The organism is Salinibacter altiplanensis (genome assembly GCF_002894645.1).
GTDB lineage: Bacteria > Bacteroidota > Rhodothermia > Rhodothermales > Salinibacteraceae > Salinibacter > Salinibacter altiplanensis.
This window is the reverse complement of record NZ_NCQY01000002.1, coordinates 319,587-365,783: the sequence shown is the minus strand read 5'-3', so window position 1 is coordinate 365,783 and position 46,197 is coordinate 319,587. Positions and strand designations below refer to the sequence as shown.

43 protein-coding genes, 1 tRNA gene and 1 pseudogene (1 of these 45 cut by a window edge) are annotated in these 46,197 nt (G+C 65.0%); 18 read left to right on the top strand and 27 right to left on the bottom strand.

Annotated elements, in window-relative coordinates; all coding sequences use genetic code 11:
* Both B7R93_RS01670 and B7R93_RS01665 read left to right on the top strand, forming a co-directional pair.
* Nucleotides 1–498, top strand: a 498-nt coding sequence (locus B7R93_RS01670) for a DUF2911 domain-containing protein (RefSeq protein ID WP_103019098.1), incomplete at its 5' end; no start/stop codon positions are given.
* A gap of 56 nt (nucleotides 499–554) precedes the next feature.
* The gene (locus tag B7R93_RS01665) at nucleotides 555–824 is read left to right on the top strand and encodes a zinc-ribbon domain-containing protein (protein WP_103019097.1); all 270 of its coding nucleotides are present in this window, start codon (nucleotides 555–557) and stop codon (nucleotides 822–824) included.
* Between the two features lie 25 nt (nucleotides 825–849).
* Here the strand turns inward: B7R93_RS01665 and B7R93_RS01660 are convergent, their stop codons facing one another.
* The 3 genes from B7R93_RS01660 to B7R93_RS01650 form a co-directional block, all read right to left on the bottom strand.
* Nucleotides 850–3,156 (bottom strand): acyl-CoA dehydrogenase family protein, encoded by a 2,307-nt coding sequence (locus tag B7R93_RS01660; RefSeq protein ID WP_103019096.1) that lies wholly within the window; start codon nucleotides 3,154–3,156, stop codon nucleotides 850–852.
* Between the two features lie 63 nt (nucleotides 3,157–3,219).
* A complete protein-coding gene (hemE, locus tag B7R93_RS01655) occupies nucleotides 3,220–4,284 on the bottom strand; it encodes a uroporphyrinogen decarboxylase (RefSeq protein ID WP_103019095.1) in 1,065 nt (354 codons plus the stop codon).
* Nucleotides 4,285–4,383: 99 nt separating this feature from the next.
* Complete coding sequence (locus B7R93_RS01650; protein ID WP_103019208.1) at nucleotides 4,384–5,253, bottom strand: dienelactone hydrolase family protein; 870 nt, start codon at nucleotides 5,251–5,253, stop codon at nucleotides 4,384–4,386.
* A gap of 208 nt (nucleotides 5,254–5,461) precedes the next feature.
* Here B7R93_RS01650 and B7R93_RS01645 point away from each other — a divergent pair, with 208 nt between their 5' ends.
* From B7R93_RS01645 to B7R93_RS01625, 5 genes are all read left to right on the top strand, one after another.
* On the top strand, nucleotides 5,462–6,115 hold the full coding sequence (locus B7R93_RS01645; protein WP_103019094.1) for a phosphatidate cytidylyltransferase: 654 nt from the start codon (nucleotides 5,462–5,464) through the stop codon (nucleotides 6,113–6,115).
* 82 nt (nucleotides 6,116–6,197) lie between these two features.
* Nucleotides 6,198–7,070: a lipase family alpha/beta hydrolase gene (locus B7R93_RS01640; protein ID WP_232797903.1), complete on the top strand. Its 873-nt coding sequence runs from the start codon at nucleotides 6,198–6,200 to the stop codon at nucleotides 7,068–7,070.
* A gap of 72 nt (nucleotides 7,071–7,142) precedes the next feature.
* Nucleotides 7,143–8,456 (top strand): HD domain-containing protein, encoded by a 1,314-nt coding sequence (locus B7R93_RS01635; protein WP_103019093.1) that lies wholly within the window; start codon nucleotides 7,143–7,145, stop codon nucleotides 8,454–8,456.
* 403 nt (nucleotides 8,457–8,859) lie between these two features.
* Nucleotides 8,860–9,384, top strand: coding sequence for an RNA polymerase sigma factor (locus B7R93_RS01630; protein WP_103019092.1), 525 nt, complete (start codon nucleotides 8,860–8,862; stop codon nucleotides 9,382–9,384).
* A 98-nt stretch (nucleotides 9,385–9,482) separates the two neighbouring features.
* On the top strand, nucleotides 9,483–10,895 hold the full coding sequence (locus B7R93_RS01625; protein WP_103019207.1) for a tryptophanase: 1,413 nt from the start codon (nucleotides 9,483–9,485) through the stop codon (nucleotides 10,893–10,895).
* A gap of 7 nt (nucleotides 10,896–10,902) precedes the next feature.
* Here the strand turns inward: B7R93_RS01625 and ansA are convergent, their stop codons facing one another.
* From ansA to B7R93_RS01585, 8 genes are all read right to left on the bottom strand, one after another.
* Nucleotides 10,903–11,991 (bottom strand): asparaginase, encoded by a 1,089-nt coding sequence (gene ansA / locus B7R93_RS01620; RefSeq protein WP_103019091.1) that lies wholly within the window; start codon nucleotides 11,989–11,991, stop codon nucleotides 10,903–10,905.
* Nucleotides 11,992–12,132: 141 nt separating this feature from the next.
* Nucleotides 12,133–12,735, bottom strand: a complete 603-nt coding sequence (gene hpt, locus B7R93_RS01615; protein WP_103019090.1) for a hypoxanthine phosphoribosyltransferase — start codon at nucleotides 12,733–12,735, stop codon at nucleotides 12,133–12,135.
* Between the two features lie 62 nt (nucleotides 12,736–12,797).
* Nucleotides 12,798–14,204, bottom strand: a complete 1,407-nt coding sequence (tilS, locus tag B7R93_RS01610; protein ID WP_103019089.1) for a tRNA lysidine(34) synthetase TilS — start codon at nucleotides 14,202–14,204, stop codon at nucleotides 12,798–12,800.
* 28 nt (nucleotides 14,205–14,232) lie between these two features.
* Nucleotides 14,233–16,215, bottom strand: a complete 1,983-nt coding sequence (gene mutL, locus B7R93_RS01605) for a DNA mismatch repair endonuclease MutL (RefSeq protein WP_232797901.1) — start codon at nucleotides 16,213–16,215, stop codon at nucleotides 14,233–14,235.
* 22 nt (nucleotides 16,216–16,237) lie between these two features.
* Nucleotides 16,238–16,438, bottom strand: coding sequence for a hypothetical protein (locus B7R93_RS01600; protein ID WP_103019088.1), 201 nt, complete (start codon nucleotides 16,436–16,438; stop codon nucleotides 16,238–16,240).
* Nucleotides 16,439–16,584: 146 nt separating this feature from the next.
* On the bottom strand, nucleotides 16,585–17,403 hold the full coding sequence (locus B7R93_RS01595; RefSeq protein WP_103019087.1) for a phosphatidate cytidylyltransferase: 819 nt from the start codon (nucleotides 17,401–17,403) through the stop codon (nucleotides 16,585–16,587).
* Between the two features lie 47 nt (nucleotides 17,404–17,450).
* Nucleotides 17,451–17,831 carry a putative signal transducing protein gene (locus B7R93_RS01590; RefSeq protein WP_103019086.1) on the bottom strand — a complete coding sequence of 127 codons (381 nt, stop codon included), beginning with the start codon at nucleotides 17,829–17,831 and terminating at the stop codon, nucleotides 17,451–17,453.
* Between the two features lie 15 nt (nucleotides 17,832–17,846).
* Complete coding sequence (locus B7R93_RS01585; RefSeq protein ID WP_232797900.1) at nucleotides 17,847–18,851, bottom strand: CPBP family intramembrane glutamic endopeptidase; 1,005 nt, start codon at nucleotides 18,849–18,851, stop codon at nucleotides 17,847–17,849.
* 136 nt (nucleotides 18,852–18,987) lie between these two features.
* Here B7R93_RS01585 and B7R93_RS01580 point away from each other — a divergent pair.
* Nucleotides 18,988–19,061, top strand: a tRNA-Arg gene (locus tag B7R93_RS01580).
* Between the two features lie 409 nt (nucleotides 19,062–19,470).
* Here the strand turns inward: B7R93_RS01580 and B7R93_RS01575 are convergent.
* Complete coding sequence (locus B7R93_RS01575) at nucleotides 19,471–20,247, bottom strand: slipin family protein (RefSeq protein WP_103019085.1); 777 nt, start codon at nucleotides 20,245–20,247, stop codon at nucleotides 19,471–19,473.
* A gap of 321 nt (nucleotides 20,248–20,568) precedes the next feature.
* Between B7R93_RS01575 and B7R93_RS01570 the strand changes: the two genes are divergently transcribed.
* A complete protein-coding gene (locus B7R93_RS01570; protein WP_103019084.1) occupies nucleotides 20,569–21,996 on the top strand; it encodes an MATE family efflux transporter in 1,428 nt (475 codons plus the stop codon).
* 97 nt (nucleotides 21,997–22,093) lie between these two features.
* Here B7R93_RS01570 and B7R93_RS01565 read toward each other — a convergent pair whose 3' ends face one another.
* Together B7R93_RS01565 and B7R93_RS01560 are read right to left on the bottom strand one after the other, a co-directional pair.
* The gene (locus B7R93_RS01565; RefSeq protein WP_157942150.1) at nucleotides 22,094–23,443 is read right to left on the bottom strand and encodes a sensor histidine kinase; all 1,350 of its coding nucleotides are present in this window, start codon (nucleotides 23,441–23,443) and stop codon (nucleotides 22,094–22,096) included.
* 88 nt (nucleotides 23,444–23,531) lie between these two features.
* Nucleotides 23,532–24,959: a sigma-54-dependent transcriptional regulator gene (locus B7R93_RS01560; RefSeq protein ID WP_103019082.1), complete on the bottom strand. Its 1,428-nt coding sequence runs from the start codon at nucleotides 24,957–24,959 to the stop codon at nucleotides 23,532–23,534.
* 283 nt (nucleotides 24,960–25,242) lie between these two features.
* On the opposite strand from B7R93_RS01560, the gene B7R93_RS01555 reads away from it, so the two are divergent.
* From B7R93_RS01555 to B7R93_RS16260, 6 genes and pseudogenes are all read left to right on the top strand, one after another.
* On the top strand, nucleotides 25,243–26,613 hold the full coding sequence (locus tag B7R93_RS01555; protein WP_103019081.1) for an efflux RND transporter periplasmic adaptor subunit: 1,371 nt from the start codon (nucleotides 25,243–25,245) through the stop codon (nucleotides 26,611–26,613).
* A 71-nt stretch (nucleotides 26,614–26,684) separates the two neighbouring features.
* Nucleotides 26,685–27,176, top strand: coding sequence for a four helix bundle protein (locus B7R93_RS01550; protein WP_103019080.1), 492 nt, complete (start codon nucleotides 26,685–26,687; stop codon nucleotides 27,174–27,176).
* A gap of 78 nt (nucleotides 27,177–27,254) precedes the next feature.
* Nucleotides 27,255–27,959, top strand: a complete 705-nt coding sequence (locus B7R93_RS01545; RefSeq protein WP_103019079.1) for an ABC transporter ATP-binding protein — start codon at nucleotides 27,255–27,257, stop codon at nucleotides 27,957–27,959.
* Between the two features lie 123 nt (nucleotides 27,960–28,082).
* Nucleotides 28,083–30,515 carry an ABC transporter permease gene (locus B7R93_RS01540; RefSeq protein WP_103019078.1) on the top strand — a complete coding sequence of 811 codons (2,433 nt, stop codon included), beginning with the start codon at nucleotides 28,083–28,085 and terminating at the stop codon, nucleotides 30,513–30,515.
* 54 nt (nucleotides 30,516–30,569) lie between these two features.
* On the top strand, nucleotides 30,570–30,935 hold the full coding sequence (locus tag B7R93_RS01535; RefSeq protein ID WP_103019077.1) for a hypothetical protein: 366 nt from the start codon (nucleotides 30,570–30,572) through the stop codon (nucleotides 30,933–30,935).
* A 24-nt stretch (nucleotides 30,936–30,959) separates the two neighbouring features.
* Nucleotides 30,960–31,481, top strand: a pseudogene (locus B7R93_RS16260) (ABC transporter permease); the annotation flags it as partial.
* A gap of 453 nt (nucleotides 31,482–31,934) precedes the next feature.
* Here B7R93_RS16260 and B7R93_RS01530 read toward each other — a convergent pair.
* The 3 genes from B7R93_RS01530 to B7R93_RS01520 form a co-directional block, all read right to left on the bottom strand.
* Entirely contained in the window at nucleotides 31,935–32,405 is a 471-nt protein-coding gene (locus B7R93_RS01530; RefSeq protein WP_103019076.1) for a hypothetical protein, read from the bottom strand.
* A 776-nt stretch (nucleotides 32,406–33,181) separates the two neighbouring features.
* Nucleotides 33,182–33,529: a pentapeptide repeat-containing protein gene (locus tag B7R93_RS01525; protein WP_157942149.1), complete on the bottom strand. Its 348-nt coding sequence runs from the start codon at nucleotides 33,527–33,529 to the stop codon at nucleotides 33,182–33,184.
* The gene (locus B7R93_RS01520; RefSeq protein WP_103019074.1) at nucleotides 33,522–33,983 is read right to left on the bottom strand and encodes a hypothetical protein; all 462 of its coding nucleotides are present in this window, start codon (nucleotides 33,981–33,983) and stop codon (nucleotides 33,522–33,524) included. Before B7R93_RS01520 ends, B7R93_RS01525 begins: the two co-directional genes overlap by 8 nt.
* Nucleotides 33,984–34,130: 147 nt before the next feature.
* On the opposite strand from B7R93_RS01520, the gene B7R93_RS01515 reads away from it, so the two are divergent.
* Together B7R93_RS01515 and B7R93_RS01510 are read left to right on the top strand one after the other, a co-directional pair.
* On the top strand, nucleotides 34,131–34,328 hold the full coding sequence (locus B7R93_RS01515; protein ID WP_103019073.1) for a hypothetical protein: 198 nt from the start codon (nucleotides 34,131–34,133) through the stop codon (nucleotides 34,326–34,328).
* An 85-nt stretch (nucleotides 34,329–34,413) separates the two neighbouring features.
* Nucleotides 34,414–34,938 carry a type 1 glutamine amidotransferase domain-containing protein gene (locus tag B7R93_RS01510; protein ID WP_103019072.1) on the top strand — a complete coding sequence of 175 codons (525 nt, stop codon included), beginning with the start codon at nucleotides 34,414–34,416 and terminating at the stop codon, nucleotides 34,936–34,938.
* A gap of 109 nt (nucleotides 34,939–35,047) precedes the next feature.
* Here B7R93_RS01510 and B7R93_RS01505 read toward each other — a convergent pair whose 3' ends face one another.
* From B7R93_RS01505 to B7R93_RS01490, 4 genes are all read right to left on the bottom strand, one after another.
* Nucleotides 35,048–35,665, bottom strand: coding sequence for a superoxide dismutase (locus B7R93_RS01505; protein WP_103019071.1), 618 nt, complete (start codon nucleotides 35,663–35,665; stop codon nucleotides 35,048–35,050).
* A 159-nt stretch (nucleotides 35,666–35,824) separates the two neighbouring features.
* Nucleotides 35,825–36,115, bottom strand: a complete 291-nt coding sequence (locus B7R93_RS01500) for a hypothetical protein (RefSeq protein ID WP_157942148.1) — start codon at nucleotides 36,113–36,115, stop codon at nucleotides 35,825–35,827.
* Nucleotides 36,116–36,170: 55 nt separating this feature from the next.
* Nucleotides 36,171–37,235 carry a saccharopine dehydrogenase family protein gene (locus B7R93_RS01495; protein WP_103019069.1) on the bottom strand — a complete coding sequence of 355 codons (1,065 nt, stop codon included), beginning with the start codon at nucleotides 37,233–37,235 and terminating at the stop codon, nucleotides 36,171–36,173.
* A 31-nt stretch (nucleotides 37,236–37,266) separates the two neighbouring features.
* Nucleotides 37,267–38,325 carry a M14 family zinc carboxypeptidase gene (locus B7R93_RS01490; protein ID WP_103019068.1) on the bottom strand — a complete coding sequence of 353 codons (1,059 nt, stop codon included), beginning with the start codon at nucleotides 38,323–38,325 and terminating at the stop codon, nucleotides 37,267–37,269.
* Nucleotides 38,326–38,563: 238 nt separating this feature from the next.
* Here B7R93_RS01490 and B7R93_RS01485 point away from each other — a divergent pair, with 238 nt between their 5' ends.
* Nucleotides 38,564–38,779 carry a cold-shock protein gene (locus tag B7R93_RS01485; RefSeq protein WP_103019067.1) on the top strand — a complete coding sequence of 72 codons (216 nt, stop codon included), beginning with the start codon at nucleotides 38,564–38,566 and terminating at the stop codon, nucleotides 38,777–38,779.
* Nucleotides 38,780–38,847: 68 nt separating this feature from the next.
* On the opposite strand, the gene B7R93_RS01480 is transcribed toward B7R93_RS01485, so the two are convergent.
* From B7R93_RS01480 to B7R93_RS01455, 6 genes are all read right to left on the bottom strand, one after another.
* On the bottom strand, nucleotides 38,848–40,152 hold the full coding sequence (locus B7R93_RS01480) for a type IX secretion system plug protein (RefSeq protein WP_103019066.1): 1,305 nt from the start codon (nucleotides 40,150–40,152) through the stop codon (nucleotides 38,848–38,850).
* Between the two features lies 1 nt (nucleotide 40,153).
* Nucleotides 40,154–42,493, bottom strand: coding sequence for a hypothetical protein (locus tag B7R93_RS01475; RefSeq protein ID WP_103019065.1), 2,340 nt, complete (start codon nucleotides 42,491–42,493; stop codon nucleotides 40,154–40,156).
* 40 nt (nucleotides 42,494–42,533) lie between these two features.
* Nucleotides 42,534–43,475, bottom strand: a complete 942-nt coding sequence (locus tag B7R93_RS01470; protein ID WP_103019064.1) for a DUF3078 domain-containing protein — start codon at nucleotides 43,473–43,475, stop codon at nucleotides 42,534–42,536.
* A gap of 222 nt (nucleotides 43,476–43,697) precedes the next feature.
* Nucleotides 43,698–43,889, bottom strand: coding sequence for a histone H1 (locus B7R93_RS01465; RefSeq protein ID WP_103019063.1), 192 nt, complete (start codon nucleotides 43,887–43,889; stop codon nucleotides 43,698–43,700).
* Between the two features lie 168 nt (nucleotides 43,890–44,057).
* Nucleotides 44,058–44,786: an amino acid kinase family protein gene (locus B7R93_RS01460; RefSeq protein ID WP_103019062.1), complete on the bottom strand. Its 729-nt coding sequence runs from the start codon at nucleotides 44,784–44,786 to the stop codon at nucleotides 44,058–44,060.
* A gap of 689 nt (nucleotides 44,787–45,475) precedes the next feature.
* Nucleotides 45,476–46,197, bottom strand: the final stretch of a protein-coding gene (locus B7R93_RS01455) for an acyl-CoA dehydrogenase family protein (RefSeq protein WP_103019061.1). The gene runs 1,390 nt beyond the window's last position; the window shows 722 of its 2,112 coding nt (coding positions 1,391–2,112); its start codon lies off the right edge, out of view — the gene reads right to left on this strand; the stop codon is at nucleotides 45,476–45,478.

The following is a 46,197-nucleotide window of genomic DNA, read 5'->3' as shown; positions in this document are numbered from 1 at the left end:
CCCCCCCCCCCCGCCGCCGCTCAGGACCGGGGCACCGAGGAGCCCCGCACCAGTCCCAATGCAGCGGTGTCCCAGACCATCGGCACCACCGAGGTCCGCCTCACATACGGGCGCCCTCAAGTGAACGACCGCGCCATCTTTGGGGATTTGGTGCCGTACAACGAGGTCTGGCGCACCGGCGCGAACGAGGCCACCACGTTCTCTGTCTCGTCGGACGTAACCATCGAGGGGGAGTCGCTGTCCGCCGGGACCTACTCGCTCTACACGATTCCGGGCCCGAACTCCTGGACGATCATCTTCAATAACGTGGCCGACCAGTGGGGCACGCAGTACGACCGGAGCGCGGATGCCTTGCGGGTGGATGTGAGCCCGGAATCCGCTCCTCCGCACGAGATGATGACGTTTGGGTTCGAGCAGGTCACCAGCACCTCCGGCACATGCGTCCTTTACTGGGCCGATGCGCGCGTGCCCTTCGAAATCCAGGAAGCCGAAAACTAGGCGCGGCCCCGGGCCGGGGCTCGGCTGGTCCTTCTTTGTGTTTGTCCTGATGTTCTATGGAGCACTGTCCCTCCTGCGGTGCCCGTCGGGAGCCGTCGGACGACTTCTGCCCGGTCTGCGGAGAAACGCTGACGCACGTTCACCTTTCGGAGGCGACAGGGTCCCCGTGGCACGAGCACACCGGATGGCTCGGGCTTCTCGTGCTCGTGTGCTGGCCGATCGCCCTGTACGGAATTTGGAAGCGCAGAGCCTGGACGCGCCCCGCGGACCTGCTCCTCCTCGGCGGCTGCGCAGGAATGGCCGTCGCGTGGGGACTGCTGCTCTGAACCCGACGCGCCGTTGATGCCAGCGTCACTTCGGGCCGGGGCTCGGCTCCGTTACGATTGGGGCCCCCAGCACGGCGTCTGGAATGCCAAAGGCACCGACCAGGGCCTCTGCCTGCGGACGCACCTCGTCGCAAAGATCGTTTACGGCCCCCCGGATGGCCTTTGCTTTCGACGCGCTTACGTAGCCGGCCTCCAGAAACCAGCCTAGGTCTTCCTCCACGCGAGACAGTGCAAACAGCCGACGGAGGGTCGTGAGCGTGTCCTGGAGCGCCGCATCTTCAACCTCCCCGATTGCGTCCGCAAAGCGCTCCAGGACCATTCGCTCTGCCTCCGCCCGGGCGCACTGGACGAGGTGGTCCTGCACGTCCACGAACGCGTCGAACGGCTCTGTGCCGTCGTCAATGCGGCGCTGGAGGCGTCGGCCCACGTTCTGAAGCTGCTTCTCAGCGCGATACGTGAGGGCGTTTTTCTGGAACGGAAGCCCCCGCAGGTGCTCGGAATCCGTCTTGCGCGTGACGACCGGATTGAGCTCCTGCACCTGGGTGGCCACCTCGTCGGCCACGAAGCGCGCCATGCCCCACAGGTTCATGTCCCGAAACTCCCGCTGAAAGTCCGAGAGCAGTCCCTTGGCCACCTGTAGCATGAGCACCGTATTGTCGCCCTCGAACGTGGTGAAGACATCCGTGTCGGCCCGCAGACGTCCGATGCGGGTATCGGCCCGGTAGCCCTGTCCCCCGCATGCCTCGCGCGCCTCCTGGAGGGTGGCGTTGGTGTGCCAGGTGGTGTATGCCTTCAACGCGTTGGCCTCCGCCTCGATGGCCTCCAGCGACTCGCCCCGTCCCTTGCGGGCAAACCGCGCAGTGAGGTCATCGAGCGCGAAGTGAAGGGCGTACGTCGTGGCCAGACGCGGCAGGAGGCGCCGCTTGTGGGTGCGGTAGTCGAGAAGAGGCACTTCCGGCTCGTCCTTCGGGCCAAACTGGCGGCGCCGATTGCCGTAGCGGATGGCAATCGTGAGCCCCGACTTGGCCGCACTCAGCCCCGCCCGCGCCACACTGATGCGCCCGCCGATCAGGGTACTTAGCATCGTGAAGAAGCGCTTGCCGGAGCTCGGGATCGGGCTGTCGTAGGTGCCGTCCGGATCGACCTGCGCGTACCGGTCGAGCAGATTTTCACGTGGGATGCGCACCTGGTCGAACCAGAGGCGCCCGTTGTCCACGCCGTTGAGGCCAACCTTCTCGCCACAGTCTTCGATCCGGACACGCGGCTGCGGCGTGCCATCCTCCGCCCGGATGGGCACGAGGAACGCGTGGACCCCGTGCTCCTCCCCGTCGGTCTGGAGCTGGGCAAAGACGGTCGCCACCTGCCCGTGTGCGGCGGCGTTGCCAATCCATTCTTTTCGGGCACCGTCGTGCGGGGTGTTGACCACGAACTCTTCGGTGGCGGGATCGTAGCGGGCCGTCGTCTCCAGCTCCCGTACATTCGAGCCGTGTCCCCACTCCGTCATGGCGAAACAGCCGGGCAGGTCGAGGGTGCCCGCCCGTTGCAGATAGGCCTCGTGGTGGCGCTCCGTCCCGAGGTGGTAGATGCTGCCCCCAAACAAACCGAACTGCACCCCAAACTTGATGACCAGGCTCAGGTCATGGTAGGCAAGCGTCTCGAAGGCCACGATGAACCGTTCCATGTCCCCGTCGCCCCCGTACTCGTCGGGGAACGCGAGCGCCCCGAGCCCCTGATCGGCCAGGTGCCTGCACCAGTCGAGGACCTGCTCACGGTAGGCGTCTGTGCCCAGCTCTTCCCGGTACGCAAAGGTGGGATCTTGAAGCAGCGTGCGGATGTGTTCACGCAGGTCTGCGTGGGGCCCGTCGAGCAAGCCCTGCATTGCACCCGTGTCAAACGGCGTCTCCGACTCGACCGGCGACGGCTCGGGACGCTCGCCCAGCAGGTCACAGACCACTGCCTCCCCGTTGATGTCCAACGCCGCCTCAATGTCTTCGAGCGCGCGACGAGATGCGTCCGGCAGGGCCGCCCCATCTCCCCCAACCGTCGCGAGGGCCATCCCCAGCTCCGCAAGTGTGCATCGCGTCGTCACGGGGGCGTCTTCGGCCCCCTTCCGCAGCGCCCGGACCCATCGGAAGTATTGGGTCGAGGTCGGGGGCGACTGGGGGTCGAGGTGGGCACAGATCTCCTCGCGGGTGCTCACGTCCAGCCAATCTTGAGCGCGGAGGTGACCGCGAATGGTCTCGGCCTCGGACGGCGTGAGCACGCCATCGGCCCAGGCAACGTATAGCAGCGGGAGGACGGCACGAACCTTCGGGGCGGCGGTGTCGAGCATAGCAACAGAAGGGAATCCTAGGAAAAGTACGGAGAATGGCACCGTCCCGGGTCTCCTTCGTCTTCAGGCGGCTCGCATGTGTTGAGAGTGTTCGTGGACGGTGTCGACGAAGACACGGGCACGCTCGGGATCGTGGTCTGGAAGCATGCCGTGGCCGAGGTTGCCGATGTGGGGGTGCGAGCCGAACCCCGCCAGCATGCGTTGCACTTCCTGCTGCAGAACGTCGGGCGGAGCGTACAGTGCACACGGGTCAAGATTGCCCTGTAGGACCGCCCGGTCGCCGACCGTATCGCGGGCGGCCGCCGGGTCCATTGTAGAATCCAGACTGATGACATCGTAGTCGGTGTCCGCCAGCGCATCCAGGGCATAGTGTGCTCCCTTCGCAAAGACGATGAGCGGCACATCGGAATGCACGTCCTTCACCCGCGTGGCAATCTCAGCGAGGTACGGGAGGCAGAACGTGCGGAAGTTCTCCGGGCTGTGCAGGCCCGCCCAAGAGTCAAAAACCTGTAGCACCTGCGCCCCCGCTTCTGCCTGCCGGATCAGATAGTCGACAATTACGTCCGTCGTGCGCTGAAGCAGGGCCTTACTGGCGTCGGGGTGGCGGTAGAGCCAGCGCCGGGCCGCCCGGTACGACTTGCTGCCCCCTCCCTCTACCATGTACGCCATGAGCGTCCACGGCGCCCCCGAGAAGCCGATGAGGGGCACCCGCCCGGCCAGCTTGTGACGGGTCACTGTGAGTGCGTCGAACACATGCCCGAGGGCGTGCTCCACGTCCGGCTCTACGAGGCGCTCCATCTCCGCGGGCGTCGTAAGGGGCTTCGGAAAGGTCGGCCCCTGCCCCGACACCATCTTGACCGTCAGGCCCATGGCCTCGGGCACGACCATGATGTCACAGAACAGGATTGCCGCGTCGATGGCAAACCGTTCGACGGGCTGAATGGTCACGTCCGCCGCGAGCTCAGGGGTCTCCACGACTTCAAAAAACCCATGCTCTTCCCTGATTGCTCGGTACTCGGGGAGATACCGGCCGGCCTGTCGCATCATCCAGACGGGCGTGCGGTCGGTGGGCTCCCCGCGGGCGGTGCGGAGAAGGCGGTCGTTTTGGAGGGGCGGGAAGGAAGCCATGTGCGAGAGGATGCGTCCGAAAGAATGGGTGGATTCGGTGCCAGGAGGGGGAGCGCGAGGCCGCTTCCGGGAAGCGGGTCGCCAGACGAGAAGGACAGCCTACGGATCAAGGTGTGTCCGGAGGAAATCGGTTGTGCGGGTCCACGCCTGCTCGGCGGCTTTTGGCTCGTAGCGTTCGCCCGACGGATTCGCAAACGCGTGGCCCGCATCGTACTCGTAGTAGGACAGCGGCTTGCCAGCGTCGTTCATCCGGTCACGGAAGCTCCGGGCCGCGTCGATCGGGACGGCCTGGTCCTGCGTGCCAAAGTGGGCGAGGATCGGGGTCTCCAGCGCCTGCAGGGCCTCGCCGGAGAGGGGATCTGGCGTGCCGTAGTAGGCCACGGCGGCGTCGAAGGCACCCAGGCCCACTGCGAGCGTCCGGTACGTCATGCCCCCGCCGAAGCACCAGCCCAGCAGGGCGGTGCGGGGCACGTTGGCTTCCGATCTCAGGTAGGCGTGCCCGGCCAACACATTTTCGACGAGAGGGTCCGGATCCTCCATCGCCCGGCCCATCAGGGCCTGCGCGGAGTCCGGCGTTGCGGCCACGGCGTCGCCGTACAGGTCCACGGCCAGGACCCGGTAGCCCTGCCCCGCGAGTCGTCGCGTGGCGGCGCGGATGTTGTCGTTGAGGCCCCACCACTCGTGGATCACGACGATGCCGGGGAGCGCGTCGCCCCCTCGGGCGGACCGCACTGAATCCGCATTGGTGGGCGCGGCGAGGTAGCCGGTCTGATCTGTTCCCTCCTGTTGCCAATAGGAAATGGTGCCCCCCTCCACCGGAATTTCGGGGGCCTGGGCGGCATCGGTGGCCGTGGGGGTGTCGCCCTCGTGCTCTTCCGCCATGCGTTCGGCCTCGGCGCTCTCATCGGCCCCACAGCCGGTCAGCAGTGGGAGTGCAAAGAGGATCAGCAACGCGGTGGACCAGCGCATGGAAACAGTGGCGTTTGAGAAATCCTGGCGCGTATCGACGACGTGGACGCCGTCCATCTCAACAGGGAGCCGAGTGCCAGCCCCATACGATCCAGTTCCCGCTGATTCCATTCGAGAATTGGGCCGAATATGGACTGTTTGCTGAACCATCGCTGGACCGGAAGGTTCGGGAGACGAACGAAATCCCGCGTCCTGGTTTCGCCCTCTCGTGCCCGCCTCTTCCCTCTCCTACACTGGCGAAGTCGGCCGAAAGGCCCTTCATCTCCTTGCCCTTTCCATCCCGTTTGGGGCGTGGGGCGTCGGCCTGCCCACGGCGCTGTACCTACTGGCCCCCGCGGCCCTCGCGGCCATTGCCGCCGACGTGGCCCGAGCGTATTCCGAGTCCGTCAACACGATCATCCGGTGGACCTTTGGGGGCCTCATGCGAGCGGAGGAGTTGCCGGCGACCAGAGCGGGGATCCGCTTCAACGGAGCCACATGCGTGCTGGTGAGCGCTGCCCTCATGGTCTTTCTTTTCCCCCTCCGGATTGCGGTGCCGGTGCTCGTGATGGCCATGCTCGCGGACGCCGCTGCTGCGCTGGTGGGCCGCCGGTGGGGCCACCACGCATGGGGCACACGCTCGGCGACGGTGGAGGGCACCGCCGCGTTCGTGGGCACGGGCCTGGGCGTGATGGCCTTCTTTTCGTCCATTGCTTTCGGCCCAGGGGCCGCCGGCGTGCTGGTGGGCGCGGGGACCGAGGCCCTCTCCTTGCCCGTCAACGACAACATCCGCGTGCCCGTGGCGGCCGCCGTGGCGGTTGTCGCCGGTGAGGCGCTCATTGGGGGCCGGCCCGTCTCGCTTCTCCCTGTTCTTGCGCTGTAGCCCCGTGGGGCCCACGAACTCGCCGGGGTTTGTGTGGGTATCCCACATGCAGTGACTCTTCCCAGTCGGCCCATCGCTTTTCATGCCCGATGAACTGGACGAGACGATCCCGGCCTCCGCCCTGCGGCGCATCACGGGCCTGGAGCCGTTTCCCCAACCCGAGATGATTCCGGTGCAGGCCCCGGTCGTACTCATGCACGGATTTGGGGTCGGGGCCTCGTTTCGGCGGGGCGGGCACCTGCACGAGGAAGCCCTGCACCTCCGGTCACAGGGCGTGCGGGCCGTGGCGCCCAACGTGTCCCCTTACGACACCGTCCGCGCTCGGACCGCCACCTGGAATGACCGCCTGCAACACGTCCTCGACGAAACGGGGGCCGACCGACTGCTGCTCATCGCCCACTCGATGGGTGGGCTCGACGCCCGCTACCTCATCTCGGCCATGGGCTGGCACGAGGCGGTCGACGCCCTCGTCACCATTGCCACCCCCCACCGCGGTTCCTCGGTCGCCTCCCTTGTGCTCGACCAGCCTGAGCTCGTGCGCGACTGGCTCACAGACATGGCCGATTGGGTCGGGACCCACATCCTGGAGGACGGCTCCGCGAACATCCGGAAGGCCCTCACGGAGCTCACCCCCGAGTACATGGAAAATACGTTCAACCCGGACGTGCCCGACCACCCAGACGTGGAGTACTGGTCCTACGGCTGCCGGGCCGGCAAAGGAACCGACATCCCCATTGCCCCCATTTTTCGGTATCTCAACCGCCGCCTGTACGAGGAAGAAGGGGAAAACGACGGCATTGTCAGCGTCGAAAGCGCCCGCTGGGGCCACTATCAGGGCACCATCGACGCGGACCACGCCCGACAGGTCGGCCTCTCATCGGGCCTCGCCGCCAGCTTCGACTCGAATGCCTTCTACACCACCATCGTCGAGAAGCTGGCCGAGGATGGGTGGTAGCATGCCCCGCTCCCGACACACGGCCCCACCGCTCTTTCGTGACGCTTCCGTTCAACAACTCGCCCACCCCTCGTGTCCTCCAACCAGCGCTTTAAGCTCTTCTCGGATCCAGTGCACGGGTTCATTTCCGTGCCGAAGACCGTGATCATGGCCCTCATCCAAACGCCGGAGGTGCAGCGCCTGCGCCGGATCCGCCAGCTCGGGGTCGGCCACCTCGTCTTCCCGGGAGCCGAGCACACGCGCTTCAACCACGCGCTCGGGGCGATGGCACTCATGCAAGATGCCCTCGCCAATCTGTCCGAGAAGGGCACACCCGTGAGTCCCGACGAACAGACCGCTGCCCTGGCCGTCGCGCTCCTGCACGACGTGGGGCACGGCGCCTTCTCCCACACGCTCGAACACCAGCTCATTGAGGACTTCTCGCACGAGGACATGAGTCGGGTCCTGCTGACGGACCTCAACGAACGCATGGACGGGACGCTGGAGACGGCCCTTGACATGTTCGACGATACCTACCAGCGTCCCTTTTTTCACCAGCTGGTGTCGAGCCAGCTCGACATGGATCGGCTCGACTACCTCCGGCGGGACTCCTTCTACACCGGCGTTGCGGAGGGGGAGGTCGGGGCCCAGCGCCTCCTTAAAACGATGCGCGTGCACCCCCTCTCGGGCGGCTCCGACGCCGAGGTCATGATCGAAGCCAAAGGCATCTACGCCGTTGAGAACTTCCTCATCTCGCGCCGGCTTATGTATTGGCAGGTCTACCTCCACAAGACCGTGCTAGCCGGCGACGAGCTGCTCCGGGGCATTCTGCAGCGTGCGCAGGTCCACCTTGAGGCCGGGGCCTCTCCCGACTGGCTGCGACGGGGATCGCACGCCCTGCTCTTCTTTCTCGACCACAACGTCCACGTCGACGAGATCGAGACCCCCGAGGTCCGCAACCACTACCTGCAGCTCGACGACACCGATGTCCTCTTTAGCCTCAAGCAGTGGATGCAAGGCCCCGATCCGGTCATGGCCGACCTGTGCCATCGCTTCATCAACCGTGTCTTCCTGCGCGTCCGCTTCCTGTCTCAGCGCCCCAGCGAGGCGCGGAGGGCCGCCTGGCGCACCGAGGTGGCCGACTGGCTCGTGGACGAAGGTCTCGTGGCCCGATCGGAGGCCGAGGCCGCCGCCCGGCACTACCTCACCCTCAATGTGTCACGCCACACCGCCTACGACGACAATGAGGAGCTGATTGGGATTCTGGGCCGGGACGGCACCGCCCGCGAGCTCTCTGAGATGGCCGACACCACCACCATCTCGGACCTCACGGGGTTCGTCGAAAAGCCCTACGTGTGCTTTCCGAAGCCCGTTGACCTGGACCTTGCCCCCGTCCTGGACGACTGATCAAAGGCCACCTCCGCTCCTCCACAGGCCCCAGGGGGCACTCACCTGTGCCACTGCACAGCGTAGGCACGAAGCACCTCTGAAAGGCCGCCTTTGCCCAAGCTGAACCGGGACAGGGCCCGAGACGCTGCGACGGGAAATGCGCTTCCCGACTCTCAATTCTTGCCTCGTCTCTCCCCCTGCTCCTCGTCGCTCCCCGGTTGGGGCGGGTGTGTTTGATCTTGGGGACGAGGCCGGGCGATTGATCGTACGATGCATCCCACTCATCGCGCGCCGGGCATCTCGGCCCCGGACGAGATCGTAGGCGTCCCTGCAGTCAAGGACGGACGAGGCTGTCCGTCGTGGCTGTACGACGGCCGTTCGTCGTGCCCGCTCGGTTCGTTTCAGACACGACTCCCCCGCGATGAATACGGTTCCCGCCTTCGAACGTCAGGTGTCCACCCACGAGGACCAGGTATACCGGTTCGCCCGATCGATGCTCAACGATCACGCCACGGCCCAGGACGTAACGCAGGAGGTGCTGGTGACGCTCTGGGAGCACCAGGACGAGCTCGACGAGGACGGCGTCATCGCCTGGCTCATGCGCGTCACCCGGAACGCCTGTATCGATCGCCTCCGGGCTCGCCAGCGGCGGCGCAAGACCGTCCGGCACAACCCCGATAGCGTAGACCGCGCCCCGAGCCCGACCCGGACGCCCGACCGGCACGCCGAGGACGCCGACCTCCACGACCATGTGCTCGATGCCCTGGACCGGGTCGACGATCCGTATCGGCGAGTGGTGGCCCTCCGCGAGCTGCAGGGCCTCAAGTACAAAGAGATCGCCGAGGTACTGGATAGGCCGCTCAACACGGTGAAGGTGTACCTCCACCGGGGCCGCAAAAAGCTCCGGGGGCAGCTCGACCGCGCCCTCGACCCGGTTCCGGCGTAGATTGGTTCCCCCCATCCATCTCTTCATTGTCCTTGGGGGGCTAAGTTGATACGTTACTATACCGTTTCACCCTCAGAGTCCCTCAGTCTGCCATGGAGATGGACACGATCATCGAGCCGTTTCGGATCAAGTCGGTCGAGCCCATTCAACTCACCTCTCGGGCCGAGCGCGAGCAGATGATTCAGGACGCGCACTACAACCTCTTCAACCTGCACGCCGACGATGTAATCATCGACCTGCTCACCGACTCCGGGACCTCCGCGATGAGCGCGGCGCAGTGGGCCGGCCTCATGCAAGGCGACGAGAGCTACGCGGGATCGCCCTCCTACTTTCGGTTCGAGGAGGCGGTCAAAGACCTCATGCCGTTCGAGCACGTCATTCCCACCCATCAGGGCCGGGCCGCCGAGCGCATCCTGATGGGCCTGGTGGCGGGCCCCGACGTCAAAATTCCGAGCAACACGCACTTCGACACCACCCGCGCCAACATTGAGGCTACGGGCGCCGAGGCGATCGACCTCGTCGTCGACGCGGGCCATGTTCCGGACGAGGAGCACCCGTTCAAGGGCAACATCAACCTCGATCGGCTGGAGGCACTGCTGCAGGAAGAGGGTGACCGGGTGCCTCTCGTCATGCTCACTGTTACGAACAACACCGGCGGTGGCCAGCCGGTCTCAATGGCCAACATCCGCGGCGCGAAGGCCCTGTGTAACGAGCACGGCGTGCCGCTCTTCCTCGATGCCTGCCGCTTCGCGGAAAACGCCTACTTCATCAAGCAGCGCGAAGACGGGTACGGCGACCATTCAGTCAAGGCGATCGTCCGGGAGATGTTTTCGCACGCGGACGGCATGACCATGAGCGCCAAGAAAGACGCGCTGGTCAACATCGGCGGGTGGCTGGCCCTGGACCACGACACGTGGGCCCGCAAGGCCCGCAATCAGCTGATTCTTACGGAGGGCTTTCCGACGTACGGCGGGCTGGCAGGGCGCGACCTAGAGGCCATCGCCGTGGGGCTCCAGGAGATCGTCGACGAGGACTATCTGGAGTACCGCATGGCCTCGACCCGCTACCTTGGCGAGGCCCTCACCGACTTGGGCGTGCCCATCATCAGGCCGGTGGGCGGGCACGCGGTGTACATCGACGCCAAGTCGCTTCTGCCCCACATTCCCCCGCTGGACTACCCGGCCCAGTCGCTGGCCGTCGCCCTGTACGTGACGGGCGGCATCCGCGGGGTCGAGATCGGATCGGTTATGTTTGGTCGGCAGCCCGACGGCAGCGAGGAGCCGGCGGACCAGGAGCTCCTGCGCCTCGCCATCCCCCGCCGCGTCTATACCCAGAGCCACGTCGACTACGTGATCGAGTGCTTCGAGGCGCTCGTGGGCCGCAAGGACGCCCTCTGCGGCTACGAGATCACCGAGGAGCCGCCCCAGCTCCGGCACTTTACGGCCCACTTTCGCCCGCAGGAGCCCGGGGCGGTCCACCACGAGACCGACGCCCCCGCCGAGGCGTCGTAACGAGTCGTCATCGATAGCCGGCCAGGCGGCGCCGCGTGCGGCCCAGGGCGGGCGGCACCTCGTCCGGGGGCGTCAGCTCGCCCCGAAGGTTGCGCTGAACGAGACGACGCACCTCGTCGGGCGCGTGGTCCTGTTCGAAGAGGTAGTACAGCTTGGCCAGTGCCGCCTCCGTCGTCATGTCGTAGCCGCTCACCACCCCTACGTTCGCCAGGGCCTGCCCGGTGGCGTAGAGGTCAAGGTCCGCCGTGCCGCGCAGCGGCTGCGTCACCGCCACGATGACGACGCCCCGGTCGGTCGCCGTCCGGAGGGCGTCGAGAAACGCCTCGTTTTGTGCCGGGGCGTTGCCAGCCCCGAAGCACTCCAGTACGACGCCCTGCACCGGCGGGGCCAGCACATTTTTCAGGGACGCCACCCCCAGCCCCGGGAAGAGCCGAAACGCCGAGACGGTCGCGGCCCCGAGCTCCGTCACGACGGGCGTGCGGGGCGGGTGGTGCGGCGCCGGCATCCGCTCCCACTCCACGTCGAGGTCGATCCCGGCCGTGCCCACGGCGGGAAAGTTCGGGGAGTCGAAGGCCGAAAACGCATCGGCGTTCACCTTCGTCACGCGGGGGCCGCGATAGAGGCGATTGTGAAAGAACACGTGCACCCCACCCATCCGGTCGGCGTGGGTACCGAGGAGCAGCAGGGACGTGAGCAGGTTGCCTTGCGCGTCGGTCCGCGTCTCGTCGAGCGGCAGCTGGGCCCCAGTCAGGAGCACCGGCTTGTCGAGGGGGTGCAGCATGAAGGCGAGCGCCGAGGCCGTAAACGCCATCGTGTCCGTCCCATGGACGACCAGGAAGCCGTCGTACGCCTCAAAGCGCGACCGAATCGCCTCTGCGATCTGGAGCCAGTCGTCCGGCGTCATGTTCGCGCTATCGAGCAGCGGATCGAACGCATGCACGTCGTAGTCGGGCACGTCCTCCGACTGAAACGAGGCCCGCTGGTCCATGAGGGCCTCCAGGGTACCGGCCCCCGGCACGTAGCCCTCCTCGCTTTCCACCATGCCAACGGTGCCCCCAGTGTAGACCACGAGAATGCGGGGCGACGATTCGGCCATCAAACCAGCAACGCAATGCAAGAGGACGTTTGGACGAAGAGCGCGCACCGACACGGCCCCACGGACCCGTCTCTTCCCTCCGTCGGCAAGCCCGTACAATTCTCAGTGGAGCATCTGTGCCGATCCGTGCTCCGGGGCCCCTCATCCCTCCTCGTCGAGAATGTAAATGTCGGAGAGGTTGCGGGCGAGCTGGCCGTAGTCGAGCCCGTAGCCGATCACGAAGAGGTCCGGAATGCGGAAGCCGACGTAGTCGAGCGTGAGGTTCGGCTCCGTCGCCGTGGGCTTGTGAAGCAGCGTCGACACCCGGAGGGACGCCGGGTTGTGCTCCGCGAGACGGCGCTTCATGAAGTCCATCGACAATCCCGTGTCCACGATGTCCTCCACCACGACCACGTCGCGGCCCTCAAGGTCGGCGTCGACACTTTTGAGCTCCCGCACCTCTCCGCTCGAGACCTTCTCGTCCCCGTACGAGGAGAGCTTAATAAAGTCGATCTCACAGTCCGTGTCGATGGCCCGCATCAGGTCCGCGGTGTACATGAACGCTCCGTTCAGGACGCTCACGAGGATGGGGGTGGTGGTGGCGTAGTCACGCGCAATGGCCTGTCCCATCTCGGCAACCCGCTCCTGAATCCGCTCGGCCAACAGGTATCGCCGAAAGCGGTCCCCCTGCACGGTAACGGCGGCGTCGGTGGGCTGGACGGGGGTCTCCAAGAGGTCACGCGTAGTGGGCATGTCTAGGGCCATCGATGGAAAGAAAGCAAAGCGTAAGCACGACAATCTAAGCTAGGCGGCGGCCCCGAAGAGTGTCAATTGTCCGAGGGGTTTTCATGCGGACGGAGGACAAGCCGGGCCACCCGGTCGGTTTCCGGTCGCACGCGGACCCGGTGCGCGAGCCGGTGGCTCACCACCCAGGCAATGCGGTCGTTCCCGCACAACACAGACACCTGCCCTCGGTCGTGAGGGGGCACACGGGCTTCGGTGAGGAGGTCGCTCACCGGCTTGGTCCCGTCCAGCCCCAGCGGCCGGATGCGGTCGCCATCCGCCCAAGGACGCACCGTGGGCGCCGTCCCCAGCCGGTCCGCGTCGGCGTAGGCAACGTGCGGCGTGCCGGACGCCAGCGACGCGGGCCGCTCGTCACACAGCTCCACCCGGAGACGGCCCTGGGGAATGGACACCGGCGTTCCCCACTCAACAGGCGTGGGCGAGGCCGGGGCGTGCGTGGCGGCGCCGGGCACGAAGCGCAGCTGCCCACGCTCCCGCCAGACGGTGCCCGCCCCCACTTCGACGCGCTTGCCCACCTGTGCCTCCACGAGGGACTCCAGCTCTTCGGCCACCGCCCGGGAGTAGGGTGCAGCGGGCAGCGTGCGGCGCAGGGCCTCCAGAAGAAGGCGCCGTCGCCAGACGGACGGCTCTGCACGCAGGACCGCAACGGACAGGGCCCCGCCCGCCTCGCAGCCCGTGTACGCCTGTGACATCCGCTGATTCAGGCCGGGACGGAGGGCCTGGTCGACGTACTCCTGCATGAGATCCGCCGAGCGGGCCAGGGCGTCGGTCGCGCCCTCGAAGTGAGACTCCAGTCGGGGAAGAATGTCGGTCCGCACCACACCGCGGTCGTAGTCGTGACGGCGGTTGGTCGGATCGGTCCGCCACGGAAGTCCGATGGCGTCGGCGTAGGACTCGATGGCGGCCCGTCGGACGTTCAGAAGGGGACGAACGAGGAGAACGGACGAATCGGCCTTGAGGAGCCGTGCAGGCCGCATCCCGGCGAGCCCCTCCGGCCCGCTCCCGCGAACGAGGTTGAGGAGAAGCGTCTCGGCCTGGTCGTCGCGGTGATGCCCCGTCGCCACGGCGGCCGCCCCAATCTCTGCGGCGTGATCGGCGAGGGCGTCGTAGCGCAGTCGACGGGCGGCTTCTTGAAGCGACTCGTCGTTGGAGGCGACCCGGCGTTCAGCATCCAGCGCCACTACGGAGAGCGGCACCGGGGGCGACTGGTCGCTGCACCACCGGCGCACCAGAGCTTCGTCCGCATCGGCCCCGGCCCGCAGCCCGTAGTTGGCGTGGAGGGCGTGCACGTCGACGCCCAGGTGCCGGAGCACAGAGAGACACGTCATCGAGTCCACACCGCCGCTTGCGGCCACCAGTATCGGTTCATCGTCCAGCAGGGCGTACCGTTCGCTGAACGCCGCAACCGTGTCAACGAGCGTGTGTGACATCGGGCTACAGGCTCGTGGGAAAAACGACCTACCGGCCGAAGCGGTCGGCCAATTCCTCCATCGAAAACTTAACGATTGTGGGCGTGCCGGTGGGGTCGGCGTAGGGCATTTCGCAGTCGAACAGGTCGTGGAGAAGGGCTCGGCGCTCCTCCTCCGACAACGACTGCCCTCGGCCCACGGCACTCCGCTGGGCCATCGTTTTCGCGAGGTGCTCACGGCGCTCATCCTCGACGGCATTCTGAGCGGACTGGTACTGCTCCAGGAGCTCCTCCAGGATCGTATCTTCGTTGCCGTCCGGCACGTCGGTCGGCACGCCCCGCACCGACACGGTTCGTCCACTGAGGCGCTCCAGCTCAAACCCAAGCGCATCGAGGTCCGTCCGCAACTCGTTCAGCAGCTCGATCTCGGCGGGAGACAGCTCCACGGTGTGTGGAAAGAGCAGGCGCTGAGACGCCCCCTGCTGGTCGCGGAGATGCGCCCGGGCTCGCTCGTAGAGCACACGAACGTGCGCCGCGCGCTGGTCGACGAGCATGATTCCCGTTTCCGTCGGCGTCACGACGTAGGTGTCGTGCAGCCCCCAGACCGGACGCGGGCCCGAGCGCTCCGCCCCGTCGTTGGAGGCAGGGGTCGGAGACGATCTTGTCTCTCGCTGAGGGGACGAGGGCAGGGCGTCCTCCGAGGAAGCCTCGTCGGGCGCGTCCGGAGGATGGTAGAGCGTATCGGACCGATCCCCCGGCGACGCCGATGGAGAAGCACCCTCCGACCTGGAGGGGCGAGCGGACGGCCCGGCAGACGAACGTTCCGATCCGCCTCCGGACGACTGCCGCGGCTGAAAAGACGTCGGCGGGGGCCGTGAAGAGGAGGTGCCATCGCCCAGCACCGGAGATGCGGGGCCGCCTGCGTCCTCCTCGTCGGAACCGGGGGCGTCCGCTCCACGCTCCGTCTTGTCTTCTCCCCCGTCGTTCATCTGCGGCGACACGTGCACGCGCCCCAGGGCCCTCCGCACCGCACTCCGCAAGAACCCGTAGATGCCGCTCTGATCGTCGAACTTCACCTCCTCCTTCTGCGGATGGACATTCACGTCCACCCGCTCCGGGTTCATCGCCAGAAAGAGCGCGAAGAACGGAAATGCCCCATCTGGCACCAGTTCGCCGTACGCCTTCTTGACCGCGTGGCTCAGGTACCGATCTGTGACGGCCCGGCCGTTCACGAACAAGAACTGCTCCCCCCGCGTCTTTCGGTGAAAGGACGGCGCCCCCACGAACCCGCGCAGCCTGAGGTCACTCGATTCATCTTCGACCGCCACCAATTCGCCCTCGTGGTCGCTGCCGAAGAGGCCGAGAATGCGGGCCCGGGTGGCCGTTTGCCAGCCGTCATTTCGGGCCGCGGGCAGGTCGTAGTGCTCGTGGCCGTCGTGCTCCAGACGGACCGCCGTGTCGGGGTTGGCCAGGGCCAGAGACTGGACGGTTTGCGAGAGGTGCTTCAGCTCGGTCGCCGGGGTCTTCAGAAAGTTGCGCCGGGCCGGCACATTGAAGAACAGGTTGCGGACCGCCACGGAGGTGCCGCTCGGGATCGCGCAGGGACGTTTTTCCACCGGCTCTCCCCCCTCGACCCGAACCAGGCTCCCCGCCTCGTCCTCCACCCGCTTGGTCTTCAGCGTCACCTGCGAGACGGCGGCGATCGACGCGAGGGCCTCTCCCCGAAACCCGAGCGTCCGAATGCGCTCCAGGTCGTCTACCGAGCGGAGCTTGCTGGTGGCGTGTCGCTCGAAGCAGCGCTCCGCGTCCCCCGGCCCCATCCCACACCCGTCGTCGATGACCTGTACGAGGGTGCTCCCTGCATCTTTCAGGAGCACCTCCACCGATGAGGCCCCCGCATCCAGGGCATTCTCGACCAGCTCCTTCGCCACCGAGGCGGGCCGCTGCACCACCTCGCCCGCCGCGATCTGGTTGGCAAGGCGGTCGGACATCACCTCAATGAGGCCCTCGGATGGGGCGGACTCGTCGGACACGGCGCGGACGGACTGCGAAAATTTACAGCGAGTAGTAAAGGAGTACCGTGAGAAACAGCAGGGCCAGGAAGAACAGCAGGCTGAGCGGGCTGCGCTGGGCTTCCTGAGCGCGGCGGGACTTCATCCGCCGCCGGATGTCGCGGTCGTCCTCCTCCTCCGGGTCGTGGTGGCGAGGCCGATAGTCGAACGACCGGGGCCCACGCCCGGCACTGAACAAACCCATGGGCGTGTCGGCTGCGTGTCAGGAAAACGTGCGCCATTCTGAACAGAACGGTCGGAGCCGTCGTTCCTATAGACCGGTGTCTGGCCCCTCTCAGGCCGTCCCTCTCGCGCCCATTCGCGGCTCTGTTCCCGGCGTACAACCGGACGCTAGACCAGGCCCGCAACCAGGTGGAGGTAGAGCACGCTGAGCGGGGCCGCCACGGCCATCGCATCGAACCGGTCCAGCATCCCGCCGTGGCCCGGCAGGAGCTGGCTCGAATCGTCGACCGCCACCGAGCGCTTCAGCTTGCTCTCTAGCAGATCCCCGAGTTGGCTGACTCCCCCTCCAATCCCGATCAGAGCGACCACATGGGTCCAGGCGAGGAGGTCCACGACGGTCAGCTTGAGCACAAGGCCGACGATCAGGGCCGCCCCCAAGCCCCCGAGCGTGCCCTCCCACGTCTTGTTCGGGGAGATGGACGGAGCGAGGGGACGCCGCCCGAGGGTCTTGCCGACGTAGTAGGCCGCCACGTCCGTCGCCCACACCACCACCAGTACGAACACGACGAGCCAGAACGCCTCTTTGTCGCCGACGGTCGCATTTCGGGCCTCTCGAAGCCAGATGAGACTTCCAAGCAGGCCGGTCGGGTACACGGCACCCGCGAGCGTCACCGTGAAGCTAAACAGAAACTGCTCCTGCGACACCAGGAGCGGCGCGGCCACGACGAAGAGCAGCAAGACTGCTGCCCCAACGGGCCAGAGGGCCGGCCGCAGGAACGTGACCACGAGGAGCCCCCCCACAACCCCTCCCCACACTCGTTGAGGCCATGCGCCTCCCTGGCGGGCCATCCGGTAGAGCTCCCGCTGTCCCAACAGCCCGATGCCGGCGACCAGGCCCGCAAACCACCAGCTCCCCAGATAGGCCAGTCCCAGCACGACCGGCGCCGCCAAGAGGGCCGTGACGATCCGGCGAAGGTTGTTGCTCACGGGAACGCAGCGCAGTCAGTCCACTCCATGGCGTCGATCCTCTCCCCCTACGCCGACGAGTTGTCGGCGGCGTCCTCCCAATCCTCGTCGGGCGGCCCCAGGTCCATGTGCTCGTGCCCGGAGTCGAGCTTTGAGTCTTGATCGGGGGGATTGGCCGGGGACGCATCAGGGTCCGCATCCAGGGCCGCCGCCTCCAGTTCCTTGTCCGAAAGCTGCTCCTCCAACAGCGACGCCGCCCGGTCGGCCTGTCCCGGCGGCACCATCACGCGCACCGAAGCAAGGTCGCCGACGGTGAGGTTGAACGCATGGTCGCGCTGGGTCAGCACGACGGCCGGAATGCCGCTGTCGTCAAGCCGATCCCGAACGAGGTCGGCTTCGTAGTCGGTGCTGGTCCGGAAGACGCTCGCCCAATTCTCGTGCGAACTCATGGGGTGTAGACACGATCAAGGAGAAGAGCGCTCCGTCCCACGTTCGGGATCGCGGATGCGTGAAGCGAGGGAGTGCATAACATAGAGAACACCTCCCACAATGACGAACCCGAGTCCCACCAGGGACCAGGGCATGGAGGTCCGTTCAAGCACACGGACTGTATAGTCGGGATGCGTCTCCACGTACCGGGCCCCGGCAACGGCGAGGCCGTTGTGCACAATGTGGACCAGCACGGCCGGCACGAGGCTGCCTGTGCGCCACACGAGGTAGGCCATGTACAGCCCGAGCACAGTCAGCGGAAGGGCCTGCGAGGGGCGAAGGTGATACAGTCCGAAGAGCCCCCCGGCCAAGAGAATTCCGCCGACCGGCCCGGCGGCACGCTCAAACTGTCGCTGGGCATAGCCACGGAACAGCAGTTCTTCACACACACCGGGCACGAGCGCCAGCATCGTGACGTTGAAGAGAAGCCCCAAGTCACTCTCCAACACACTCCGAATTAGCTCCAGCTGCGACTGCTCCATCACCCGGAGGGACTCCGGCAGGGGCAGCGCCCGATTGAGCTCCGCCAGCCACTGCGTCACGGGCTGCAGCCCCACGATCCCGACCAGGGCCAGCGCCAGGAGCCGCCCGTCCACGCCCCGCAGGCGCAGGTACGCCGCCCATTCGGACGAGTGCAGCCGCGCCGCCAGCAGCGCCGGCCCCGCCAGCCCCACCACCTGCCCGATGCTGTTGCTGATCAGCAACTCCTGTGTGTAGGACGCCACCAGCCGCTCCGGATTCTGAAACACCTTCATCGACAGTCCCCCCTCCGCCAGCGCAATCTGAGTCAGGAGCGCGATGGGGGTGAGGAGAAACTGAAACAACAGAAACGCAGCCCCGAGGCCCAACAGGCCCGTCACAAAACTGAGGGTGGGCCGCCCTACCGACGCCCGTTCCAACGGGCCGTCCAGCGGAAGGCGCCCCCGTCGGTGCCACGGATCGAACAGAACACTGCCGGGGACAGAGGAGGAAGCGGCCACGACCTGGAAGGCCCAAGGGGAGAAAGGCTAGCGGCGCCTTGAAAGTACGGCGCCCCCTCCTGTTTGCCCCTTTGCCGATTCTTTGCAGGAACACTTCGGGGCGTCTTCCGAACACTGTAGTGTCGTTTTCAGAGTTGCGCTCGTAGCTCAGTCGGACAGAGCATCGGTTTCCGGTACCGAAGGCCGGGGGTTCGAATCCTCCCGAGCGTACATGGCTCTAAGCAGCATTTGGACGCCGATTCCGGGCCCTGTGGCCTGGAATCGGCGTTTTCTGTTGGGCCGCGTTGCAACACGTTTGTTGCAGCTTGCCTCCGTTTTGGTGGTAATACCAGTTGCGAGGGATCACCATGCACCGGATGGCTCTGGGACGTCTCGGAAGGCCCGTCGCGAGGCGCGCCTCGCGACGTTCTCTTCCCGTATCATCCACACAAATGTGCACAATGACCGTCGGCATTTGGTATAATGCGGTGGCAAACAGGCCGCCTGTGGCAAAACGGTGGAAAGCCTGGTGCCCCAAGATCAAAGTGCCCCGGTCGTCGCAGGAGGTGCCCCCAGGGGCACTGTCAGTAGATCGGGACCTCAGTTACGGCCGGCGGTCTCTTCATTTCTCTGGTTCCCGCTAGGGACTGCTCTCGTCCGGCCCATCTGCCCCAATTTTCTCCAGGGCCCGCAGCGCCTCCGTGGGCACGGCGAAGATGACGGTGTTTGAGTCGTCACTGCTGAGGCTGTTGAGCGTTTGCAGCGTGCGGAGGTGCAGGGCACCCTCTTCCTGGTTGAGGGTGCTGGCCGCATCGGCCATGTTTTGGGCCGCCTCCAGCTCGCCCTCCGCCTGAATCGTGACGGCCCGGCGCTCTCGCTCGGCCTCGGCCTGCCGGGCGATCACGCGCTTCATGTTCTCCGCCAGGACGATGTCTTTGAGCTCCACCGACTGCACCGCGATGCCCCACGGGTCGGTGGCCTCGTCGATAATCTCACGGATCTGCCGGGAGATGCGCTCCCGCTCGGCCAGCAGCGCGTCGAGGTCCACCTCCCCAACGATGTTGCGCATGGTGGTCTGTGCCAACTGCTGCGTGGCGTACATGTACTCCTCGACCTCCAGAATGGCCTTCTCTGCATCCCGCACCTGGTAGTAGATGACGGCGTCGATCTCGACGGTCACGTTGTCGCGGGTGATGCTCTCCTGCCGCGGCACGTCGACCGCCTTCACGCGCATGTCGACCCGTTCCCACGACTGAATCAGTGGGATGACCGTGCCGAGGCCCGGCTTCATCACCTTCACGAACTGGCCGAGCATAAATTTGACGCCGCGCTCGTACTCCTTCACGACCTTGAAGGTGCGTACGACAGCACCAATCACAACGAGGGCGAGGGCGGCCAGAAGATAGAAAAGCAGCATTGGGAGGGACACTGGAGCAAACAAAGACTACAAGACGCGGTGCCGTAACGCGTCCCTCTCCCGATTGATGAAGGCAATTTCATTCGTCTCACATTCCCGTCGATTGGGGTTTCGAGCCCAAGGGCGGTGGACGCCGGCAGGCCCGCAGGTCAAGAGCACGTAAGGGGAATGGTAGAAATCAGTTATTCCTGGGGCTGAGCCCCCGCTCCGATGGACTCCCCCGAACAACCCCTCTGCCTTACAAGTGCCTCCTTTCCCCGACACGCCATCCGTGTAGGTGTTGGGACCGTCCACGCTGTTTTTCCGTTCCGATTCGTCTCTGTGCCAAATCCCATCCGCGCCACCGTCGAGGGCATCGGGCGCCTCCTCGCCCATTGGCAACTCATCGCGGCCTCGCGGGCGAAGCGGATTGCGGACCTGGCCTGGCCCCGCATCCTGACAGGCCTGGCGCGCATGTCGAAGGCAACGGCCGACGTAGCGATGGTGGGGATGACCGTGGGCCCGGCGGCCATCGCGGGGGTGGGCTACGGGGTGCCCTACTGGACGATGACGTACATGCTCGGGGGCGGCATCGCCGGCGGAACGATCAGCCTCGTCTCGCAGCGGTACGGGGCCGGGCGGCACGACGACATCGACCGGGCGGTGAAGGTGAGCGTGGGGGCCGCCCTCCTGGTGACATTGCCCCTCGTCCTCGTGTTCTGGACGCTTCCGGAGCCGCTCATTCGCCTCATCGGGACGGGCGAGGAAGCCATCCAGTACGGCACCCGCTACCTGCGCGTTGCAAGCCTGGCGATGCCCTTCGCGGCCCTCAACCTGATCGGAAGCCGCACCCTCATCGGGGCCGACGATGCCTGGACGCCCATGATCGTGCGGGCCGGGGGCGCGGTGATCAACGTGGGGCTGAACGCCGTCTTTATCTTTGTCTTTGACCTGGGCGTGGTCGGGGCGGCCCTGGGCACGGTTCTCGGGAGCATCGGCGGCGTGCTTCTCCTCGGATGGGGGCTCACCGCAGGGCGCCTTCCGGTTGTGGGTTCCCTGCCCGTCCAGATCAACTGGTCCGCGCCCTACTGGGACGCGGCGGACGCCCGTCACCTCGCTCGCATCTCGACCCCCCTCGCCCTGCGGAAGGTCGCTCAGAACGGCGGCCAGTTTCCCCTGCTCGCCATCGTGGGCCTCTACGGGCCCAACATGGTGGCCGCCTTCGTGGTCGCGCTCCGCGTCCGCGCCCTCATGAACACACCCGGGTGGGGCTTCGGGCTCGCCTCCAGCAGCCTCGTCGGCCAGTCGCTCGGCGCGGGCCACGAGCAGGACGCCGACGGCTACGCCCGCGACACCCTTCGCTTCACCGTCGCGACCTATGCCCTGGTCGGAGCCGCCGTCTTCATTGTGGCCGATCCGATCAGTGCCCTCTTCGTCGCCGACGGCGCCGTGCAGGCCCCCACGACGGCCCTCATCCGGGCCGCCTGTGTGAGCGTGCTGTGTTGGGGCGTCATGAATGGCGCAATGGGACCGCTCCGCGCCAGTGGCGACACCACATGGCCCTTCTACGGCCAGCTATTGGGCCTCTTCGTCTTCGCCCTCCCCCTGGCCTACCTCGGGGCCGTCACGTCGTTCGGCATCTGGGGGCTCTACGGCACCCTGTTCGCCGAGACGGCCGTGCCCGCCGCGGTCATCTACTACCGCTTCCAGACGGAGCAGTGGAAGCTCATCAGCCGACGAAACCGGGAGGCGGCGGTGGGCAGCGCGTGAGGGGATGATGCAAGTCACGCCTCACGTGCCACGGGCCACAGCCTCCTTTCCCCGCGCCCACTTCTCGATGCCGGGACTCCTTCGGGAAGACCTATTCCTAAAATCGGAGGGTAAACACGGCCCCGTCCCCCTCCGTCGAGCGGACCGAGAGACGGCCGCCGTGCAGGCGCATGATCTGGCGCGACAGGCTGAGGCCAATCCCAGACCCCTCCTCCTTCGTGGTGAAGAACGGAACGAAGATCTTCTCCTGCACGTCGTCGGGAATGCCGGGGCCATTGTCCTCTACCTGGATCACGGGGCGACTCCGTCGGTCGACGAACGCGCGGAGCTCGATCCGGCCCTGACCAGTTCCAGGGTCTTCTTCGAGGGCCTGCACAGCGTTTAGCGCCAGGTTGATGAGCAACTGGTCCAGCAGGTCTGGATCCGCGGAAAGGGTAAGTCCGGAGGGGGCGACCGAGACCGCAACCGCGAGGTTCTGCTCTTCGATCTGGGCACGCAGCAGGTCCTCCACATCGGAGAGGAGCCCCTCTGCATCAAGCACTTCAAACTCGGGCGCCGGGATGTCGGTGAAGCTTCGGTAGGCGTCGACGAAGTTCATGAGGCCCTCGCTGCGCCGCTCGATCGTGTTGACCGCCTCTCGGGCATCGGTGGCCTGGTCGGCACTAATCGTGCCGTTTCTCTCACCGACCCGGAGGCGGCGGGAGGCAGTGGAGGCGAGCGACGAGATCGGGGCCACCGAGTTCATGATCTCGTGGGTGAGCACGCTCGTCAGCTGCTGCCACGCCTCCATCTCCTTCTCCTCCAGCTCGTTACGCAGGTCCTGGATCGAGGCGAGGGCGTGGGGCTCTCCCTGAAGCTGAAACCGGCTCACCCGGACGGCCAGCTGAAGCGTCCGGTCCTCCTCCTCGACCCGCACCATGGCCTGCTCGCCGGAGTCGAGCGTACGGAGCGTCTCGGCCAGCTCGTCGCTCACCCGCTCCAGCGCCTCCACGTGCCGGATGGGACCGGTGCGGAGGAGACGCCGGGCGGCCGTGTTCATCGTCTCCACCTCCCCGTCGTCCTGATACGTGATGAGGGCCACCCCGAGGTGCTGTACCACCTGCTGTAGGTACTGCACCTGCCGTTCCTTTTCCGCCCGCAGCCGCCGAAACTCGGCCGTCACATCCTCAAAGGCATCGCGCAGGTCCTCGAAGACGGGCCCCCGCCCGTCGGTCGTGAACCGGCGGGTAAAGTCCGCGTAGCGCACCGACTCCAAAAAACGAGTGAGGTCGCGCGTGGTCTTCTCGACGTAGCGCACCAGCGAGACGGCAACGGGGATGGCACACGCCCCCAAAAGCCCCCCGGGCAGGTAGAGCCGCAGGCCCAGCACAAGGTACGCCGCCCCCGCCACGAGGGCCGCGATTACCGCGACTCGGAAGGCCACCTGTACGCGGAAGCGCCTGTGCATCTGGGTGTGGAGATCTGAGGGTGTGAGCGTCAGTAGGTGAGCGTATGAGCACGCCGATCGACACGCCCGCATACCCAAACGCACATACTTACAATCCGTACTTCTCAATCCGGCGGTAGAGGGCGCGGCGGGAGATGCCCAGCTCCTCGGCGGCCTGGCTCACGTTGCCGCCGTGCTTGCTGAGCGCCTGCCGGACGGCCTTCTGCTCCAGGTCGTCGAGGTCGAGGCTCTCGAAGGCGTCGTCGGACTCGGACGACGATTCGGGCGAAGGGGCTGAGAAGCGGAGGTCATCGGGGATAATTTCGGAGGACTCGCTGAGGATGACGGCCCGTTCCACGGTGTGCTTCAGCTCCCGCACGTTGCCGGGCCAGTGGTACTGCTGCAGGGCCGAGCGCGCCTCGTCGGTAAAGCCGGTCGTCGCGGCGTCGTACTTGTCGGCATATTCGGTGAGGAAATGCCGTGCCAGGAGCCCCACGTCATCGCCCCGCTCGCGCAGCGGCGGAAGCTCAATCTCGACCGTATTGATGCGGAACAGGAGGTCTTGCCGGAAATCGCCGTCGTCCATTGCGTCGTAAATCGGCTGGTTCGTGGCGCACACCAGCCGGATGTCGACGGGCCGCGCCTCCACGTCCCCCACGCGCGTCACCTCGCGGCGCTGCAGCACGGTAAGGAGCTTCTTCTGCAGCTCCATCGGAATGTTGCCAATCTCGTCGAGAAAGAGCGTCCCCCCATCCGCTGCCTCAACCCGCCCGGTCCGGTCCGCATCGGCCCCGGTAAAGGCTCCCTCCACGTGCCCGAACAGCTCGCTCTCGAAGAGGGACGAACGGAGGGCCCCGAGGTCCGCCGTCACAAATCTCGCGTCGTCTCGCTCGGAGCGACGATGCACCGCACGGGCCACGAGCTCTTTCCCCGTGCCGTTCTCCCCGAGGATAAGCACGTTGGCCTCCGTCGCGGCCACCTTCTCAATGAGATCGAAGACCGACTGCATCTCGGCACTCGACCCCACAATTCCTTCGAACCCGGGCGACTCCTCTCCCACCTCCGTGGACACATCGGGCCCGGCATCCCGGGCGGCGTTCCTCGACTCCGCCACCGCACGGGTCTGATGCAGTTTGATCGCCGCCTGCACGCTGGCCACCAGCTCCGGGTCGGTCCACGGCTTCACGATGAAGTCCGCGGCCCCGGCCTTCATGGCGCGCACAGCCTTCTCCACGTCGCCGTAGGCCGTGATCATGACGACCACGGCCTGCGGATCGATCTCCTGAATTGTGTCGAGCCACTCGAAGCCCTCCCGCCCGCTGGAGGCGTCCTGCTGGAAGTTCATGTCCAGCAGGATCGTGTCGTACTCGTTGTCACGGAGGAGCGACGGGATGGACGACGGATCGATGGTCGTATGGACCGCGCCCACGTGCTCTTTGAGCAGAAGCCGAAGCGCCGTGAGCACATCCCGGTTGTCGTCGACGACGAGAACCCGACCGTCGGTCTTGGTGAGGGCGGACGCGGCGGGGGCAGGCATGGAGACGCCGAGACGTGAGTGTAGGAGTGCATTGGGGGCCATGATCTGTGAAGCGCAGCGGCCCGCAGATGGTTTCTCTTTTCGTCCCCCTCGACAGTGGGGCCCCGTCGACCAACGGGCGATTGCGCACATCCAGCCGTGCGGATCCGCACACTGCCCCCGTTCCCATCGTCGATTCTCGGCGCCAGAGGCCACCTGCCAGTGGTGGAACGTCCGTTGCACGGCATGTTCTTGCAGTGATGCCTGCCCGTAGCATTGTGTGTCGCCCACCCCTTTTGCATTTATGGTTCCTCAGGACTCCACGTCCACCAACGGCGCCTCTTCCGATGAATCGTCCTCGTCCGGCTCTCCCCTGATAGGCGGCGGTCCACACTCCTCCGGAGGCACGGGGGAAGGCATCGACCGGAAGATTGAGACGTCCCTCTTCACGCCCCGGCGCATCGGGATCGGTGTGGCGGTGGTGCTGGCCCTTGGGGCGCTGGCGTATGGCGTGTGGACGACCGCCACGGGCGGGCAAGTCTACAACGTAGACCGCGACAAGGTAACGGTCTCGACAGTGCAACAGGACGACTTTCAGGAATTTATCGCCGTCACGGGCACGGCCGTTCCGGAGCAGACCGTGTATCTCGGGGCCGTGGAGGGGGGGCGGGTCGAGGAGATTTACCTCGAAGAAGGGACGATGGTTGAGAAAGGAGAGCCCATCCTGCGGCTCTCGAACAACGACCTGCGCCTCCAACTGGCCCGCACGGAGGCCCGGCTTTCCGAGCAACGGAGCCGCATGCAGCAGATTCGGATGGACATGGAGCAACGGCGACTCGGGTTGCAGCGGGACCTGGCACAGATCCGGAATCAGGTCCGGCAACTGGAGCGGCAGCACCGACGCCAAAAGCAGCTCCACGAGCAGGACCTGATCGCGGACCAACAGTTCGAGCAGACTCGAGACGACCTGCAATACCAGCGGCGGCGGCTGGCGCTCACCCGTTCGGCCTACCGGCAGGACTCGCTCACGTACCAGACTCGGCTCGACCAGCAGCGCAGTCAGCAGCAGCGGCTCGACGATCGCTACGAGACGATACAGGAGGCCGTCCAGAGCCTCACGGTACAGGCTCCCATCGACGGCCAGGTGACCTCGCTCAACGCGGAGCTCGGGCAGATCATCGGCGCCGGCACGCGCGTCGGTCAGGTCGACAAAATCGGCCGCTACGAGCTGCGCGCCCAGATCGACGAGTTCTACATCGAGCGCGTGCGGCACGGGCAAACGGCCACGACCGACGCCCTCGGGGACACGACGCACACCCTTACCATCGATCGGGTCTATCCGGAGGTGGAAAACGGCCAGTTTGAGGTCGATCTGGCATTTGGGAGCGATTCCCCTCCCGCCGTGCGCCGGGGGCAGACCGTACGACTGAAGCTGGAGCTCGGACAGCCGAAAGCGGCGACCCTCCTCGCCCGCGGCGGCTTCTACCAGAGCACCGGGGGCAACTGGGCCTACGTGCTTACCGAGAGCGGCGACGATGCCGTCCGAAAGCCCATTCGCCTCGGCCGCCAGAACCCCAACCACTTCGAGCTGCTCGGCGGGCTGGAGCCCGGCGACAAGGTCATCACGAGCAGCTACGATTCCTTCGGGGATGCCGACCGGCTCTCACTGGAATAGCGGTGTTCGTGTGTTTGGGTATCGTTGTGTTCATTTGAGGAGCACCGCAATTCCAAGTCGATCAAATTGCTATGCCAAAGATTGAGCGATTCGAGGACCTCCGATGCTGGAAGAAAGCCCGCGAATTGACGAGTGAGGTGTATGACCTGATCAAGGAATCAGGGGTCTCCAACGACTATCGACTGCGCGATCAGCTTACAGGGGCGGCCGTCTCTACAATGTCGAATATCGCCGAAGGATTTGCCCGGTACAACAAGAAGGACTTCATCCGCTTCCTGGATTACGAGCAGAGTTCTGCCGCCGAAGTCAAGAGTTTGTCGTATGTCGTCCTTGATCAGGACGTTGGGTACCGTGAACGGGTTGAGGAAATTCAGGAGGACAGCGAGGTTTGTCAGCGAATGATTCTCAGCCTCTTGAAGCACGTCCGGAGTACGATTCCAAACTCCTCCGGGGAGGCGAAAGAGCCTACTTTGCCCTTTGAGACAGACGGGGGATTCACTCCCGAATGGTCCCTCCCCGATCGCCACGTCGACATCGGTTCGTCATCACCTGAAAGGGAATAGGTCAACCTTGGCCCCCAGCATCTCATCACTCAGTTCCCCCAGCCCCCGAACGCTCCAGCACTCCAACCCCAACACACCATGATTCAGACCGAAAACCTCAAGAAAGTCTACCGCACCGACGAGGTCGAGACCTTGGCCCTCAACGGCGTCCACGTCGAGATCGACGCCGGCGAGTTCGTCTCCGTCATGGGCCCGTCCGGCTGCGGGAAGTCCACCCTACTGAATGTTCTGGGCCTGCTCGACACCCCGTCCGAGGGCCGCTACGCATTCGACGGGCAGGAAGTGGGCGATCACTCTGAGCGCCAGCGCGCCAAGCTGCGGAAGGGCAACATCGGGTTCGTCTTCCAGAGCTTTAACCTGATTGACGAGCTCACGGTCTACGAGAACGTGGAGCTGCCCCCCCTCTACCTCGATATCCCCTCGGCGGAGCGCGATGAGCGCGTGGAGGCGGCCCTCGACCGCGTCCAGATCGCCCACCGCCGCGACCACTTTCCCCAACAGCTCTCCGGCGGCCAGCAGCAGCGCGTGGCCGTGGCCCGGGCCGTCGTGGCCAACCCGAAGCTCATCCTGGCCGACGAGCCGACCGGAAACCTCGACTCGACCAACGGCGCGCAGGTGATGGAGCTGCTCTCGGACCTCAACGAGGCAGGCACCACCATTGTGATGGTGACCCACTCCCCCGCCGACGCCGAGTACTCGGCCCGCACCATCCACCTGTTCGACGGCAAAGTCGTCTCCGAGAACTTCATTGAGCAGGAGTACGCCGCGCACCCTGGGGCGTAGAGGCTCCATGCTGGTCGGTCCTTGTAGAGAGGGCCGCTGCGACCCGAGTCGTCCAACGTCAGCACCAATCCAGCCGCGGGGGTTTATGGACCCACCCTTCAACTCACATGCAACCAGGCGATTATGCTTCGCAACTTTCTGACCGTTGCCGTTCGGAACCTCCGCCGAAATGGCGGTACCACGGCCATCAACATTTTTGGGTTGGCTGTAAGTCTTGCTGTGGTCCTGCTCGTGTTGCTGTTTGTTCGAGAGCAGTGGCGGATTGATCGTTTTCATTCGGCATCGGATCGCATCCACCGCGTCACGACCCTCCGGATGAACGATGGGGCGCACTTCGCGACCGCTCCTACTCCGCTGCCGACTGCCCTTCGCGAGTCGGCTCCCGGAATTGACGCCGCTACGGCCGTCGATCAATACGGCGACACGTTCGTCGTGCGGGGGGACACGAGCCTCGGGGTGGAGGCGATGAAGGTGGACGCCTCTTTCTGGCAGGTCTTCGACGGGTTCCAACTCCGGGCGGGGAGTAGGGAGAGGCTTCTGGCACAGCCGCACACCGCTGTGGTGACCCTAGAAATGGCCCGCCGCCTCTTTGGGACCGACAACCCGGTGGGGAGGACATTTTTGCACGAAGGGGAGACGGAGTATACCGTCACGGGGGTGCTCGCCCCGCCCGACGGGCCGACACATGTGGGGGGGGATGTGTTCCTATCGCTCACTGACGCTTCGTCTGCTGGGGGAGACGCAGATGCCTGGGGGGATGTCTACTCCCAGTGGACGTACGTGCGGCTCGCGGAGGGAACGTCTGCGTCCGACTTGGAGGCTACGGCAGGAATTCTTTTTGAGCGCGGTGCCCAGCCGGAGGACGCATCGGACTATCAGCTTTCTGTGCAATCCCTCGCGACCCTTCGCTTTGGGCCGCGCCTCTGGAATGAAATCGCCGGCCGACTTACTCTTTCCGGATGGACCTTCTGGTTTATCGGAGGGCTGGCGGCCGTTCTTCTGATTGCTGCGGGATTCAACTACGTAAGCTTGTCGGTGGCTCAATCACTACGGCGGGCGCGGGAGGTGGGGGTGCGGAAGACCCTCGGGGCTCAGCAGTCGCAACTCGTCGGTCAGTTTTTGGGCGAAGCCATCGTGACGGCCCTCTCGGCCTCAGTTGTGGCGACGATGCTGCTCGGGGGGTTTGTGCCGCTCTTTAACAATCTCTATCTCTTGGACCTCTTGGAGATTCCACCGCTGGATTTGAACCTGCTGTTGGATCCGGCGGTCATAGGGCTCATTGCGCTTACGGGCGTGGTCGTGGGCCTTCTGGCGGGCGCCTATCCGGCGTTCGTTCTGTCGTCGTATCGTCCGGCACAGACGCTCCGAGCCCAAGGGGATTCGTCGAGGGGGGGAGGCTCGCAGCGCCTCCGTAGCGCTCTCATCGCAGTCCAAGTGGCCGTCACGCTGTTCCTCGTGGTCACGGCTACGACGATGCTGCGTCAGACATGGCACATGGCCACGGCCGACCATCAACTTCGCACGGATCGGGTGGCGAGCGTCGCCCTCCAAGACGTGCCCTACGACACGTTTCGAGACGCAGTCGATGATCTGCCAAGTGTACAGGACGTGGCGGCGATCAACAACCTGATGCTGGGTCCCAGCAGCTATGACACTCGATACCTTCGGTCCAGTCTCGTGGAGACCCCGATCAAAACGGTCTCATTTGCGGTGGACACGAGCTTCGTTGCTCACATGGGGCTGACCCTTCGGGCGTCAGTATCGAACTGGGATCGTGCCTACGTACAAGGGGATGGTGTTCTTCTCAACCAGGCGGCTGTGGAGAAGCTTGGATTCGACAGCCCGAGCGCGGCGCTCGGGGCCGAAATTACGGAAGACAGGTCGGAGACGTCAGGGGTGGGGCGAACTGTCGTGGGGGTCGTCGACAACTTTGAGTATACGGGGACGGGAGAGGTGTATGGAGGGGGCCTCGCCGATCCAGAAGGTCCCATGATGCTCTATGCCAACGCGCGACACTATAAGTACGCTCTCGTTCGGGCGGGGAGCGACGATCTGGCAGTCCTTCGTGGCGATTTGAAGGACGCCTGGACGGAGCGCTTCGACACACTACATCCGTTCGAGTTTCGCTACTACGACGACATCGTGCGGATGCGGTACGGGCCCCTCCAGGATGTGGCGTACCTGACCGGCGGCGTCGGCCTCCTCACGATTCTCATCGCTGCACTTGGGCTATTGAGCCTAGCCACCTACCAGGTGCAGACCCGCACAAAAGAAATCGGGGTGCGGAAAGCCCTCGGGGCCAGTGTCACCGATGTCGTGGTGCACCTGTCGTGGCCGTTTGCCGTGCTTCTAGTTGGCACGGCTCTCGTCACCACGCCCATTGCGTGGGTCGTGAATCACGGGTGGCTGCAGTGGATGCCGGATGCCGTGGACGTGGAAGGGGGAATCGTTGTCCTCTGCGTCGGTGCTGTGGTCGGGGTGTGCCTTGTCACGATTGGGATGCAAACCGTTCGGGCCGCCCGCCTTGACCCGGCGACCACGCTGCGGGACGAGTGATCACAGAGGGGTTGCCGAACCTTCTGTTTAGCATTTCTCAATCAGCAGAAGCCCATGATCCAGAGCTACCTCAAGACCGCCGTTCGCACCCTGTGGAAGCACCGGGGCACCACTGCCATCAACGGAATCGGGCTGGCCGTTGGCCTCGCCGTAGCGCTGCTCGTGCTGCTGTTTGTGCGCCAGCAATGGCGGACGGACCGCTTTCATTCGGACAGCGAAAAGATCCACCGGGTCACCGCGCAGGTCCAAAGCGAGGGGTATCATCACGCCACGGTCCCGCAGCCGCTCCCGACGGCCCTTCGGGAGTCGGTTTCGGGCCTCGACGCGGTCGCTTCCCTCGACCCGGACGAGGAGAGCTTCATCGTGGACGAGAACGAGAGCCTGACCGTCCAGACCATAGAGACCAGCGATGCGTTCTGACAGGTCTTCGACGGCTTTCGGTTCCAGGCCGGCACGAAGAGCAACGCGCGGTCGCGCCCCCGCACGACGGTCGTGTCTTCGGAGACGGCGCGGCAGCTGTTTGGCTTCTCGAACCCCGTGGGCAAATCCTTTCAGCACGAGGGAGAAACCTCATACACCGTCGTCGGGGTCCTCGCTGCCCCCGACGGGCCCTCGCACGTGACGGCGGACGGGTACCTGTTCGCCACGGAGGAGTCCGCCGCCGCCTCCGACCCGGACGCCTGGGAGCAGTTTACACGCAGCACACGTACGTGCGGCTCGGCGACAACACGACGCCCGCCACCCTCCACACCGCAGCGGTCACCCTGTTTGAGAACCGGGCTCGGCCGGAGGCGACCGACGGTCTTCGCCTCGGGGTCCAGTCGCTCGACAACATGCGGTTTAGGCTGCGTTGCTGCTCTGGCGCCAAGCGACCGAAGCAGGCCGCCGCCCCCAGCATGGGTTTCCCTCGCGGCAGCACCGCCAAGAACAACTGCGCCCCGGAGCCCCTCTCCCATTACAGCATGAGCCCTCGCGACCGTCCGCTTTCGTCGAGAAATCCAACTGGGAAAAGCGTAAGGGATCTGCCCGTATCTCTTTGACGATGCCCGACGGTTTCCCGCACGTTCATCCCTCAGCAATGCATAACGTTGACGCCCCAGACGTTTCAGAGAAGACACAAAAAAGCCCGCCCTGATAGATAGGGCGGGCTCAGAGTTGAGGTTGGGATTTGGCCCTATCACGGACCTAGAACTGGATGAATCGTTGAGAATCTGTTGGGGAGTTGTCTATGGCCTACGATTTTGCGGATCTCGTATAGAACGGGCTTTGCACTCGCCCAGTGGCTCACCAGGGGCGTGACTTCGCTCTTGCTCAGTCCCCGCTACAGGACTCGGGCGGTCCCTGTTCGTACACGTCACCCACTGTGTCTCGGGCTCAATACCATCTACCACATCAGATTCCAACACGTGCACGGAGGCCTCAGCGGCTTCTCTCGCCATTCGGCTGAAGCGCGGGAGAAGCATCACCGGCTCCGAAGACCTTTATTTTCTCAGAGCCGTCTTCACTCACGAGAAACTTGCCGTTCTTCGTCGTCTTCAGACGGTAGATTTCACCTCCGGCATCAGCACCACTAACGGGCGCCCAGGCATCTCCTTCTACGGTAACCTTCGAGTAGAACGGGTAGCTGGTGCCGTAGATACGGGCGTTCGTCAAGTACTTCGCACTGGCATCCGCATTTTCGAGTGCGTTGTCAACTGCCGTCTTCATGTCGGGCTGCCCAACGAGAAAGGTCCCATCTGACCCCTCCGTGGAACCGACTCTCTGGTACTCATCATCCATGTTCACGTTTTTCGTGGACACCGTCGTAAAGTCCCCAATTCGCGAAGTGCATCCAGCTGCAAGGACAGCGGCAAACAAGAAAGCAATAGCTGCTTTGATACGATACGTCATAGCTTACATTTGCTTGGATAGAATAGAGTCTACAGCGCACCCATAAGTATACCCCTGTGTGGCCGAGAGTCCCAATCAGTAAATTTGAATTTTTCGTTATGGAACCAACGGAGAAACAAATTGCCGCGTCTGTGGTGCGGAGGCTCTCCTTAAGGAGCATTCAGAAGCAAACTGCCTCCACTGACAACATGGCCCCTGCCTGGCTCAATCTTTTGATGAGCAAGCCCCCTGCCGAACGTACCAGGATGCTCATCTGATCGTCATGTTTTCTTGGACGTAAGCTTGCCATTTTGGGATTCGTCAGGGAAAGCTCCCCAACCACATATGGGAAGACTGACGCTCTTCCTCGGTAAGGGGACCCTCTTCTTTGCACCTTTTCAAAAGACCGGGGCCGACGAGTCGCAGTTGGGAGCCGTATCCGTTCCACTCGAAGCCTTGCGAGTAGATTTCTCTTCTACCTGCCCATCCTTTCGGGCGCTGCTCGTAGAAGCGTTCGGAAGACCGTCGGCACCGCGGCGGAACCGATGGTGGGCGGACCACCAAGGACGTCCTGCGACTGGTGAGCCGGGCCATCGGTGCCCACGGCGTATGTGAGCTCGACACGGTGGCTCGACACGATTGCCCATCACCTTGACCTCGGTTCCGGTGTATTTCTCTGAGCCAGTGCAGGGGCACTCCTTGTGGCCTTCTTCACAGTGGGCGTGCAGGCCCTCCCCGTGCCGCTCGCGTCAATCCTACCACGGTCCTGCGCACCGAGTAGCCCCTGGCGACCTTGCTCATCCGCGGCGCCCTTCGACCTGTGGTTCCAACAGCTCAGGATACTCTACCTCAATGTCTGCCTCCAAGTCGGGATCGAGCCGAGCCCCAAAGAGGGTCTTCACGTCGGCGAAGGTCTGGGCGGTGGCGTTCCGGATGCCTCTGAGATCCGCCCCGCGGAGATCCGCCCCCACGAGCCTCGTCTCTTGCGTCTCCTCCGACGACACCACGCCCGCGAACACCCCGAAGTGCGCCTCGGAGAGATCAGCCTTTCGGAGGTGTGCCCCCGTAAAGTCCGCGGTCCCCAAGTACGCATCCGACAGGTTCACACTTTGGAGATCGGCGTCGGCCAGGTCGGCCCTATGCACCGACGTTTCCGAAAGATCGGCATCCCTCAAGTCCGCTCTGCAGGTAGGCATCCTTTAGCGTCTCTGGAGGAGTCTTTTCCTGGTTCAGTCGCCGGATGTTTCCTACAATCCGGTACGTTGCCATCTCGTGCTCCCAGCCAAGGAGGTCGTTGATGGCGTTCGTGTACTTCTCAATCCGGCGTCTTCGTTCGGCCTTCTGGTCGAACCACAGCAGAAGGCAGCCAAACAGCAGCAGGTCCAGCAGCACGCCGTGTGCCTCGGCGAGAACATTGAGGAGAAATTCGGGCTCGTTTAGCCAGTACTCCAGCGACAACGGAATCACAAGTCCCGCCCCAATGAGGAATACGAGGAACGACAGGAGCACGGGACGCTCTACTCGAAGGGGGGCAATTGTCTCCTCGATGAGGTTTCGGGAAAACCAGTTGCTCCAGGAAGAGGGGACTTGAGATGGCATAGACACACGTTGACAGTGGGCACGATCAGTCTGGTCAGGTTGATACCACGGTGCGAATTTCCACAGGGGCTGAATGTTTGCTAAGCATGACCCACGAGGCGACCAGTGTACGCAACCTCCCCGATCCATTGTCGTCTACATTTTCCCATGCTCCCGTCATTGCCCACTCTCCCGATCATTTCCGACCGCCAGATCTGGTGTATCGCCGCCGGCCTCGTCGCCGTCGACCTGCTCTTATTCGTGGTCCCCATCGTCCCCTTCCTGGCGGCTTACGTCCTCGTCGTACGTCCCGACTGGTTCAAGGAGTTCATTGACGACGTGTACGACCGGACGGCATCCCACTGAAATCCGCTGAACAGTTGTTGACCCTTTCTTTTCGACGCATTTCTTTCAATAACGGATTATCCTTGACCAATCTTCCCCGATGCCCATGTCTCTGAGCGCCCACCGCGTCGCCGTTCTCGTTGACCGCTCGTTTGAAGACCTCGAGTTTTGGGTCCCTACCACGCGCCTCCGCGAAGAAGGCGCCGAGGTCGTGGTCGCCGGCCGCGAGGCCGACGTCACGTTCACCGGCAAACACGGGCTCACGGCCACGACGGACACAGCCGTCGGTACGCTGGCCCCCGACCGCCTCGACGGCGTCGTCGTCCCGGGCGGCTGGGCCCCCGACAAGCTCCGCCGCGACGAGGACGTGACCGACCTCGTGCGCACCCTGGATGCACAGGAGAAAATCGTCGCGCAGATTTGTCACGCCGGCCTCGTCGGCATCTCTGCGGGCATCGTGGAGGGCCGCCGGGCCACCGGCAGCACAGGCATCAAGGACGACCTCGTGAACGCGGGCGCGGAGTGGGTCGACGAGGCCGCGTTTCAGGAAGATCACCTCGTGTGGGGCCGCGTCGTGAAGGACATTCCAGCCTTCTGCCGGACCCTCATTCGGGCCCTCCGGAACGCGTAGACGCGCCGCTCGGGCAACAATCCCCCAACGACAAAAGGGGCGGCCGGACAAACGGCCACCCCTTCAGAAAACGCAGGTCGGACCCTTCAGGACCCGTGTGGAAACGCTACTACGCCGTCACAACCTCGTCGTAGTTGTCACCGACGGCGTTCCAGTCGACGACGTTCCACCACTCGTCGACGTAGGTGCCACGCTCGTTCTGGTAGTTCAGGTAGTAAGAGTGCTCCCACACGTCAATTCCAAGGATGGGCGTATGTCCGTCCAACAGCGGATTGTTCTGGTTGGGCGTGCTGGTAATCGTGAGGTCGCCGTTGGGCTGCGCCACGAGCCATCCCCAGCCGCTGCCAAACTGCCCGGTTGCAGCGTCGGCAAAGGCCTCCTTGAAGTCCTCGTAGGACCCACAAGCGTCGTGGATGGCGTCGGCAAGGTCGCCGTCCGGCGTGCCCCCGCCGTCCGGGGACATGGTGTTCCAGAAGAGGCGGTGGTTGTAAAATCCGCCCCCGTTCTGGCGCACCGACGTCTGAACGTCCGCCGGGAGCGAGTCGAGACCAGCAAGAAGCTCTTCGATCGAGTGCTCCTGGAGGTCGTCGTGTCCGTCCAGAGCGTTATTCAGTTTTCGAGTGTACCCGGCATGGTGCTTGTCGTGGTGGATCCGCATCGTTTGCTCGTCAATGTGCGGCTCCAGGGCGTCGTAATCGTACGGCAGTTCGGGAAGCTCAAAAGCCATAAGCCGTCGGGGGGTTGGTTGGAGAATGCACTAAGGTTTGTTGCTGCTTTCCTGCGTTTGCAAACGCCTCATTCCACAAAGTTGTTTTGGCTTCCCCAAGAGTTCGCCCACCTCAACGATCTGGTTTTTTCCACAGAGTTGTGGGGCACTGGTCGTGACTCACCCCAGAAGGGCGCGCAGAAAGGCCGTTCCGGCCCAGAGGAAAAAGGTGGCGTAGAGGAGGCCACTGCCCCATTTCCACCGCTTCGCGATCGTCTCTCGGCCCTGCTGGGTCAGCACACGGCCGTACGCCGTACAGCCGCCGGCACATCCGAGAAGCCCCAGCCACGTGGCGTTGCGGTACTGCTCAGCCAGGAGCATCACGCCAATTCCGAAGAGGAGTCCGGCGTAGAGCGCCGCGATGGCCGTCCAATTCAGGCTCGGTTCAGAAGCGGATGGCGAGGCAGACACAAAGGACAACGTGCGGGTGAGGAAACGTGTGCGGGGGGGGCTACAGGGAACCCACTCATGAGCCCGACGGCTCTTCGACGATCTGTCGCGAGGTTCCGTCCACGGCAAGCGCGAAGTCCGCCCCGAAGGCAGTGGACGGCGTCTGGTACCCAGAAGGGGCCGTTCCATCGAGGACGCGCTGGAGGGCTTCCGCCGCGGCCCGCGCCGTAAAAGCATAGGCTTCCGGCCCGTGGAGCCGGGCAGTCGTGGTGTTCCCCCCCGGCCCTCGTGCCGACGCCCAGACCACGGTGCGGCCCTGTCGGCGCTCCTCGGCGGTCGGCCCCGGGCGGCGCTGCTCCACGAGTCGCTTCAAAAGCTGCTTCAAGGGCGGCCACGCCAGAACCCCTTGCACGTGTCGGCTGGCCCGGAGCAGCGACTGCACGAGGAGCGGCACGGCGATGTAGGCGGTCACGTTGGGCACATCGGTCGACGCCCCGCTCGTTACGACACTGCCCTCGGGAATGGAGGTGACCCCACGGCGGCGATCCCCAAAGTCGACGTTTCGGCTGGTCCATCCGGGCGGTACGTCGTGGAGCCGTCCGTTCCGGCGTACCACCCCGCCCCGCCCCATCTGCTCGATCAGCGTCTTGAGCGTCCCTCGCGAGACCGTCCCGTCGGCGTACAGCGCCACCTCGAGGGCATCGGCGTGGGGGGTCTGCCCCGCCACGAATCGTGACAGGCAGTCGCTCGGCACCACGTCGAACCCAATTCCGGGAAGCAGCATGCAGCCCGCGGCCTCGGCCTCCGCGTCGCGATCAGCGAGCCTCCGAAACACGTCCACCTCCCCCGTCAGATCCAGGTAGTGCGTCTCCTCCTTCAGGCAAGCGGCAATCATCGGCGGGGCCGTGTGGACAAACGGCCCCGCACAGTGGAGCACCACGGAGACACCGTTCAGGGCTGCCCGCAGCCGCTCCGGCTCCGAGAGGGATGCGGTTCGGGTCGGAAGGTCCAGGGCTGCCCCCAGCTCTCCCAGTCGATCGGCGTCGCGGCCCGCCAGCACGGGCTCGAGCCCTCGGTCGACCGCCGCCCGGGCGATGAGTCGTCCCGTGTACCCGTAGGCCCCGTAGATGAGTGCAGACATTCGCGGTTCTGGTCTGGTTTGAGAAGGGAAGTCACGAAGCGGACTTCGGCGCGACGGCCCGGAGTCCCAACTCCAGGGCCCGAAACTGGAGGTGCATCGCCGTATCGAGCGGGACGGGGTGAATGTCGAACGGGGCGAGCACCTCGTCGACGTCCTCTCCCCGATCGAGCCGCGCCTTCACGTCCGGCAGGCGCTTCCGGAGCTCCAGGTACCGGGTCGGCCGGTGCCCATCGCCCCCCTCCCCACTGATCAGAAACAGGGGAACCTCTGTCACGAGGGAGAGCGGGTCTCCGCCCAGCGACGCGACAAACTCCATCGAGCTGTCGTGAAACCGATCGGCCATTGCAGAATCGCCCTGGGCCCGAAAGTACGTCCGCATCGCGTCCCCACGCGGGGTGGTCTGGAAGCCCGGCTCGATCCAGAAGAATCCCTTCTTCCCCTTCCGGTTGTGGTCGTGCAGAGGCAGCCCCTCCGCCGCGGCCGCGGCCGCAAAGTCGTCCCGGAGCGCCTGTGTGCGGAAGGTCCACGGCCGGTTGATAAGCAGCATCACGCCCTCCCCGGCCGACATACCATGTAGGCTGGCGTGAAGATCAAGCGGCCCGTGCTCGCGAAGAAAGGCCGAGACGTGGGTGTTCTCGGGGCGCATATCGGGAAAGCCGTACTCCATGTCACGCCCGGGTGGTTCCCGAACGGCCTCTCGCAGGTACGCCTCCAGGTCCGGCCACGCCTCCATCCACGCCCGGTTGCGCGCCTCCCCATCCGGGTTTGTGTGTGGCACGACCACAAACTGGAAGCGCCGGAGCAGCGGCTCCATTTCGTTTCGCTGTGCCAGTCCGTTGACGAGCAAGGACCGGAGGGTCTCCGGGCCAACGGGCTCGTCCGCGTGGTTGCCGGCAATGAGGCTCACCGTGATTGGGCCGGTCCCCATCACCGCCCCGTAAAGGGCCGTCCCGTCCTCACTCGGCCCCAGCTCGTGGAAGGTCGCGACGTCTGGGTGCTGCGCACAGGCCGTCTCAATCGGGGAGCGGACCGCACGGTGAGTGCGCAGGGTTGGGGCGTCGTCAACGAGGCTCGCTAGCGAAAGGGGCATGCGGACGCAGATGGATCATTCAACGACACGAGAATTCTTGGACTGGGGCGCTCCCCCAGAGATCCGCCCGCCTCTTGTGCCATTGCTGGAAAAATTGACTTCGGGTTTTGAAGATTATATAATGGATCGCATGCGGCAGTGCCTCCACGTCTGGTGCCCCCCATCGTGGCGTGCACAACGGACGGCGGGTGCCCTGCCGCACAGCATACGTTCTTTCGACTGACCTTTCAGCAGCACCATGGCAGAGCGCGAAACGGGAACCGTCAAGTGGTTCAGCAACGACAAGGGCTACGGGTTTATCGTCGCTGAAGACCGAGACGAAGATCTGTTCGTTCACTACAGCGAAATTGATACGGAGGGCTTCAAGAGTCTCGACGAAGATGATCGGGTCGAGTTCACGGTCGGCCACACGGACAAGGGCCCTAACGCCCAGGACGTGGTCGTTATCGGATAGGGGTCGGCCCTGCTTTTATTCTGGGACGTGCGCCCCATCCCCCGGGATGGGGCGTTTCTTGTGCAGGGTCAGGGCCGAAACCCACCCACCCGGAGCAGGCGGTCGGTGTTGTACTGCGGGTCCCGATAGTACACAAACGCCGTATAGGTACTGGTGCGGCGCAGTTGCGTTCGGCGTACCTCCTTCGTAAGGCCCGGGCCCGACGTTGCATAGAAGTATTGGTGGCGGCCCTGCTTGAGAAGGACGCGCCCTTCATACCGTCCCTGCTCTGCGTTCCAGTCCATCGGGGTACCCTGGGCCGGGTCCATTCCGCTGAAGCTGCCGGCCACCACCGGCGGGCTGCCGTAGGGCGTCTCGTCAGGGGGAACGAAGGCAAAGGTCGTCTCCACATACTCGGCGGTGATGCTCGGATCCGCCTGGGCCGAGAGGGCATTCCGAACGACCGTCTGCCCGTTCAGGCTGGGTCCTCGCAGTGCCTCCGCAAAGCGAGCATGATCGGGGTCCAGGACAACCTGAATGGGCCGTGAGGTGCGCTTCACCCGTGCAACCTGCGCGGTGGGCCGGAGGGTACTGAGGTCAAGGCCGTACTCGGCCGTGGCCGGATCGTAGGCGCGCTCCCGCCCCAACTCAAACTCCAGCTCCGGCTGGCGCACCAGCAGCGGACGGTCCTTGCATCGGGTGTCCGCAAAGCGCCCGTTTCGAACGAAGCACACGGCGTGTCCGAAAGGATTCCCCCGAATCGCGGACGGCGGGGCGAAGCGGGCGCGAGGACGAAGGGAGGGCTGCTGCTGCCCTGGCACCGGAAGGCCCTCGGCCCCCAACTGGAGCCCCCCCTCCTCCTCCGTCACGAAAAATGGCTGTTCGAAGAGCACCGAGTCTCGGCGCCCCCGCTCGGTCACCCGCAGAACGTAGTTTCCGCTGACGCGGAACCGAATGTCATCGTTGGGAAAGCGGTACCGGTAGTGCACGTACGATATGTCTGTTCCGCGGGACGGACGGTAGTCCACGAGGCGGTCGTCCTGAAACGATTCTAGAAATTGGCCCGGCGAGAGGTCGCGGCGCCACGTCCGGTCGGCGTGCTGAAAATAGATTGAGAGGGGACGCCCCTCCTCCGCCAAGAGATCGAACTCCAGGGTCAGGCCGTCCCCTCTCCCCATCGACGTCACGGGCAGGCTCTGCTCGTCGCCTCCCTGGTACAGTTGAATGGTGCGGATCGAGGAGGACGGCGGAGTCAATCCCGGCTGGACCGCGCCCGGAGTCGAGGAGGAGGCCTCAGCCTGTTCGGTCTCCTCCGTCGACTTGCACCCGAGCACCAGCCCGAGCGCCCCGACACACAGGCCCAGTCCGAGCACCAGACGAGAAACAACGCGCATGCTACGAGTCACATGGGCCGTGGGGAATCGACGTGGGGTCGTCCCTCCGCCGAGAGGGGTCTAGAGAGCGACCGTGTGCCTGAACCAGTGGCCGGGACGCGTGATTCGGAGACGGACGACCGAGCCGGCCCGCGCGAGGCCCTGCGTCCATGTCCATCGCCCGCCGCTTCCACCACTCGAAGAGCAACGTGCGCTCGCTGTCCCCGAGCACTCGGGCCTTGCGTGCGGCCTGCGCAGCCCATCGCCGCGCCGCGTTTCCCGCATTCCCGCGCAAGGCCGACGTGGCCCCCCACGCTGCGTGTTGCAGTTCCCATTCCCGGCGCCACCCTCGTGGCCGGGTGGCAGGCACCGGCACCTCAAGCCGCTCCCACAGCGTCAGTGCGCGGCGGTACTGCCGCGCGTCCATCCACCGCACGGCCTGCCAGGCCCGTATCCGCGGGTCTTGAGGAATCCGTTTTGCCAAACGCCGGGCCTGCGCCGCCGCCGAATCTCCGCTCGTAAGCACGCGAACGACCGCGGGACGGTCCGCGGTCGCGTCACGGAGCGTGAGGCGGGCCCGGAGGTCATATGCGTGGCTCGGAACTTGGGCCCGGGCCCTGGCATAGAGCGCTCGCGCCGTATCCGGCGCCCCCCGCAGCACGGCCGCGTCGGCCTGCGCGACCTGGAGAGCGGCCGTCTGGGCCGTCGTCGACAGCGTATCGACCTGACGCCAGACGGCACTGGCCCGTCCCTGGGCGAGCCGATGCCGGGCCAGCGCCTCGTGGGCCGCCGCGTAGCCCGGCCGGGCGCCAAGGGCTTCTTTCAGGAGCCGCTCCCTCCTGGTGGTGTCGCGGCGGCGCCCGGCCCGCTGTGCCGTCTGATAGTGCTGCCGCGCCGGCGGGACGTAGTGGGGACACTCGGTCTCGAACAGCGACGGACGCGCGAACCGCCGGGCAACCACGCCGTGGGCGTCCCGCGCCACGACCGGCGCTCGACGGAGATGCGCCTCCCACTCCGCCGCGAGTGTGTCCAGCGGGCGTCCGTAGACGGTGTCGAAATTTCCCCAGGCGTAGACACGCTTGAGCCGAGCCGGCCCGTACTGATCGAGTAGGTACTGGACGAACGATCCCATCGTGGCGTACGAGACGGCCCCCCGCCCCGACCAGAAGCCCCAGGGCGACAGCCGCTGCGCCACCGCCTGCGCCTCGGCGGCGAGCGTGGTCGTCGTATCGGACTGGGCCGCGGTGCGGACGAGGTCATCCGGGGACGGCCCTGGAGACGGCGGTTCCAGGGCCACCGCCCATCCTTCCACAAGGCCCGGCGCCCAGGAGGCCCGGAGCCCCGGCAGCCCGTAGGGACGGCTCACGACATGCGCCAGTTCGTGGCCGAGGCTCTGCGACACCCGGTCTCGGAGCAGGTGCACCTGCGGCGTGTCGAGCCACACCGGGCTGACGCTCGTCGTGCGCGCCCCAGTGAGACGCCCCTTCACATCTGGATTTGGATAGAGGTAGCTCTGAATCCGGGCGCCCTTCGCATCCGGCCCGCGCTCCAGTCGGCGCCGCACCCAATCGTAGTGCGCCTCGTGGGCGGCCGCCAGATCCGCGGCGGCAGGGGCATCAACCTGTGTCGAGTCGTAGTAGAGGTCGAAGTGAGCCGTCCTCGTGTGGCCGCCCAACCGTTCTTGGATGGAGGCCGCCGTCGTGTTGATGCCGAGCGGCACGGAAAACACATACCCCATCCCGAGCAGAAGGGCACACGCCGGGACGGCCCACCGGGGCCCGCGCCCCCGCAGCCGATGCCCAACCAACAGCGCAAGCAAGGCCCAAAGCAACGTCAGGCCCCGAAAGGCGAAAAGTCCGGGGCGCACGGCGAGTTGCTCGTCGTAGATCGGCCCCAGGACGCCCCCGAAAACGTGATTGTAGGTGTAAAACTGGGGATGCAGGCCGAGGTCATACAGCGGACCGCCCCCCACGAGGAGAAGCCCGAGGCCGCCCAGGACCCACCCCGGATGCACCAACGACGGCACTCCTCGCAGCAGGTACGCCAGCGCCACCGCGAAGACGACCGTGACGCCCGGAAACAGCGCGTAGAAGAGGAGTCCCTGCCCAAGGGTGCAATTTGGGGCCCAGAACTGCGCGAGTAGCAACACCCCGAGCGGAACCAGAAGGGCGGCCTCCTGGCGCGCCAGCACACGCCCCACCGAGGCCGACCTCGCCCCGAACGCTCGGACCGCCGCCGCCCCGCTAATGAAGTAGGCCGCCAGGGCCACCACCGCGGCGGACTCGGCCTGGAGCACGTTCAGGAGGGGAACCGGGGCCAACAACAGGCCCAGCGCAAGGTATGCAGCGGCGACACGGCGCATTGGGGCATCTACGTCAGGGGGCACGACCGCGCTGGGACGCCTACAGGAGCGTGAAGGACACCCCGACCGAGATCACCTCCTTGGCCTGAATCGCGCCGGAGGTGTCTTCGTCGAAGAGCGCAACGAACTCCAGGTCTGTACTCAGCCAATCATTCACCTCGAGATTGATGACGTTTTCCCAGACTGCGTCCGGAGGATTTTCGAGCTGGTTCACGGCAAAGAACACGTCGAGCTGGGACCGATAGCGGATGCTCTCAGAAAGCTGCTGGTCGTAGCGCGCGGCGAACTGCCCCCCCGCCTCTATACGCGCTGGATCGTCCGGGTCAACTCCGTACAGGACCCGAAAGTCCGGTTCGGCCACGACGGTCTGCTTCGAGGCAATCCCGAGCCGAAGCGCAAGTGGATCGACCGGCGTGTACGTAAGGCCCAGGGATTGCGTGAGAATACCAGGCGCGAAGAACGACGAGGTCTGGACAGGGGGCTCTTCTCCCGCCAAGGGATCATCGTCCGGATACGGATTGTCGGAGTAGTCAAACCCGGTCGCAAACTGCGTTCGGAGGTCTCCGGCCAAGGTGGGGCTGAACTTGTCAAAGAAGCCCTCTCCCTGATACTGCAGGTTGGCCTGCAAACGAATCCGATCCTCCGACTTTCGAACCTCCTGGTCTTCCTGGTTGATGTAGCCGAGGGCAAACTGAGCGCTGTAGGCTTGCGCCCATCGGTCGCCTTCTTGTTCGGTGGCACCGTCCAACGAGGTCGTAAACGACAACGAGTTTACGCCGCCCTCTTGCCAGTTTCGGTACGCGGCCTGCGACACAGAAATCTTCCCGGTCAGCTCCGAGTCCCATTCCGCATCGGCGGTGTCGGAGATCGGGCGTTTCTGGGGATTTGGGATGGGGGAGTGTTTCGGTTGAGCATGAACGGAGGCCCCTGCCATGACGAGGCAGGCCACCGCAAGGGCACCGACAACAGTTCGGACAGGCATCGCAACAGTGGGGACTGGTGACAGGAGATGAAACCGGCCCGGCAGGCCGGATCCGACCAGAAGGATATGAAAGACACTCCGGAACGCAAAAAGCCCTTGCCGACGAAAAGCAAGGGCTTCCTCCGCGACGTTGAACGTCGAATCGGCGACCAATTTACTCTACCCGTGTGGGCCAGTCAAGTATGTCCTGCCCCTAGGGAAGGCGGATTGGTCGGCCCAACACTAAAGCTCGTCGTTTTTGATTTCCTGGATTTCTTGCCGGACCTCGTGGGACAGCTTCTTGAGCTTCATGAGGCTCTTCCGGGCACGTGTACCGGCGGCTTTGTTGCCCTTTTCGTAGAACTTCATCAGGTCCTCTTCAGCGCCCTCAAGGGTTTCGGACAACTGACTGTACCGTTCTTCAAATGTACTCATGCGATAACCTCAGCAAATTTGAGCGTGAATGACTCGATTATGCAGCAAGAACATAATGGCCCCCTCAGCCGCTGTCAAGCCGGATCTTGGCGGGAGTGCGTTCCCAATTCCATCCGCGCCTGATTTGTCAAAAGGTTCAAGCAGTGGGGCCAAGGCCGAGGGAGACGACTACGCATGAACGCGCGTTCCCGTTGGGGAAGGGCCGTTGAGCAGCCCCTGCGCATTGGTAACCAGAACGGGCACGTCCGTCTCCGCCATCCGACGCACGGCCGCCGGCTCCGGGACCGAGTGCTCTTCCAGGGCCGCGCCCTTGATCGCCGACTGCACCCCGCCGGTCTCGTCGGGCACGCCCGCAACATCGGCGGTCGTTAACACACAGATTCTCGGCTCGAACGCGTCGTCCAGCGCCTCTGCCAGCGCCTGCACAGCCTCCTCCGTTCCCACCTCACGCACAGTTCCTGTGCCCGGGGCCTTAACGAGCGCGGAGACAACCGGAACGACGTGCTGCTTGAGGAGCGCCGACAGCCATCCCACGTTGGTCGCCCGGAGTCGTGCATCGTCGTCCATCTGAAACAGCCCACGATCTACGCCCTGAATGCCGACCGTAGAGACGACTTCGTCGGTCAGTGCCGCGACGATATCCTGGTTCACTTCCCGAACGGCGCGTTCTACGAGTCGTCGCTGGTCCTCCGTCTCCACGTCGAGCACCCCGTCGGTGCGTTCGGGAAAGTAGCCCTGCGCCTCCAGGGTGCGTTCCACCTTTTCGCCGCTCCCATGAACCAACACACTGGTCGGTGCCTCCGTGCCCGCACTCGAAAAGTATTGGGCCAATGATTTGAGGAAGAGCTCGTCCCCGAGGTGATGACGATCGAGATAAACAAGGTAGAGCGAGCGCATGCGGCGAAGATCCGAGACGGGCTGTCGAGAGAAGACGTATGGTCGCCCACTACCAATGCACAAGGCACCGGCACGATTCGTCCCTACCTCCTGCCAACCCAGCGTGCCCACGGACTCCCTTCCCGCACACTCTTCTCGCACACTGGCGCACCGGCGTCTGTACACTCAACACGACAACGGCCGCCCCTCCCGGCAAAACGACCTCCGACCAGATCCGTCGGGCCGGTCGCGAGTGGGCCTGCACGCCCCCAATCTAACATGCTGACGGGGGCATCTCCCCGCGCAGACAAAGGGCGAATCGAACGGGCGTACGCCTGTGGGACACATAATTCCAAGTGCACCCGCTGTGTCGCACAATTTCCGGCCTTGAAAGGGAGGCAAAAGGATCTCACTGGACACCTGCGAAGCGCCAATCTCTACGTTCCCGGCGCAGCCTCAAAATGCCAAGGTGGGCCGCTCTGAGCACCGGAAAAGGGGGTCCCCGGCGCCAACAGGTGCCTCGGAGAGAGCATCCGTCGTCGCCCGAGCTGGCGTGCCGGAAACCGAATGTGCGGCCGCACGCACTCGTGCATCTGCGCCGGCCCCTTTGTATCTGTACCTAAGCGATCCTTTCCCGCGAGGGGAAACGCAATCCCCCGCCACTGCACAGCGGAATATCGCCCGTGCGGGGACGCAGCGACGCGAGCCGCTCAGTTATCGTCCGGATTGGGTGCAGGGGTCGACTCTTCGGGCGCACCGTCCCCTCGATCCACAGGCTTGGTCATGTCATCGACCATTTTGTCAAGGTCGAGATCGTACGTGTCCCCCGGCTCGCGGTTTACAGCACGGGGGTCTTCGCCTTCTCCCTCGAACTGCGCGATGTGCTCCTCCGGGCGCTCTTTGCCGGCGTCACGCCCCAGCGGACTGCCCTCGTGGATGTAAAAGTCTTCGTTGGGCAGGGTGTCGTTGTGGGCACGGGCGGCCTCCGCGGCTTCTCGCATGCTGTCGTCCGCATTGTCACGCATCTCGCCGAAGTTGCGGTGGATCTTGCGGCTGAACCATTCAAAGAGGTACTCAAACGCGGCGCGGTCCCGCTCAAACTCCGGCCCGAACTCGCCGGAGCGCAGCTGGTCGTCCATCTTCGACAGCGACGACGCGAGCGCAAAGATGTAAATGGCATTGTCCGCCACGCGGGCCTGCTGGGCCTGATGCTTCACCACGTCCTCGCGCTCCCACTTGCTCACGAGCTTGAAGTAATGAGAGTGCTTCTGAATGAGGCGCGCGAGCATGTCGGCCTGGTCCTGGAGGGCCGGATGCACTCCCTGAAGCTCTGGGGCCCGCGGCTTCAGCCCGAGGAACAGCTGTGCCCCCATGGGCAGGGCCTTCTTCAGCACTGTCGGGGTGGTCGCGGCCGTCAGAATGCGCGAAAGGT

What these genes read in the sequence shown, in the direction of transcription:
- B7R93_RS01665 (WP_103019097.1), top strand. Translation starts at nt 555, where the DNA reads ATGGAGCACTGTCCCTCCTGCGGTGCCCGTCGGGAGCCGTCGGACGAC.
- B7R93_RS01660 (WP_103019096.1), bottom strand. Translation starts at nt 3,156, where the DNA reads ATGCTCGACACCGCCGCCCCGAAGGTTCGTGCCGTCCTCCCGCTGCTA.
- hemE (WP_103019095.1), bottom strand. Translation starts at nt 4,284, where the DNA reads ATGGCTTCCTTCCCGCCCCTCCAAAACGACCGCCTTCTCCGCACCGCC.
- B7R93_RS01650 (WP_103019208.1), bottom strand. Translation starts at nt 5,253, where the DNA reads ATGCGCTGGTCCACCGCGTTGCTGATCCTCTTTGCACTCCCACTGCTG.
- B7R93_RS01640 (WP_232797903.1), top strand. Translation starts at nt 6,198, where the DNA reads ATGCCCGATGAACTGGACGAGACGATCCCGGCCTCCGCCCTGCGGCGC.
- B7R93_RS01630 (WP_103019092.1), top strand. Translation starts at nt 8,860, where the DNA reads ATGAATACGGTTCCCGCCTTCGAACGTCAGGTGTCCACCCACGAGGAC.
- B7R93_RS01625 (WP_103019207.1), top strand. Translation starts at nt 9,483, where the DNA reads ATGGACACGATCATCGAGCCGTTTCGGATCAAGTCGGTCGAGCCCATT.
- ansA (WP_103019091.1), bottom strand. Translation starts at nt 11,991, where the DNA reads ATGGCCGAATCGTCGCCCCGCATTCTCGTGGTCTACACTGGGGGCACC.
- hpt (WP_103019090.1), bottom strand. Translation starts at nt 12,735, where the DNA reads ATGGCCCTAGACATGCCCACTACGCGTGACCTCTTGGAGACCCCCGTC.
- tilS (WP_103019089.1), bottom strand. Translation starts at nt 14,204, where the DNA reads ATGTCACACACGCTCGTTGACACGGTTGCGGCGTTCAGCGAACGGTAC.
- B7R93_RS01600 (WP_103019088.1), bottom strand. Translation starts at nt 16,438, where the DNA reads ATGGGTTTGTTCAGTGCCGGGCGTGGGCCCCGGTCGTTCGACTATCGG.
- B7R93_RS01590 (WP_103019086.1), bottom strand. Translation starts at nt 17,831, where the DNA reads ATGAGTTCGCACGAGAATTGGGCGAGCGTCTTCCGGACCAGCACCGAC.
- B7R93_RS01575 (WP_103019085.1), bottom strand. Translation starts at nt 20,247, where the DNA reads ATGCTGCTTTTCTATCTTCTGGCCGCCCTCGCCCTCGTTGTGATTGGT.
- B7R93_RS01565 (WP_157942150.1), bottom strand. Translation starts at nt 23,443, where the DNA reads ATGCACAGGCGCTTCCGCGTACAGGTGGCCTTCCGAGTCGCGGTAATC.
- B7R93_RS01560 (WP_103019082.1), bottom strand. Translation starts at nt 24,959, where the DNA reads ATGCCTGCCCCCGCCGCGTCCGCCCTCACCAAGACCGACGGTCGGGTT.
- B7R93_RS01555 (WP_103019081.1), top strand. Translation starts at nt 25,243, where the DNA reads ATGGTTCCTCAGGACTCCACGTCCACCAACGGCGCCTCTTCCGATGAA.
- B7R93_RS01550 (WP_103019080.1), top strand. Translation starts at nt 26,685, where the DNA reads ATGCCAAAGATTGAGCGATTCGAGGACCTCCGATGCTGGAAGAAAGCC.
- B7R93_RS01545 (WP_103019079.1), top strand. Translation starts at nt 27,255, where the DNA reads ATGATTCAGACCGAAAACCTCAAGAAAGTCTACCGCACCGACGAGGTC.
- B7R93_RS01540 (WP_103019078.1), top strand. Translation starts at nt 28,083, where the DNA reads ATGCTTCGCAACTTTCTGACCGTTGCCGTTCGGAACCTCCGCCGAAAT.
- B7R93_RS01535 (WP_103019077.1), top strand. Translation starts at nt 30,570, where the DNA reads ATGATCCAGAGCTACCTCAAGACCGCCGTTCGCACCCTGTGGAAGCAC.
- B7R93_RS01530 (WP_103019076.1), bottom strand. Translation starts at nt 32,405, where the DNA reads ATGACGTATCGTATCAAAGCAGCTATTGCTTTCTTGTTTGCCGCTGTC.
- B7R93_RS01520 (WP_103019074.1), bottom strand. Translation starts at nt 33,983, where the DNA reads ATGCCATCTCAAGTCCCCTCTTCCTGGAGCAACTGGTTTTCCCGAAAC.
- B7R93_RS01515 (WP_103019073.1), top strand. Translation starts at nt 34,131, where the DNA reads ATGCTCCCGTCATTGCCCACTCTCCCGATCATTTCCGACCGCCAGATC.
- B7R93_RS01510 (WP_103019072.1), top strand. Translation starts at nt 34,414, where the DNA reads ATGTCTCTGAGCGCCCACCGCGTCGCCGTTCTCGTTGACCGCTCGTTT.
- B7R93_RS01505 (WP_103019071.1), bottom strand. Translation starts at nt 35,665, where the DNA reads ATGGCTTTTGAGCTTCCCGAACTGCCGTACGATTACGACGCCCTGGAG.
- B7R93_RS01495 (WP_103019069.1), bottom strand. Translation starts at nt 37,235, where the DNA reads ATGTCTGCACTCATCTACGGGGCCTACGGGTACACGGGACGACTCATC.
- B7R93_RS01490 (WP_103019068.1), bottom strand. Translation starts at nt 38,325, where the DNA reads ATGCCCCTTTCGCTAGCGAGCCTCGTTGACGACGCCCCAACCCTGCGC.
- B7R93_RS01485 (WP_103019067.1), top strand. Translation starts at nt 38,564, where the DNA reads ATGGCAGAGCGCGAAACGGGAACCGTCAAGTGGTTCAGCAACGACAAG.
- B7R93_RS01480 (WP_103019066.1), bottom strand. Translation starts at nt 40,152, where the DNA reads ATGCGCGTTGTTTCTCGTCTGGTGCTCGGACTGGGCCTGTGTGTCGGG.
- B7R93_RS01475 (WP_103019065.1), bottom strand. Translation starts at nt 42,493, where the DNA reads ATGCGCCGTGTCGCCGCTGCATACCTTGCGCTGGGCCTGTTGTTGGCC.
- B7R93_RS01470 (WP_103019064.1), bottom strand. Translation starts at nt 43,475, where the DNA reads ATGCCTGTCCGAACTGTTGTCGGTGCCCTTGCGGTGGCCTGCCTCGTC.
- B7R93_RS01465 (WP_103019063.1), bottom strand. Translation starts at nt 43,889, where the DNA reads ATGAGTACATTTGAAGAACGGTACAGTCAGTTGTCCGAAACCCTTGAG.
- B7R93_RS01460 (WP_103019062.1), bottom strand. Translation starts at nt 44,786, where the DNA reads ATGCGCTCGCTCTACCTTGTTTATCTCGATCGTCATCACCTCGGGGAC.